Origin of the sequence: Komagataeibacter oboediens (genome assembly GCF_003207815.1) — a bacterium.
Taxonomy (GTDB): Bacteria; Pseudomonadota; Alphaproteobacteria; order Acetobacterales; family Acetobacteraceae; genus Komagataeibacter; species Komagataeibacter oboediens.
In genome coordinates this window covers 1-57,671 of record NZ_NKTX01000008.1, presented here as the reverse complement: position 1 = coordinate 57,671, position 57,671 = coordinate 1, and the positions used below count along the sequence as shown (strand labels likewise).

48 protein-coding genes and 2 pseudogenes (1 of these 50 running past the window's edge) are annotated in these 57,671 nt (G+C 63.0%); 25 read left to right on the top strand and 25 right to left on the bottom strand.

Features of this window, described 5'->3' with window-relative positions; translation table 11 throughout:
• The 5 genes and pseudogenes from CFR80_RS06290 to CFR80_RS06270 all read right to left on the bottom strand — a co-directional run.
• On the bottom strand, positions 1-1,235 hold the 5' portion of the coding sequence (locus CFR80_RS06290) for a phospholipase D-like domain-containing protein (protein ID WP_010514479.1). It extends 70 nt beyond the left edge of the window; the window shows 1,235 of its 1,305 coding nt (coding positions 1-1,235); the start codon lies at positions 1,233-1,235; the stop codon falls past the left edge of the window.
• 122 nt (positions 1,236-1,357) lie between these two features.
• Complete coding sequence (locus CFR80_RS06285) at positions 1,358-2,266, bottom strand: S1/P1 nuclease (RefSeq protein WP_010514477.1); 909 nt, start codon at positions 2,264-2,266, stop codon at positions 1,358-1,360.
• Between the two features lie 112 nt (positions 2,267-2,378).
• Positions 2,379-3,472, bottom strand: a pseudogene (locus CFR80_RS06280) (purine nucleoside permease).
• Between the two features lie 475 nt (positions 3,473-3,947).
• Positions 3,948-5,393, bottom strand: coding sequence for an amidohydrolase family protein (locus CFR80_RS06275; RefSeq protein WP_010514475.1), 1,446 nt, complete (start codon positions 5,391-5,393; stop codon positions 3,948-3,950).
• Between the two features lie 70 nt (positions 5,394-5,463).
• Positions 5,464-6,720 carry a cytosine deaminase gene (locus CFR80_RS06270; RefSeq protein ID WP_110507175.1) on the bottom strand — a complete coding sequence of 419 codons (1,257 nt, stop codon included), beginning with the start codon at positions 6,718-6,720 and terminating at the stop codon, positions 5,464-5,466.
• 247 nt (positions 6,721-6,967) lie between these two features.
• Here CFR80_RS06270 and CFR80_RS06265 point away from each other — a divergent pair, with 247 nt between their 5' ends.
• From CFR80_RS06265 to CFR80_RS06230, 8 genes are read left to right on the top strand one after another with little or no spacing between them, the layout of a single operon-like run.
• A complete protein-coding gene (locus tag CFR80_RS06265) occupies positions 6,968-7,936 on the top strand; it encodes an ABC transporter substrate-binding protein (RefSeq protein ID WP_110507174.1) in 969 nt (322 codons plus the stop codon).
• Entirely contained in the window at positions 7,933-8,730 is a 798-nt protein-coding gene (locus CFR80_RS06260; RefSeq protein ID WP_010514472.1) for an ABC transporter ATP-binding protein, read from the top strand. The genes CFR80_RS06265 and CFR80_RS06260 overlap by 4 nt, the downstream gene beginning before the upstream one ends.
• Complete coding sequence (locus tag CFR80_RS06255; RefSeq protein ID WP_110507173.1) at positions 8,727-9,509, top strand: ABC transporter permease; 783 nt, start codon at positions 8,727-8,729, stop codon at positions 9,507-9,509. Before CFR80_RS06260 ends, CFR80_RS06255 begins: the two co-directional genes overlap by 4 nt.
• Before the next feature lie 35 nt (positions 9,510-9,544).
• Positions 9,545-10,366 (top strand): creatininase family protein, encoded by an 822-nt coding sequence (locus tag CFR80_RS06250; protein ID WP_010514469.1) that lies wholly within the window; start codon positions 9,545-9,547, stop codon positions 10,364-10,366.
• A gap of 26 nt (positions 10,367-10,392) precedes the next feature.
• On the top strand, positions 10,393-11,754 hold the full coding sequence (locus CFR80_RS06245; RefSeq protein WP_010514468.1) for an FAD-binding oxidoreductase: 1,362 nt from the start codon (positions 10,393-10,395) through the stop codon (positions 11,752-11,754).
• Positions 11,751-13,400 (top strand): CocE/NonD family hydrolase, encoded by a 1,650-nt coding sequence (locus tag CFR80_RS06240; RefSeq protein WP_110507172.1) that lies wholly within the window; start codon positions 11,751-11,753, stop codon positions 13,398-13,400. Before CFR80_RS06245 ends, CFR80_RS06240 begins: the two co-directional genes overlap by 4 nt.
• A gap of 1 nt (position 13,401) precedes the next feature.
• Complete coding sequence (locus CFR80_RS06235) at positions 13,402-13,821, top strand: cupin domain-containing protein (RefSeq protein WP_010514466.1); 420 nt, start codon at positions 13,402-13,404, stop codon at positions 13,819-13,821.
• Positions 13,812-14,606, top strand: a complete 795-nt coding sequence (locus tag CFR80_RS06230; protein ID WP_010514465.1) for a cysteine hydrolase family protein — start codon at positions 13,812-13,814, stop codon at positions 14,604-14,606. The genes CFR80_RS06235 and CFR80_RS06230 overlap by 10 nt, the downstream gene beginning before the upstream one ends.
• A gap of 301 nt (positions 14,607-14,907) precedes the next feature.
• Here CFR80_RS06230 and CFR80_RS06225 read toward each other — a convergent pair whose 3' ends face one another.
• Together CFR80_RS06225 and CFR80_RS06220 are read right to left on the bottom strand one after the other, a co-directional pair.
• On the bottom strand, positions 14,908-15,567 hold the full coding sequence (locus CFR80_RS06225) for a TetR/AcrR family transcriptional regulator (RefSeq protein ID WP_042658849.1): 660 nt from the start codon (positions 15,565-15,567) through the stop codon (positions 14,908-14,910).
• Between the two features lie 298 nt (positions 15,568-15,865).
• Positions 15,866-16,876, bottom strand: a complete 1,011-nt coding sequence (locus CFR80_RS06220; protein WP_010514463.1) for a zinc-dependent alcohol dehydrogenase family protein — start codon at positions 16,874-16,876, stop codon at positions 15,866-15,868.
• 489 nt (positions 16,877-17,365) lie between these two features.
• Here CFR80_RS06220 and CFR80_RS06210 point away from each other — a divergent pair, with 489 nt between their 5' ends.
• The gene (locus CFR80_RS06210; RefSeq protein WP_010514461.1) at positions 17,366-18,601 is read left to right on the top strand and encodes a NupC/NupG family nucleoside CNT transporter; all 1,236 of its coding nucleotides are present in this window, start codon (positions 17,366-17,368) and stop codon (positions 18,599-18,601) included.
• A 327-nt stretch (positions 18,602-18,928) separates the two neighbouring features.
• Here CFR80_RS06210 and CFR80_RS06205 read toward each other — a convergent pair whose 3' ends face one another.
• Genes CFR80_RS06205 through CFR80_RS06195 form a run of 3 tightly spaced genes read right to left on the bottom strand, consistent with a single transcriptional unit; the run spans position 18,929 to position 22,876 of the window.
• Positions 18,929-20,200 carry a M20 family metallo-hydrolase gene (locus tag CFR80_RS06205; protein WP_048855455.1) on the bottom strand — a complete coding sequence of 424 codons (1,272 nt, stop codon included), beginning with the start codon at positions 20,198-20,200 and terminating at the stop codon, positions 18,929-18,931.
• 40 nt (positions 20,201-20,240) lie between these two features.
• Positions 20,241-21,515: an NAD-dependent dihydropyrimidine dehydrogenase subunit PreA gene (gene preA, locus CFR80_RS06200; protein WP_010514459.1), complete on the bottom strand. Its 1,275-nt coding sequence runs from the start codon at positions 21,513-21,515 to the stop codon at positions 20,241-20,243.
• 11 nt (positions 21,516-21,526) lie between these two features.
• A complete protein-coding gene (locus tag CFR80_RS06195; RefSeq protein WP_010514458.1) occupies positions 21,527-22,876 on the bottom strand; it encodes an NAD(P)-dependent oxidoreductase in 1,350 nt (449 codons plus the stop codon).
• Between the two features lie 314 nt (positions 22,877-23,190).
• Here CFR80_RS06195 and CFR80_RS06190 point away from each other — a divergent pair, with 314 nt between their 5' ends.
• Positions 23,191-23,934: a TetR/AcrR family transcriptional regulator gene (locus CFR80_RS06190; protein WP_010514457.1), complete on the top strand. Its 744-nt coding sequence runs from the start codon at positions 23,191-23,193 to the stop codon at positions 23,932-23,934.
• 46 nt (positions 23,935-23,980) lie between these two features.
• On the opposite strand, the gene CFR80_RS06185 is transcribed toward CFR80_RS06190, so the two are convergent.
• On the bottom strand, positions 23,981-25,411 hold the full coding sequence (locus CFR80_RS06185) for an NCS1 family nucleobase:cation symporter-1 (protein WP_010514456.1): 1,431 nt from the start codon (positions 25,409-25,411) through the stop codon (positions 23,981-23,983).
• Positions 25,412-25,540: 129 nt separating this feature from the next.
• On the opposite strand from CFR80_RS06185, the gene hydA reads away from it, so the two are divergent.
• On the top strand, positions 25,541-26,926 hold the full coding sequence (gene hydA, locus CFR80_RS06180) for a dihydropyrimidinase (protein ID WP_110507171.1): 1,386 nt from the start codon (positions 25,541-25,543) through the stop codon (positions 26,924-26,926).
• 46 nt (positions 26,927-26,972) lie between these two features.
• Here the strand turns inward: hydA and CFR80_RS06175 are convergent, their stop codons facing one another.
• Positions 26,973-27,902 (bottom strand): nucleoside hydrolase, encoded by a 930-nt coding sequence (locus CFR80_RS06175; protein WP_010514454.1) that lies wholly within the window; start codon positions 27,900-27,902, stop codon positions 26,973-26,975.
• Between the two features lie 134 nt (positions 27,903-28,036).
• On the opposite strand from CFR80_RS06175, the gene CFR80_RS06170 reads away from it, so the two are divergent.
• Both CFR80_RS06170 and CFR80_RS06165 read left to right on the top strand, forming a co-directional pair.
• On the top strand, positions 28,037-28,666 hold the full coding sequence (locus CFR80_RS06170; RefSeq protein ID WP_029329478.1) for a nucleoside 2-deoxyribosyltransferase: 630 nt from the start codon (positions 28,037-28,039) through the stop codon (positions 28,664-28,666).
• Between the two features lie 21 nt (positions 28,667-28,687).
• Positions 28,688-30,439, top strand: coding sequence for a glycoside hydrolase family 13 protein (locus CFR80_RS06165; protein ID WP_010514452.1), 1,752 nt, complete (start codon positions 28,688-28,690; stop codon positions 30,437-30,439).
• Positions 30,440-30,659: 220 nt separating this feature from the next.
• Here CFR80_RS06165 and CFR80_RS06160 read toward each other — a convergent pair whose 3' ends face one another.
• From CFR80_RS06160 to CFR80_RS06145, 4 genes are all read right to left on the bottom strand, one after another.
• The gene (locus CFR80_RS06160; RefSeq protein WP_010514451.1) at positions 30,660-31,511 is read right to left on the bottom strand and encodes an SDR family oxidoreductase; all 852 of its coding nucleotides are present in this window, start codon (positions 31,509-31,511) and stop codon (positions 30,660-30,662) included.
• A gap of 278 nt (positions 31,512-31,789) precedes the next feature.
• On the bottom strand, positions 31,790-34,012 hold the full coding sequence (locus CFR80_RS06155; protein WP_010514449.1) for an EAL domain-containing protein: 2,223 nt from the start codon (positions 34,010-34,012) through the stop codon (positions 31,790-31,792).
• 42 nt (positions 34,013-34,054) lie between these two features.
• Positions 34,055-36,256, bottom strand: a complete 2,202-nt coding sequence (locus CFR80_RS06150; RefSeq protein ID WP_258367740.1) for an EAL domain-containing protein — start codon at positions 36,254-36,256, stop codon at positions 34,055-34,057.
• Between the two features lie 25 nt (positions 36,257-36,281).
• A complete protein-coding gene (locus CFR80_RS06145; RefSeq protein ID WP_010514447.1) occupies positions 36,282-36,938 on the bottom strand; it encodes a hypothetical protein in 657 nt (218 codons plus the stop codon).
• Positions 36,939-37,200: 262 nt separating this feature from the next.
• On the opposite strand from CFR80_RS06145, the gene CFR80_RS06140 reads away from it, so the two are divergent.
• Both CFR80_RS06140 and CFR80_RS06135 read left to right on the top strand, forming a co-directional pair.
• Positions 37,201-37,770: a recombinase family protein gene (locus CFR80_RS06140; RefSeq protein ID WP_010514446.1), complete on the top strand. Its 570-nt coding sequence runs from the start codon at positions 37,201-37,203 to the stop codon at positions 37,768-37,770.
• A gap of 135 nt (positions 37,771-37,905) precedes the next feature.
• The gene (locus tag CFR80_RS06135) at positions 37,906-38,097 is read left to right on the top strand and encodes a hypothetical protein (protein ID WP_029329477.1); all 192 of its coding nucleotides are present in this window, start codon (positions 37,906-37,908) and stop codon (positions 38,095-38,097) included.
• 116 nt (positions 38,098-38,213) lie between these two features.
• Here CFR80_RS06135 and CFR80_RS06130 read toward each other — a convergent pair whose 3' ends face one another.
• On the bottom strand, positions 38,214-39,278 hold the full coding sequence (locus tag CFR80_RS06130; RefSeq protein ID WP_029329476.1) for an SDR family oxidoreductase: 1,065 nt from the start codon (positions 39,276-39,278) through the stop codon (positions 38,214-38,216).
• A 110-nt stretch (positions 39,279-39,388) separates the two neighbouring features.
• Here CFR80_RS06130 and CFR80_RS06125 point away from each other — a divergent pair, with 110 nt between their 5' ends.
• Positions 39,389-39,793 (top strand): winged helix-turn-helix transcriptional regulator, encoded by a 405-nt coding sequence (locus tag CFR80_RS06125; RefSeq protein ID WP_010514442.1) that lies wholly within the window; start codon positions 39,389-39,391, stop codon positions 39,791-39,793.
• A gap of 85 nt (positions 39,794-39,878) precedes the next feature.
• On the opposite strand, the gene CFR80_RS06120 is transcribed toward CFR80_RS06125, so the two are convergent.
• From CFR80_RS06120 to CFR80_RS06110, 3 genes are read right to left on the bottom strand one after another with little or no spacing between them, the layout of a single operon-like run.
• On the bottom strand, positions 39,879-41,465 hold the full coding sequence (locus CFR80_RS06120) for an efflux transporter outer membrane subunit (protein WP_010514441.1): 1,587 nt from the start codon (positions 41,463-41,465) through the stop codon (positions 39,879-39,881).
• Entirely contained in the window at positions 41,462-42,649 is a 1,188-nt protein-coding gene (locus tag CFR80_RS06115; protein WP_010514440.1) for an efflux RND transporter periplasmic adaptor subunit, read from the bottom strand. Before CFR80_RS06115 ends, CFR80_RS06120 begins: the two co-directional genes overlap by 4 nt.
• A complete protein-coding gene (locus CFR80_RS06110; RefSeq protein ID WP_010514439.1) occupies positions 42,649-45,840 on the bottom strand; it encodes an efflux RND transporter permease subunit in 3,192 nt (1,063 codons plus the stop codon). Before CFR80_RS06110 ends, CFR80_RS06115 begins: the two co-directional genes overlap by 1 nt.
• An 848-nt stretch (positions 45,841-46,688) precedes the next feature.
• Between CFR80_RS06110 and CFR80_RS06100 the strand changes: the two genes are divergently transcribed.
• Positions 46,689-47,840 carry a glycosyltransferase gene (locus CFR80_RS06100; RefSeq protein WP_010514438.1) on the top strand — a complete coding sequence of 384 codons (1,152 nt, stop codon included), beginning with the start codon at positions 46,689-46,691 and terminating at the stop codon, positions 47,838-47,840.
• Here the strand turns inward: CFR80_RS06100 and CFR80_RS06095 are convergent.
• From CFR80_RS06095 to CFR80_RS06085, 3 genes are read right to left on the bottom strand one after another with little or no spacing between them, the layout of a single operon-like run.
• Positions 47,780-48,400 (bottom strand): class I SAM-dependent methyltransferase, encoded by a 621-nt coding sequence (locus CFR80_RS06095; protein ID WP_010514437.1) that lies wholly within the window; start codon positions 48,398-48,400, stop codon positions 47,780-47,782. The genes CFR80_RS06100 and CFR80_RS06095 overlap by 61 nt on opposite strands.
• Positions 48,397-49,125 (bottom strand): PIG-L deacetylase family protein, encoded by a 729-nt coding sequence (locus CFR80_RS06090; protein WP_010514435.1) that lies wholly within the window; start codon positions 49,123-49,125, stop codon positions 48,397-48,399. The genes CFR80_RS06095 and CFR80_RS06090 overlap by 4 nt, the downstream gene beginning before the upstream one ends.
• Entirely contained in the window at positions 49,122-50,231 is a 1,110-nt protein-coding gene (locus CFR80_RS06085) for an acyl-CoA dehydrogenase family protein (protein ID WP_110507169.1), read from the bottom strand. The genes CFR80_RS06090 and CFR80_RS06085 overlap by 4 nt, the downstream gene beginning before the upstream one ends.
• 240 nt (positions 50,232-50,471) lie before the next feature.
• Between CFR80_RS06085 and CFR80_RS06075 the strand changes: the two genes are divergently transcribed.
• The 5 genes from CFR80_RS06075 (at position 50,472) to CFR80_RS06055 (ending at position 54,325) form a co-directional block, all read left to right on the top strand.
• The gene (locus tag CFR80_RS06075) at positions 50,472-51,083 is read left to right on the top strand and encodes a glutathione S-transferase N-terminal domain-containing protein (RefSeq protein ID WP_010514432.1); all 612 of its coding nucleotides are present in this window, start codon (positions 50,472-50,474) and stop codon (positions 51,081-51,083) included.
• 169 nt (positions 51,084-51,252) lie between these two features.
• Positions 51,253-51,585 carry a hypothetical protein gene (locus CFR80_RS06070; RefSeq protein WP_010514431.1) on the top strand — a complete coding sequence of 111 codons (333 nt, stop codon included), beginning with the start codon at positions 51,253-51,255 and terminating at the stop codon, positions 51,583-51,585.
• Between the two features lie 884 nt (positions 51,586-52,469).
• Complete coding sequence (locus tag CFR80_RS06065) at positions 52,470-52,841, top strand: con-10 family general stress protein (protein WP_010514429.1); 372 nt, start codon at positions 52,470-52,472, stop codon at positions 52,839-52,841.
• Between the two features lie 117 nt (positions 52,842-52,958).
• The gene (locus CFR80_RS06060; protein ID WP_029329475.1) at positions 52,959-53,357 is read left to right on the top strand and encodes a PRC-barrel domain-containing protein; all 399 of its coding nucleotides are present in this window, start codon (positions 52,959-52,961) and stop codon (positions 53,355-53,357) included.
• A 113-nt stretch (positions 53,358-53,470) separates the two neighbouring features.
• Entirely contained in the window at positions 53,471-54,325 is an 855-nt protein-coding gene (locus tag CFR80_RS06055; protein ID WP_373636463.1) for an SDR family oxidoreductase, read from the top strand.
• Between the two features lie 167 nt (positions 54,326-54,492).
• On the opposite strand, the gene CFR80_RS06050 is transcribed toward CFR80_RS06055, so the two are convergent.
• Positions 54,493-55,614, bottom strand: coding sequence for a Gfo/Idh/MocA family protein (locus CFR80_RS06050; RefSeq protein ID WP_010514426.1), 1,122 nt, complete (start codon positions 55,612-55,614; stop codon positions 54,493-54,495).
• A 199-nt stretch (positions 55,615-55,813) separates the two neighbouring features.
• Here CFR80_RS06050 and CFR80_RS06045 point away from each other — a divergent pair, with 199 nt between their 5' ends.
• The gene (locus tag CFR80_RS06045) at positions 55,814-56,113 is read left to right on the top strand and encodes a hypothetical protein (protein WP_029329473.1); all 300 of its coding nucleotides are present in this window, start codon (positions 55,814-55,816) and stop codon (positions 56,111-56,113) included.
• A 361-nt stretch (positions 56,114-56,474) separates the two neighbouring features.
• On the opposite strand, the gene CFR80_RS19225 is transcribed toward CFR80_RS06045, so the two are convergent.
• Positions 56,475-56,942, bottom strand: coding sequence for a hypothetical protein (locus CFR80_RS19225; protein WP_157132917.1), 468 nt, complete (start codon positions 56,940-56,942; stop codon positions 56,475-56,477).
• Positions 56,943-57,276: 334 nt separating this feature from the next.
• Here CFR80_RS19225 and CFR80_RS19220 point away from each other — a divergent pair, with 334 nt between their 5' ends.
• Both CFR80_RS19220 and CFR80_RS06040 read left to right on the top strand, forming a co-directional pair.
• Positions 57,277-57,438 carry a hypothetical protein gene (locus tag CFR80_RS19220; protein ID WP_010514423.1) on the top strand — a complete coding sequence of 54 codons (162 nt, stop codon included), beginning with the start codon at positions 57,277-57,279 and terminating at the stop codon, positions 57,436-57,438.
• A 73-nt stretch (positions 57,439-57,511) separates the two neighbouring features.
• Positions 57,512-57,671, top strand: a pseudogene (locus tag CFR80_RS06040) (IS5/IS1182 family transposase); the annotation flags it as partial.

Below are 57,671 nucleotides of genomic sequence, written 5' to 3'. Positions count from 1 at the left end.
TGCATGAAAATGGCGTTCAGGTCCCGGGCGGGTGACGCGCCATGCACGAAAATGGATGCGTTGACTGTTGTCGTGAAGTAGCTGGGTTCCCAGTTGCCGGTCCCGATATAGACCGCATTGTCATCCGCAACCGCGTATTTGCAGTGTTCAACCCGCGCGAACGGTATCTTTTCCCCCGGCATGTCGGGAACCGTACTGAATTTGACGGTGACATGCGGCAGGGCGGACAATGACTTGAGATAGGACTGCATCGGTTCGGACAGTGACCAGTTGGACACGATGATCTGGGTTTCCACCCCCCGCGCGGCCGCATCACGCAGGGCCGTATCCAGTACCGGCCAGTAGCCACGCGCGCCGTAATGGTTGAATGCGCTCATGGTCAGGACCTGCAGGCGCAGGGTCTTGCGCGCGCCGTGGATCATGTCCACCAGCGCCTTTTCCTCGGTCGTCAGGGAGGACGGCATCATGACCGCCGGGCTGAAGGCGGGAAAGGCAATCAGCGGCTGTGTCCCGTCCGACAGGATAACCGGGTTGGCCTGCGTCACGGGCGCGATATCCGGTGTCGCCGCGAATTTGGCATAGGCATTGGACAGCGGCGCGCCCTGCGCCAGCATCCACAGCATGTTGAAGTCCGATTCAAAATCGCGTGCTATCGGCGCATTGTCGATCCGTGCGCCAATTTCATGAATGTGTTCAAGCGCGCGCCAGTCCCAGTTCTGGCTGCCCACGAATACGCTGTTATTGTCAACAACCATGTATTTGGCATGCAGGATGCCACCCGTCAGCATATGGCCGGGCAGGATGGCGGTCGAGATATTGGGAATGGTCTTCAGTTTTTCCAGAACGCTTCCCGTTTCCTTCAGGAAGGACTGCTCCACCACGATACGCACCTGCACGCCCGCCCTGGCGCGTTCCGTCAGGGCGTCGAGGATGTCGGACATGCTGTGGCCGGGTTTGTCCGTAATGTAGAAAACCGCCGCGTCAATGGAATGCTGGGCGTGGTGGATCATGTCCAGCCAGACATCCTTGGTGCGGGCGATGCCGGGCTGGCCGTACAGGGAATTTTCCGGCACGCTTTCCACGATCTGGAAATTCCGCTGCGTGCTGTCATCCGCACGGGCCACGTTGCCGTTTGCGACAAGGCCGGCCATGACCATGGCGCAGCCCGCCAGCCAGCGCAGGCGGCCGTGTCGGGATGTATTGCGCGAAAGAATGCTGTCTGAAAAAAGGATCACGGCGTATCGCCCTTCTTTGAAATGAACATGAAAACCGCTCTGTTTCCCGTGCGGATCGCAGGAAAATCCGGTTTATGCCGCCGGGCCGTCCATGCGCCGCACACGGCATGCAGGCCATCCCGTTACCGTGGGGCCCTAACGCTTGCATCCGCCAGATCCCGGTTCAGGACGAATGCCAGCCGGACGCCGGCTTTTTCCAGTTGCTCCGTCACGACCGTGCGTGCCGTTACGTCGTACCCCGCAGGCAGCGACAGGGGCGCGCTGTTGGCGTCACACCCGGCCGGGGGATTGAAATCATATACGTATGTCTTTGCCAGGCCGAAGCTTTCCATGGCCCACTGCGTGGGGGTGCCGGCCTGCCATGCATCTTTCTGCGTGACGGAAATCTGGTCGAACAGCCGATCGGCCAGATGCCGGGCGTCCGGGTCTATTTCCGTGACCACCGCCGTGTCCCAGTAGCTGTGCAGATTGGTCGTGCGCGGCCCGCCCAGGCTGATCCGCACGCAGTTGCCGCCCCGGTCGTCATGGTCCGCCGCGTGCAGGGGCTGGTGCATGTCCCCCACGAAATGAATGACATATTTCAGCGCCAGCACGCGGTCCGTGTCTGTGGAAGCAGGATTGGACAGGATATGCTCAAAGCGTTCAAGCTGGCTTGTGACGCAGGCCTGTCCCCCGCCCTGCGCCGGGGTCTGGCAGGCGGTGGCCATGTCGGGGTGGTCGATCTCAAGGTCGATGAAATGCCATGGCCCTGTTTCCGGGTGCCCTGCGGCACGCCATTTATCGGCCCATGTTGCGCGTGACATAAGGTCCGGCGCGGTCAGCGTGTCGTGATCCGTGGCGAGAATGGCATCAACCTTCGCACGGGTATCCGGCGTCATGTATTTCCACGCAAGTGCCGCAATGGCTTCGTGGCCTTCCATACCCCATGCATGCGCCCGGTCGGGACACATGGACAGGCCGAGGAGTGCGGCGCCAATGCACCAGACCGGCGTGCGCCTGTTGGCGCGCGTATCGGAAGACCTGCTGCTCATCGTGACGTTGCCTCCTCATCGGTGTGCCTGCCGGATGGAATGTCCCGGTCATCCGGCAGGTCCTGTTAAACCACTGCCGCCAGCACTTATGTGTATTTATTAAGAAGATTTGTCATGAGGGAACATTGTCGCGGTATTTTTTCCAGTTCGACAGGATTTCCTCGATCACCGGCTCCCCTGCCCGTTCATTATTGTCAAACGCCAGTGACTGCCCCGGTCCTTCATCCCCCATCGACTGCGTCACGGGCACGCCCGGCGGCGGGACCGAGAAATTGCTGCCTGAACGCAGCACCATGATCCGGTCGGGATCGACAAAGCCCAGCGTGGCCAGCGTGCGCATTTCACGCTGGTAGGTCTGGCTTTCCTCATTCGTCATGACGAATTTGCCCTGCCCATGTGTCCACAGCCTGACCCAGTCCTGTGCCCAGCGGTTGCGCGGCGGTTGCGCGGCGCGCCGTGCCAGTAGCGTTCCGCGCCCAGTGTCTCGCCCATCAGGACAAAGGGTGGCTTGCGGGCCTGATCGAAGCCCGTCCATGCCTTGCGCCGCAGGGCGATGGCCGGGTCATCGGCCAGGTTGACCCGCTGGCTGAGTGCGAATGCCCAGCGCGCCAGCCCCTGGTTAAGCGGATATGCCCGTGTCAGTTCCGCCACATCCGTCACCGATCCATAATGGTTCGGCGCTTCGGGCAGGGTGTTGGGACGCGATGCGCCGATGGCGTACAGCCCGTAAGGCCAGTCCTTGGGAATGGTGCGGTCATCAATTTCACGCAGGGCATCACCATCCACGACCCAGCGCGCCCATGCAACGCTCCCGACCGAGGCCGCATTGGGGTCAACACCCGAGATGCCCGTAAACAGCCAGTAGGTGTGATGGAAGTCGAAACGCGGATCAAGGACGAACGCCGCAAGGTCCGTTACGCCATGCCGCAGCACCAGGCCATACAGCCCTGCCCTGTTGCGGCGGACCACGTCGGGCGCACCGCGGACGGGCACTTTTTCATCCAGATGTTCGCGTTCAACCCAGTTCTGGTACTCACCGGGTTCATCGCCGCTATCCGCGCCATTTTCCCAGTTGGTCACGACAACAAACCTGACTTCCTGCGCAGGTGTCGCGCCATGCGCGGCCATGGGCAGGCAGGCCGCGCCCGCAAGCATGACAGATGTAAAAATACCGGCAGGAAACCTGCTTCGCCTCTGGTCAGCCATCAAATACTTTCGCTTTCGTTTCCAGACCACACCCGCCATGAAATCCGGATGCATCCGAAAGCGGCACAACGGCGCTGCCGCCCCTGATCGTTCCCGGTTGCCCATGGATCATGCCACGCGTCCGGCATGGCCGGATCATCACATCAGGTGAAGGGACCGGTAAACGTTACAGATGCGGCAAGATTGCGCCAGACACAAAGACGGCCACACGCTGTTGCATTTTAATTGACACCTGCCCGTATCGGCCCGCCGGGGCTGGAGGCAGTATTTCCCCTGCCCTGCATGGCTGTCCGGCGCCGTGCACGTCGCCTTTTGGAAAACGGCACCCGGAAGTATGAGGACTGTCTGGAAAGCCGCCTTGCGAAACGTCCGGTAAATCTGCGGAAAGCTTCGGGAGACGTCGCCTTTTTGGGAAAAGGCGACACCCGCAAACTTTTATCTGTTTTTTATCAATAAGCTGATTTCAGGTAGCGTCTTATTTATGGCGACCGGCATGGTGCGGCAGCGATGCCGCCACGCGCCGGTCGGCCTGCGCTTCCACCGCGCTGATGTCCTGCGTCAGCACCCTGCCGTGGTCCACCACCAGCCTTCCGCCAACATAGACCTGTTCCAGATCCCGCTCGGACGCGGCAAGGACCAGCGTTGCGTACGGATCAAACACATGTGCGAGATGCGTCGGGTCGATCACAAGAAAATCGGCAAGCTTGCCCGCCTCAAGGCTGCCCAGACGGTCGGAAACCTGCAGGACGGACGCGCTGCCAACCGTATGCAGGCGCAGCACGTCATAGGGGCTCATGATGCTGGCGCTCTGGTATTTGTCGCGGATGGCGTACAGCCCCGTGCGCATGTTTTCGAACGGATCGGCCAGATCGGCACTCGCCTCCCCATCTTCGCCCATGCCCACACGGATGCCGTCCTTGAGGTAGGTGGGAATGTCAGCCGTGCCCGAGGCCAGCCGCCCGTTGGACAGGGGGTTCCATGACATGGCGGCCCCTGCATGGCCTGTCTGCGACAGGATTTCGGGCGTGGTATGGATGAAGTGCCCGAAGATCAGATTCGGCCCCATCATCCCGCTCTGCGCGAAATAGGGAAAGACCGCCTGTTCGGACGCGATGGTATCGGGCGGTTCAAGGTAATGGGTCTGGTTGCTGACCCCGAATTCCTTCATCAGGGCCGCTTCCAGCATTGCTTCGGACTGGGCATGGGCCGGACTGTCCTGAAAGGCGACGGTGCCATTCAGCATGACGGACAGGAATGTGGTGCTGGCAGGCTGCGCCCTTGACCAGTCAATGAAGCCGCGCAGGTGCTGGCGCGCGCCATCCAGCGAATGGTCGACGGCGTCCGCCGTGGGGTTGATGCCGTGTACGAAGCGCAGGCCGGAATCCATTTCCGCGCGGAACTGCTGGTGGTCCACGTTGTCACGTTCGGTTTTCGGCTGGCCCCAGTGATTGCCGTAATTGAAATTATAGGCTGCCGTCACGCCATGCTGCAGGTGGTCAAGCGCGCCATCCAGCGTAAACCAGTAAAAATCCTCGGCCTGCGCGCGGCTGGCAGCCTTGTCATACAACGCGTCAATCCATCCCGGCAGCGTCTTGTCCTGCGCCAGACCACGATAGGCGGCCTGCCACAGGTGGCTGTGGGCGGAAATGAAGCCCGGCATGATCCAGTGGCCATGCGCGTCAAGCGTGGTCGTGGCATGGATGCCCGCGCCGGGTGTGCCGGGCGCAACGGACATGATCGTGCCATTGGCGTCGATCAGCATGTATCCGGTAAAGGGCTTCTTATATTTATCCGACATGGAGAATATATAAGCGTTCTTTACAAGAAACGATGGCTGGCTGTCCGCAGCACCCGCATGGGCAAATGGCAGCAGGCACAGCATCGTGGCTGCCAGCAGGGTTCTTTTTCCGATTGGCTTCATGATGGTCTATCCATTTTTCAGAACTGGTAGCAAAAGAAAAAGGGGTGTGGCCGGACGCTTGCGCGACCTGTCACAGTTCGGCGTATGAGGGCGCGCGTGCATCGATCGCCCTTCCGTGGCGTATGACGGCCCGTGGCGCCGTGGGCCGGGTGACAAGCTGGTTCATGTCCCGGGCCGCGAAAATTACCAGGTCGGCGGGGCTGCCGGCCCGCAGCGTCGTGTCCAGCCCCATCCATCGCGCAGGGGTGACGGACACGGACTGCCACCACCCGCCGAACGGATGGTCAAGATGCGCAATGCGCACGGCCTGCGAAAATACCTCCGCCATGTCAAGGTCGCCATAGGCATAGAACGGGTCGCGCGTGTTGTCGCTGGCGAACATGACCGGCACGCCCGCCGCGTGCAGTTCGTGCACCATTGTCACGCCGCGCCACAGCGGGGTGCGGCAGGGCGTGCGGTCCTGCAGGTACATGTTGCACATGGGCAGGCTGACGATGCCAATGCCCGCATCGGCCACGCTTTTCACGATCTCGGCCTGATGCGGCGCATCCTGCACCGACAGGCTGCAGCAGTGCCCGCACAGCACCGGCAGCCTGAAGCGCCGTCGCATGACCGTCTCGGCCACGGTCTGCAGGGCGGTGCCGCCGCGCACGTTGTTTTCGTCCACATGCAGGTCCAGCCCGCAGCCAAAGCGTTCCGCCAGTGCGAACAGGCGCTCCAGATGTTCCGGCGTGGCGTTGTCGTGCATGAGCACCGCGCCAAGACACGCGCCCGGCGTGCTGGCAACATCGCGCGCGATGCGTTCGCCGTCTTCCCCTGCGTAGGACTGCGGCATGACGAGGGAGACGGCCTGCAGCGCGATCCGGCCCGCCCACTGCGCCTGCATGTCCCGGACCAGTGGCCACACCCGCTGCCCGTGCGTACCCATGGTGTCCAGATGGGTACGCACCGCCTGCGTGCCATGCGCGTATGCGCAGCGCAGCGCGAATGTCATGCGGCGGCGTACGTCTTCCGTGCTCCAGTAAGCTTCGCGGTCCTGATTGACGGCCTGCAGCGCCCCCATGAAGGTCCCGTCGGGGTTGGGGGTCCGGTCCCATATGAACCCCTTGTCCAGATGAGTGTGGATATCCGCCATGGCGGGCCAGACCATGGCGCCATCCAGCGCCACCACCGGGAGGGCCGTATCGGGCGCGCGTTCGGATATGGCGGCGATCCGCCCGCCTTCGATGACCAGATTGCGGCGCAGCAGGCTGCCATCGGCTGCGGGCAGTGTGGCATCGGCCAGTACGTAGGCGTCATTATCGGGGAAAAGTGCAAGATCCATCATTATGTCCCGGGTCCATGCCGCCTGCCTGCCATGCCCCTGCGCGCGACCTGTCCAGAACGGAATCGTATCATTAATCCCGCATCCGGCCGCGATTGCAATGGAACAGCATGATGCCAGTTAAGCAACACGACATGTTAAAAATACCGCTTTATCAATACGATTCTATAATGTTACGCTGCCGTTGTAAATTCAGCCGTCCGGGTTAATGGGGAAGACGATGCACCATCAGGGCATAGGCAGACGTAGCATGCTGGCGGCCGGCGGCGCCATGATGGCCACCATGTTCATGCGCCCGCGCCCCGCAGCGGCGGACCAGCCGACGCTGCGGCTGCTGACAAACTGGTATGCCCAGGCAGAACACGGTGGTTTTTATCAGGCCCGGGCCGACGGCCTGTATGCGCAGGCCGGGGTTCCCGTCTCCATCAGAATGGGCGGGCCGCAGGTCAACAACATGCAGCTGCTGCTTGGCGGTCAGGCCGACATCATGATCGGCAGCATGGAACTTGCGCTGCTTGCTGCGGCAAAGGACCTGCCGGTTGTGGCCATAGGCACGTCGTTCCAGAAATCCGTGACCGGCCTTATGGTGCACAAGGACATTACCGCGCTTGACCAGCTGAAGGGGCACCCCATCCTGATCAATACCGAGGGGCGGGCCACCTTCTGGCCGTGGCTGCGCGCGCGATTTGGTTTTTCGGACGCGCAGGCCGGTGTCTATACTTACAACATCCAGCCATTCGTCATGAACCCGCGTCTGGCGATCCAGACCTTCGTAACCTCCGAACCCTTTGCCGCGACACAGAAGAACATCCCCTTCAATTACCTGCTTCTGTCTGATTCCGGCTATCGCACATACGGTAACGTGCTTCTGGCCACGCGCGATGTCATTGCCCGGCGCGGGGACGACGTGACCCGCTTCCTGCGCGCCAGTGCGGTGGGGTGGAACACGTACCTGTACGGCGATGCGACGGCGGGGGACAGGGATATCGTCGTTGACAATCCGTCCATGTCGGCGGCCCAGCTTGCCTATTCGCGCGATGCGCTGCGCCGGATCAGTGCGCTGGGGGAAAAAGGAAGCGTGATCGGCATGATGGATGATGCCCAGTGGGCGGCGCTGCATGACCTTGTCACGGCTGATGGCCAGTTTCCCGACACACCGGCGTGGCGCAGGGCCTATACGACCGAATTCGTGTCGCATCTGAGCACGACCGTAGCATGAGCCCGGTCGTTGGCCTGTGGGGGGTCGAAAAGGTCTTTGGCAGTGGCGTCCGCGCGCTTGCCCCGGTTGACCTGGAAATCCAGCCCGGTGAATTCATAAGCCTGATCGGCCCGTCCGGCTGTGGCAAGAGCACGCTGCTCAAGGTCATTGCCTCCATCCACCCGCCCACGGCCGGGCTGGTGCGGTGGTGGGGACGCGATTTCACGCATGTGGGGTCCGAAGGGCACAGGATGGCCTTCGTATTCCAGGACCCGACACTCATGCCATGGGCGCGGGTGGAAGATAACGTGCGCCTCCCGCTGGACCTGGAACGCGTGCCCGTCTCCACCGCTGCGCCGCAGGTCCGTGCCGCGCTGGAACAGGTCGGGCTGGGCCATGTGCTGCGGCATTACCCTGCGCAGCTGTCGGGCGGCATGAAAATGCGCACCTCCATCGCGCGCGCACTGGTGACGCGGCCCGACCTGCTGCTGATGGATGAGCCGTTCGGCGCTCTGGATGAATTCACCCGCGACCGGCTGGATGGGGAAATGGCGCGTCTGTGCTACGAAAACGGGCTGACCACGGTTTTTGTCACGCATTCGCTGTACGAGGCGGTTTTCCTGTCGTCGCGTGTCATTGTCATGGCGGCCAATCCGGGGCGGATATTTGGTGAATACCATATCGACCCCGCCATCCGCCGTGACGACGCATTCCGGCTGAGCGACGGGTTCGCCCATATGTGCCGCGACCTGAGCCAGATGCTGACGGAGGCAACCCATGCAACCTTTGCCGGCGCGGAGGGCGTAAATCCATGAACGCGCGCAATGCGGCACGGCTGGGCCTGCTTGCACCGGTGGTGGTGGGGCTGTGCACGCTGGGGATATGGCAGGCGGCCTGCCGGCTGTTTGCCATTCCCACGTACCTATTCCCGGCGCCGTCCGATATCGTGGCCTCGCTGTATGCCAACGGGCCCATGCTGCTTCATGCGCTGGGCAGCACGCTGTATGTCACCCTTGTGTCGCTGCTGGTTTCGGTCCTGCTGGGCACGGCCATCGCGGTCGTGCTGGTGCAGCACAGGCTGCTGCAGGCCAGTTTCATGCCGTATGTCATCATCCTGCAGGTCACCCCCATCGCGGCGGTGGCGCCGCTGATCATCGTGCTGGTCAAGACAACGTCCATGACGCTGGTGCTGTGCGCCACGCTGATTGCCATTTTCCCCGTCATTTCCAACACGCTGATCGGCCTTGGTTCCGTTGATCCGGGGCTGGAGGCCTATTTCCGCATGCACAAGGCCACGCGCATGCAGATGCTGCTGCGGCTGCGCATTCCCAGTGCGCTGCCCATGTTCATGGCCGGTGTCAGGATCGCCAGTGGGCTGGCCCTTGTCGGCGCGGTCGTGGCGGAATTCGTGGCCGGTACGGGGGGCAACAGCGCGGGGCTGGCCTATGAAATCCTGCAATCAGGTTTCCAGATGGACATACCGCGCATGTTCGCCGCCCTTTTCCTCATCACTGTCACGGGGCTGGTTCTGCATGGTGGCATGACCACCATCGAACGCCTGCTGCTCGGGCGCTGGATGCGCCCGGTCACATGACGCCTGCTCCCCTTTTTTTCGGAATCTGACCTGATATGACCAATACCCTTCCCCGTCGCTACTGGCAGGACATGATCTCGCGTGAGTTCCGTGAGCTGCCGGACAATACGGTCGCGGTGCTGCCCGTGGGCGCGATTGAACAGCACGGGCCGCACCTGCCTGTCAGCGTGGACAGCTGCATCAATGCGGGGCTGCTGGAACGTGCGCTGGAACGCGCGCCCGTCGACCTGCCGATCACGGCGCTGCCGCTGCAGGCCGTGGGCAAGAGTGACGAACACATTGCCTACCCTGGCACGCTGACGCTGTCGGCTGATACGCTGCTACATGTGCTGCTGGACCTTGGGGCCAGCGTCGCGCGCGCGGGTGTGCGCAGGCTGGTGCTGCTCAATTCCCATGGGGGACAGCCGCAGATACTCGACATCGTGGCGAGGGAACTGCGGCGGACCCACAACCTGTTTGTGGTGTGCGTGGCATGGGGGCGTTTCGGCTGCCCCGAGGGGCTGTTCACCCCGCAGGAACTGAAATACGGCATTCATGGCGGCGATGTCGAAACGTCGCTCATGTGCTACCTGCGCCCCGACCTGGTACGGATGGAGCGGGCGGAAAACTTCGTGTCCTGGCCCGAAGAAATGGCCAGGGAATACAAGTGGCTGCAGGCCGAAGGCCGCGTGGGGTTCGGCTGGCATGCCCATGACCTTCACCCCGCGGGTGCATGTGGCGATGCATCGGGGGCGACTGCGGAAAAAGGCAGGCTGGTTGCAGACAAGTACATCGAGGGCTTTCTGGAACTGATGGCGGAAGTCGCCCGCTACCCGCTGGAGCGCATACGCCCGGTCACGCCGGACCTGGGGCGCTAGGCCGATCGGGGATAGGAGAGACGCATATGACCCTGGATACGTTCCTTAATGACCTTCCGCATGTCGCGGCCCAGACCGAGCCTGCCATCGTCAAGCGCAAAAGCCGGGATTTCTACTGGTACAGCCCGGCACTGAAGGCGCGGTTGCACGGGCTGGCGGCGCAGGCGGTGGTCATGCCCCGCACGACGGACGACGTGCTGGACATAGCCCGGGCGGCGCGGCGGCATAATGTTCCCCTGACCGTGCGCGGCGGGGGCACGGGCAATTATGGTCAGGCCGTACCGCTGCAGCAGGGCGTGATCGTGGACATGACCGAAATGAACCGTGTGCTGAAGGTGGAACACGGCGTGGCCCGGGTGCAGGCGGGTGCCAATATCCTTGCCCTTGACCGTGAACTGCGTGGGCAGGGGCTGGAAATCCGCATGTTCCCCTCCACCAAGCGCACGGCGTCGATTGGTGGTTTCTACTGCGGGGGGTCCGGCGGCATCGGTTCGGTCAGGTGGGGCGGGCTGAGCAATCCGGGCAACCTGCTGGGTGCGCGGCTTGTCTCCCTCGCAGTCGAACCCGAGGTGCAGGACCTGCGCGGCAGGGAGGTGTTCTGCCTGCAGCATGCCTATGGCACCACGGGCATCGTGACGGAAGTGGACGTACCGGTCGAGCCGGTGATCGCATGGCAGGATCTGGCCATTGGCTTTGCGGATTTTGCCGCGGCCGCCGCGTTCGGGCGCTCACTGGCCATGCAGCCGGGCATCGACAGGAAACTGGTCAGCGTGATCGACGCGCGGCTTGTCCCCTATTTCCCGCATCTATCCGATGTCGTGCCGCCGGGCCATGCGATCGTCATTGCCATGGTGGCGCCTGCAGCCGTGGCGGTGGTAGACGACCTCGCACGCCAGCAGAATGGCAGCATATGCTACCGCGCCGCCATGCATGAGGCCGAGGACGACCCCACGCGGATGCCGCTGTATGAACTGACGTGGAACCACACGACCCTGCAGGTGCTCAAGAAGGACCGCTCCTTTACCTACCTGCAATGTCTCCATCCCGCGCAGGATATGCTTGAAAGCGTGGATACGATGACGCGGCTGCTGGGTGAGGAGGTGATGTTCCACCTGGAGTTCATGAATGTTGGCGGCCAGATCGCCTGCGCGGGCCTGCCGGTATTCCGGTTCACCACGCAGGACCGGCTGGATGCGATCATCGCCCTGTTCCGCGCGCATGGGGTCAGCGTGGCCAACCCCCATGTCTATACGCTGGAGGACGGTAGCCCGCGCCAGCAGATCGCCCCGGAACTGCTGGCGGCCAAGCAGCGCAATGACCCGATGGGCCTGCTCAATCCCGGCAAGATGCGCAGCTTTACCCCGGTGGCGCAGGAAACCCCGGCATGACGGACAGGCTGTACGCCGTGGCCGCGCCGCGCACCGAACGCATGTGCGCGCGCGACGGGACGGTGCTGGTGGCCGACATATGGCAGCCCGAAGGGGACGGGCCGTTTCCCGTCCTGCTGATGCGGCAGGCCTATGGCCGGCGTATCGGCACATCGCTGTGCTATGCGCCGCCGGAATGGTACGCGGCACGTGGGTATATCGTGGTCATGCAGGACGCACGCGGACGTGGTGAATCCGGCGGCACGTTCGACCTGTTCCGGTATGAAGCGCAGGACGGGGTGGATACGGTCAACTGGGCTGCCGGATTGCCAGGCAGCTCGGGGCGGGTCGGGATGTTCGGGTTTTCCTTTCAGGGAACCAACCAGCTACTGGCCGCGACCCAGGACTGCCCTGCCCTGCGCGCGCTGGCACCAGCCATGATCGGCTGGGACCTGCGCCGTGACTGGGCCTATGAAAATGACGCCTTTCCCCTGCGCGCCAACCTGGGGTGGGCGATACAGCTTGCGGCCGAGACCGCGCGTCTTGCCGGGGACCACGCAGCACAGGCGACCCTGTTCGCGGCATCGCGCGGCATGTCCTTTTCCGGGTCGACACCTGTCAGGCCGCCCATTCTCGACCTGCTGCGCCGGTACAGCCATTATACCACATGGCTGGATACCCCGGCGGATGACCCGTACTGGGCATCAATCTCGCCCGCCGCGCATGTGGATGCGATCATTGCCAGCAAACCGGCGGTTTTCCTGATTGGTGGGTGGTACGACAGCCACCTGCCCGGCACGCTGGCGGCATGGCGGGCGCTGTCGGGCCATGTTCCGGCGCGGCTGCTGGTGGGACCATGGGGGCATTTCCCGTGGGACCGGCGCACCGGGGATCTGGATTTTGGCAATGACGCCATAACCGATATTGACCAGCAGCAGGTCCGCTGGTTCGACCAGTGGCTGAAAGACCGTCCCCCCGCCACGCCTGACGCGCCCGTGCGCCTGTTTGATATGGGGGCGCATGTCTGGCGCGATGGCGCCGACCTGCCGGAACCTCAGGCCATGTTCCACCTGTCCGGAACCGGGCGTGCCGCCATTGATACGCGCGACGGGGGGCTTGTGCCCGCAGGCCAGATCCGGCCGGATGCGGATGTGCCGCAGTCCCTGACCCTTGACCCATGGCGGCCCGCCCCGGCGCAGGGCGGCAGTTTTGGCATGCCGGTCGGCCCGGTTGACCGCAGCCGGACGGATGCCCGGTCTGACATCGCGACATTCACCACCCCGCCACTGACCGCGCCGCACCTGCTGTGTGGTCAGGTCATGTGCCGGTTTGTGGTGCGCAGCGCGCATCCGTCCTTTGACCTGCATGCCGTTCTGTCGCGCATAAGCGCAGCGGGGCAGGCCTATACCCTTGCGGAAGGTTATGCCAGGGCCGGACCGGGAGAGACCACCGTGCCCATGCGCGCCACCTGTGCGCGGGTGGAAGCGGGCGAAGCCCTGCGGCTTTCGGTTTCCCTGTCATGCTTTCCGGCCTTTCCCCTCAATCCCGGTACGGGTGTCGCGCCATGTGACGCCGCCCTGCCGGACATGACCGTGACCACCGTACACATCGTGACCGGGGATGGCGGCACATGCTTGCATCTTCCCCTTTCACCAGCCGGAGAATGACATGAACGCCTTTTACAAGAGATCGGTCGGCCAGATCGAGGCCCGTCGCATTTCACCCAATGACAGCAACTATTTCGTGCTGCTGTTTGATGAAAAGGATGGCGGGACGATCTGCGTCGCCGTTGTGGAAATCTTCACGGTCGGCGGCAAGACACCGCCCAACACGCACCGGGCGGCAGATGAACTGTTTTTCGTGCTGAGTGGACAGGGCCGCGCGCTGTGCAACGGGCAGGCCACCGAACTGCGCAAGGGGGATGCACTGCTGGTCAAGCCGGGGTCGGAGCATATCGTGGAAAATACCGGCGATAAAAAGCTCTATACCCTGACGGTCATGGTGCCGGATGAAAAATTCGGTGCGCTGATCCGTCGCGGCACGCCTGTCGAACTGGATGATGAGGACCGTGCGGTCCTGTGCGGCTGAAGGAAGACCCGATGAACCCGCTGGGCTGCAACACCCGTAACCGCTGGCAGGTGTCCGACACCACCGCCAACCTTGTGCGCCCCTCCGTCACGCCGCGTCTAGTCACGCTCAGCGCGCCGCCCAAGCAGGTCACGCTTGACCTGGCGCGGACGGCCATGATCGTGATCGACATGCAGAATGATTTCTGTCACCCCGAGGGCTGGCTGGCCGGGATCGGGGTGGACATCACGCCCGCGCGCGCGCCAATCGCGCCACTGTCGCGCCTGCTGCCCGCCCTGCGCGGCGCAGGCGTGCCGGTGATATGGGTGAACTGGGGCAACCGGAAGGATCTGGCCAACATTCCCCCTTCCCTGCTGCATGTCTATGACCCCGAGGGACACGGCGTGGGTCTTGGCGGGGCGCTCCCGGTGCATGATGCCCACGTGCTGGAACATGGCAGCTGGAGTGCCGGCATCGTGGATGAACTGGCGGCTGATGCGTCGCGTGACCTCCACGTGGACAAATACCGCATGAGCGGCTTCTGGGACACGGTGCTGGACAGCGTGCTGCGTAACCTGCGGGTGGACACGCTGCTGTTCGCGGGGGTCAATATGGACCAGTGCGTCATGGCCACGTTGCAGGATGCAAGCTGTCTTGGGTATGACTGCATTCTGCTGGAGGACTGCGCCGCCACGACATCGCCCGATTTCTGCGCGCAGGCGACGGTCTATAACGTGCGGCAGTGCTTCGGTTTCGTCACCAGCGGCGACGAATGCCTGCGTGCGATGCACGATGGCGCGGCATGACGCGGCAGCCTGAAAGTTCCATATCAGGTGCGGGCTGCCGGATCATTCCGGCACCCCGTTTGCGGGGGCGCTGACCCCGCCACCGGTCGCCCTGTCTATCTGACAGATGAATCAAGGCTGGCGCGCCAAGACGTGCATCGGGCAGACATTCTGCCGGCTGGATGGCCCGCAACCTGTGGGTCAGCATGTCTGGTGCATGGATACGGGACCATAGTCATTCATGCCATGAACCTGGCGGGCGGGTCTGATCGGCCTGATTTACATACGAATGCCCCAACAGGGGATTGATGCGGCAGGTAGGTCAGGCGCTGGCGTTTGTGCATATGCCGGACAGGAAAATCCCCCATGCCCTGTCAAAAAACTTTTTTCGTGCGGCGGCATCCTGCATCCGGTTCTGGCCCAGCATGGTGTTCTGCAACGGCCATCCGATCACCAGGCTCATGAGGACGCGCGTCATTTCCTCATGGTCGTGGGATTCAATACGTCCCGCGTCCGCTGCTACACGCAGCAGGCGGCTTATGGTTGCTACGAAGGGTTCCACGATGGTGACCATCATTTCATCGGCAACGAATGGAATGCGGTGCCCGTCGCTAATGACAATCCGGTAGGCTTCGCGCGTTTCCGGCCGCAGCATGAAGTCCAGAAAGAACCGGGCAATTTCACGTGTTGCTACCAGCGGGTCTTTGGACGATGCCTCCATGGCCCCCGCTTCGTGCAGCAGCAACCGGCCCCGTTCGGCCACCACGGCCTTGAACAGGTCCTCTTTCGAGGAATAGCGACGGTACAGCGTGGCCTTGCTGCATCCTATGACGCGGGCAATCTTTTCCAGCGAAGTGGCGGCATATCCCTGTTCGACAAAAAGGGCGGTCGCGACCTCAAGGACCTGCCGGTCAAGCTGCGCCGACACTTCAGGTGTCGGGCGTCCGCCTGTGTGCTGGGGCCTTGGGGATACGTCAGGCATGTCCGGTCCTCTGGTTGCATCTGTTCCGAAAGAAACAGGCGATCCATACCACACAACCCCTTTCAGGTGCCATCGCCCCGCCCCGCGACATGACATGCGCCCATGGCGGGTATGCCTTCGCGCGGTACAGGCCCGGGCGCCTCTACCGGCGGTGTCATGCTGGTGCATGAACCGGCTTTCTGTTGATGAAACGCTTGATCCCCAGCGAGAACAGGTCACGCCCGTGGCCCGGGCTTTTCATGCCGCCAGAAGGCGGGCCGGTGACTGCCCCTGACCATGCAGGGGCAGTTTTTCCGTATTACTGGATTTCCAGGCAGATCTTGCCGAAATGCCGGTTGCTTTCCTGATAGCGGAACGCGTCCACAATGTTTTCCAGCGGAAAGGCGCGATCAATGACCGGGCGGATGGCGTGCGCGTCAAAGGCCCGCACCATGGCCTGCTGGTCTGCCCGGCTACCGACCAGAACCCCCTGCAGGCGGAACTGCTTCAGCAGCATGGGCACGATTTCCAGATGGCCCGAAACGCCGCTCAGGATGCCGATGGTGGAAATATGCCCCCCGACCCTGATCGCCTCCATTGACTGCGCCAGGGTTGCCGGGCCGCCCACTTCAATGACATGGTCCACACCCCTGCCGTCGGTCAGGTCCCATGCGGTTTTCCCCCATTGCGGGTTTTCGCGGTAATTGATCACGTGATCCGCGCCCAGTTCACGCAGGCGGTCTAGCTTGGCACCGCTGGAGGACGTTGCGATCACCGTTGCGCCCGCCATCTTGGCGAACTGCAGGGCGAATATGGACACCCCGCCCGTGCCCTGAACCACAACGGTGTTGCCCGGGCTGATCCGGTCATCAACAAACAGGGAGCGCCACGCGGTCAGGCCTGCGGTGGTGAGTGTCGCGGCCTGCGCGTGCGTCCATCCGCGGGGCGCATGGGTAAATGATGTTGCAGGGGCGGTGACGTATTCGCGCGCATATCCGTCCACCCCGTCGCCCGGTACGGTCGTAAACCCGATGACCTGTGGCGCACCGGAAAGCCAGGTGGGGAAAAACGTGCTGACCACCCTGTCGCCGGGCGCGAATTCCGTGACCCCTGCCCCGGTTTCCACTACCTCGCCCGCCCCGTCCGCCATGGGAATGCGCGGCACGGCCGGTCCCCACATGCCGCTCACAACGGCGTAATCATGATAATTCAGCGACGAGGCATGCAGGCGCACCCTGATTTCACCTGCGGCGGGCGCGCGCACGGGCTGATCCGTCATGACCACATTCGCGAACCCGCCTGGGGGCTGCACCACGATTGTCCGGTTCATGCCTGGCTTCTCCTTTTATTACGAATGTTTGTTATTTTTATTATGGACTGAAAATCAGAGGTTACCCGTAATCTGGCCCGGTTGCGGCGTACTGTCCACCATGTCCCGTCCGGCGGTCCGGGCCGGACATTGTCGATCCTGCCTGCGCAGGACTGGCTGACCGGTATGTGCCATTGGGGAGATCATGCCGTTCTATCTATGCGGGTGTTCGCCGGTGGCATGAGGCTGAAGGGAAAGCCTGCAGTATTGCCATGCTGCCTGTCCGATGCCGCCGTGATTCCCATTACGCTGGCAGGGCACGGCGCATCATGCGCTTACGGGCAGATGTGCCCCGCGGTGGATACGGTCCTGTTCACCCCTTCGCCCGGTGCGTGGAATATGCGTGCGGGACAAGACAGATGCTTGACGATGGGCGGCATGATGTTACGCTAACCTAACTAAATAGTCAGAAAATTCCATTTTGCGTTTCTGCGGCCTGAAAGTTTCCTCATGCATATCCGTGGCTTTATCGGCATTATATTCCTGATATGTGTTGCCATGGTGTTTTCCACGGACCGGAAACGCATCAACCTGCGCATTATCGGCGCCTGTCTGCTGCTGCAGGCGGGGATTGGCCTGCTGGTGCTGCGTGTGCCGTCGGGGCAGGCCGCGCTGCGGGCCATATCGGACATGGTGACGCAGGTCCTGTCCTATGGCAGCGAGGGCGCGCGCTTCCTGTTCGGGGGACTGGTCGGTCCCCGCATGCATGACCTGTTTCCCGACGGATCCTATGTCTTTGCGTTTCAGGTGCTGCCTTCGCTGGTCTATGTCAGCGCGCTGATTGCCGTTCTCTATCATTTCGGCATCATGCAGGCCTTTGCCCGTCTGCTGGGGCGTGGGCTGCAGTGGCTGCTGGGCACGTCGCCGGTTGAATCCTTTGGCGCCATCATCACCATTTTCGTGGGCCAGAGCGAACTGCCGGTCGCCCTTGGTCCCTATCTTGCATCCATGAGCACAAGCGAACTGGCCAGCGTGATGTGCAGCGGCACGGCGTCCGTTTCCGGCGCGACGCTGGTCGGGTATTTCGGTCTGGGTATTCCGGCGGACTATCTGGTGGCGGCGTCCTTCATGGCCATTCCTGGCGGCCTGATGTTCGCCAAGATGCTGGAACCCCGCGCACCGGACAGCCCGGTCAGCCCGATAGACGCCGGGCGTGCCGCCTATCATCGCGCCTTTTTCGAAGCCGTGATGGAAGGCGCGATGAAGGGCGCCCAGACCGCCGTGGCGGTGGCGGCCATGCTGGTTGCGTGTATTGGCCTGATCGCGCTGGTCAATGGCATGCTGCAGGGTATCGGGGGGCATGTCGGCCTGCCCGCACTGTCGCTGGAATACATCATGGGCCTGCTGCTGGCGCCGCTGGCATGGATGCTGGGCGTGCCTGCGGGTGAATGCGACGCGGTGGGATCGGTGTTGGGGCTGAAGGTCGTGCTGAACGAATTCGTCGCCTACCTGCGGCTGGGGCCGGACATACAGGCAGGCCGTCTGTCAGCCCGGGCGGCGGCCATTGCGTCGTTCGCCCTGTGCGGGTTCGCCAATCTCAGTTCGCTGGGGCTTGCCGTGGCGGCCTTTGGCAGCCAGTGCCCGGACCGGCGTGAGGAAATTGCCCATAAAAGCGCGCGTGCCGTGCTGGGTGGCATGCTGTCCAACCTGATGAGTGCGGCCATAGCCGGCATCATCATGCCCTGATCCGCCGCGCGGCAGTTGATTCTTGCAAAACAACAGAAGTTTTTTGGGTGCCGCCTTTTTCAAAAAGGCGGCGTTTCCTGAAGCGTCCTGAACAACGCGTCACCAAAAAACATCTTCTGCCCGCACCATGTTTTCCGCGGGGCGTTTCTGAAAACCGCCCGTTCTGACGGACTGTATTCCCCGCGGCCGTGTTGCGGGAAAAGCCCATACCCGGATTTTACCCCGCAAACGCATTCAGGCCGGTCAACCCATAAGGGCGGACCGGCCTGATCATCGTGCGTATCATGTCTGCCCCGCCCATGCAGGATGAGAACAGGCATGGCGCGATTATCTGCTGTTGAAGGCTGCGTCCGCCTTGAGCACCGCCCGGAGAAGGACATCCGCCCCGGCCGTCGCATCCTGTTCGGTAATGCTTTCCGCCTCGTTATGGCTCAGGCCATCGGCACAGGGGACGAAGATCATGGCCGTTGGCGCAATGCGCGCCATGTAGGCCGCGTCATGGCCGGGGCCGGATACGATACGCCGGGCGCTGTAGCCGCTTTCCATCGCCGCGGCCTCGACCATGTCGATGCAGGCGGGGTTGAAATGCACGGCTGGTGCGTCCCAGATCCGCACGATATCCAGTGTCACGCCACTGCGCTGCGCGATTTCAGGCAACTGGCTGTACAGCTGCTCTTCCATTCTGCGCACGACCGCATCATCGGGGTCGCGCATGTCGATGGTGAAAAACACCTCGCCGGGGACCACGTTGTTGCTGTTGGGTCGGTTTTCAATCAGCCCTACGGTGCCGACCGCAGTGGGCGCATGGGACAGGGCCACTTCGCTGACCGTCTCGATCATGCGGGCGGCGGCCAGCAGCGCGTCGTGGCGCATGGGCATGGGGGTGGAACCGGCATGGGCGTCCTTGCCCGTGACCGTGGCCTCGTACCACCGCGCGCCCTGCACGCCGGTGACAATGCCAATGGTCTTTTCCTCGGCTTCCAGGATCGGACCCTGTTCGATATGCAGTTCGAAATACGCGGTGACCGGATGCTGCCCGCACGGTTCGCTGCCGCGATAGCCGATGGCCTCCAGTTCATCACCAAAGCGCTTTCCCGCCCGGTCGCGCTTGTCCAGCACTTCCTGTTCGGTAAACACGCCGGCAAAGACGCCCGAACACATCATGGGCGGGGTAAAGCGCGACCCCTCCTCGTTCGTCCAGTTGATCAGTTCGATCGGGTGGCGGGTCACGTAACCGGACCGGTGCAGCGCGCGCAGGACGGCAAGGCCACCCAGAACGCCAAGGATACCGTCATACTTGCCGCCCGTGGGCTGCGTATCAAGGTGGCTGCCAATGGTGATGGGCGGCAGGCTGTCATCCTGCCCCGGTCGGCGGGCGAACTGGTTGCCCATGGAATCATGCGTGACCGTGCAGCCCAGTGCCTCGCACGTGCGCACGAACCAGTCGCGCACCTGCCTGTCTTCCGCCGTCAGTGTCAGGCGGCGGATCCCGCCCTTTGGCGTGCCGCCAAACCGGGCGGTTTCCATAAGGTCAGACCACAGGGCCTGCCCGTCAATGCCAAGATTGCTGCCATGTGTCGCGGTTGTATGCTGTGTCATAAGCTTCCTTCCATGCCGGGCTGCACCCTTTGCTGGCCTGTTACGACCCTACGGTTACGCGGGCGGGGTTGCTGGGGTGTTCGGGCCATGTCAGCACGCCATCCACCGGCTGCGGCTGCATGGTGATGCACTCATCAACGGGGCAGACATGCGCGCACAGGTTACAGCCCACGCATTCCTCATCAATCACTTCGTAATGCCGTTCCCCGTCCACCTTGCTGCGGGCGATGGCCTGGTGGGAGGTATCTTCGCACGCGATATGGCACAGGCCGCATTTGATGCAGGCGTCCTGGTCAATCTTCGCAATGGTCTTGAACTTCATGTTCAGCCGGTTCCACGGCACGAAGCGTTCGACCGCGCGCCCGGTCACGTCGGCAATGGTGGCGTATCCCTTCTGGTCCATCCATGCGGACAGGCCGTCGGTCATGTCCTCGACAATGCGGAAGCCGTAATGCATGGCCGCCGTGCAGACCTGCAGCGTGGTCGCCCCCATGGCCAGGAATTCGGCGGCATCCCGCCACGACCCGATCCCGCCGATACCTGAAATGGGCAGGCGCGCCAGTTCCGGGTCACGGGCGATGTCGCCAATCATGCGCAGCGCGATGGGCTTGACCGCCGGGCCGCAATAGCCGCCATGCGTGCCCTGGCCATCCACCACCGGCATGGGGGCCATGAGGTCGAGGTCAACACCAATGACCGACTGGACGGTATTGATCAGCGATACCGCATCCGCCCCGCCCCGCAGGGCCGCGCGCGCAGGCATGAGGATGTTGGTGATGTTGGGCGTCAGCTTGACGATCACGGGCATGCGGGTGTTCTGCTTGCACCACCGCGTGACCATTTCCACGTATTCGGGCACTTGCCCGACCGCAGCACCCATGTTGCGTTCGGACATGCCGTGCGGGCAGCCGAAATTGAGTTCGATCCCGTCAGCGCCCGTTTCCTCCACGATGGGCAGGATCGCCTTCCAGCTTTCCTCCACACAGGGCACCATCAGGCTGACCACGACCGCGCGGTCGGGATAGTCGCGCTTGACGGACTTGATTTCGGCAATGTTCGTGGCCAGCGGCCGGTCGGAAATCAGTTCGATGTTGTTCAGCCCGATCATGCGGGTGCCGTTATAGTCCAGCGAACCATAACGCGAGCTGACATTGACCACCGGCGGGTCTTCCCCCAGCGTTTTCCAGACCACGCCGCCCCAGCCCGCCTCAAACGCGCGGCGGACATTGTATTCCTTGTCCGTAGGCGGCGCGGAGGCAAGCCAGAACGGATTGGGCGAGCGGATGCCAACAAAATTCGTGCGTAGATCAGCCATATCCGGTTTCCTTACCTGCCTGCCGCCATGTAGGCCGCGTGAATTGCCTCTGCCGCGTCGCGCCCGTCGCGCACGGCGGCGACCGTCAGGTCCTCGCCCGGCGTGCAGTCGCCGCCCGCATAGACGCCCTGCATGGTGGTCTGGCCCGTTGCATCCACCATGATGCGCCCGCCGGAAATGGCAATGCTTTCCCCGTTCAGCGGGTCGGGCATGAAGGTCTGGCCCACGGCCTTGAGCACCATGTCCGCCGCCACCACGAACGTATCATCCGGGTCATATACAGGCCGCCCGTCCGGGCCGATGCGGCCGCGTGCGAACTCGATCCCGTCCAGCACGCCATCGCGCGCCACCAGACGGACCGGGGCGGCCCACAGCCGGACCGTGACGCCGTTGGTCTGCGCCCATTCGCGTTCCACCGGCGTGGCGGACATGTTTTCCGCGCCCCGGCGGTAGACAAGGGTCACATCCTCGGCACCCAGCCTGCGGGCCTGGACGGAGGCATCGACCGCGGTGTTGCCACCGCCGATCACCACCACCCGGCGGCCGACCGGCACGGTCTGGCGGTTGGCCGAACGCAGGCCCTCGATGAAGTCCACCGCGTTCATCACGCCGTCAAGGTCTTCCCCCTCGATCCCCAGCGAACGCACGCCCGCAAGGCCGACAGCCAGGAACACCGCGTCATATTCGCGGCGCAGGCTGGCCACCGTCATGTCGCGGCCCAGCACCTTTCCGCCCTCAAACGTGATCCCGCCGATGGACAGCAGGAAATCCACCTCGCGCTGGGCGAAGTCATCGGCCAGCTTGTAGGCGGCGACGCCATATTCGTTCAGCCCGCCCGCCAGCGCGTGGCGGTCATGGATCACCACGTCGTGCCCATGCATGGCCAGCCGGTGTGCGCAGGCAAGACCCGCAGGCCCCGCGCCGACAACGGCGATGCGCTGGCCCGTCGGGGCCGCGCGGGTGAAAGGCTGGCCGCCATGATCCATCTGCCAGTCGGTTGCGTGGCGCTGCAGCAGGCCGATGCGGATGGGCTGGCCTTCCTCACGCGTGTTGTGCACGCATTTCTGTTCGCACAGGATCTCGGTCGGGCAGACGCGCGCGCAGGATCCGCCAAGGATGTTGGATTCAAGGATGATTCTGGCCGAACCCGCCATGTTGTCCGTCGCAATGGCGCGGATGAAGCGCGGGATGTCGATGCCTGTGGGACAGGCCTCGATACACGGTGCGTCGTAACAGTAGAAGCAGCGGTCGGCCTCGACAACGGCCTGTGCGTGCGTCAGCGGGGGATGGGCATCGGAAAAATTAAGCGCAAGTTCGACATCGGTAAGACGTCCGGGCGCTATATCGGGACCTTGCGGCATGATCGCTCCAGCATCTGTGTGTTGGGATCAACCTTAGGGGCGTTCGGTAGCGCTCCGCAATGTTTTTTCTGACCATATGATCAGGTTTTTTCCGCAATCGTGTCCTGGTCGCGATTATCTCGTATAAAGAATGATATATGGCGGTGCATTTATTTGTATAAGTATGAAATGGTGCCCACGCACGCCTGTCCTGCCCATTGCGGTCCCGCGCGCGGGAATCCCGTCATGGAATGGATTGACGCGAAATGCCCGGCTTGAGAAGTTGGGGGGCACCATCAACCATTTTTTCCTTTTACGGTAATCCTGTCCTGCCCATGCCCCTGTCCAAGACATCACGTTCCCCCCGCAAAACGCGCGCCAGCGTGCCCCGCCAGAACAATACGCGCCAGATCCTGGACGCGGCGGAAAAGGTATTCGCGGCCCACGGGCTGTCGGGCACGCGGGTCAGCGATATTGCCGAGGCCAGCAACCTGCCCAAGGCCAATATCCACTATTATTTCCGTACCAAGGAAGACCTGTACCGCGCCACGTTGCAGCAGTTGCTGGAAGACTGGCTGGGCGATGCCAGCAAATGGCTGTCTGCCGACAGATCCCCGCGGGAGGGGCTGGAAGGCTTCATCCGCTCCAAGATGGCGTTTTCACGCCAGCGCCCCGAGGGGTCGCGCCTGTTCGCCCACGAAATCCTGTCAGGTGGCCGGTATGTTCACGGCTTTCTGGTCGATACCCTGCGCCGGCATGTCGAACACCGGCGCGAGGTCTTTGAAAAATGGCATGCGGCGGGCCTGATCGGGACGGTGGACCCGACGCATTTCCTGTTCTGCCTGTGGGCGATGACGCAGGCCTATGCCGATATGGGGGTGCAGATGGCTGCCGTGCTGGACAAGCCCCGCCTGACGGCGGTGGATTTTGAAGCAGGCTGCCGGACCATCATACAACTGGCCACGTCCATCCTGCCCGATCCCGTCGCCCCGCCGCCCGTGCAGGACACAATCAAGACCCGACCCGGACGCCGCCGTACCACGGTGCGCTCCGCCCGGTCCCGGCGCGCCGCCACCTGACATTTCTGTCCCGCTTCCGCGACGGGCGGCACGCATGGCCGGACGGTCAGTGCCCGCGTGCGCCAGGGCGTGACAGGGCCAGGTGGCTTGCGACCGCGCAGCCGAAGCCCACGAACCACGACAGGTTGCGCACCGGTGCGAATACGGGAACAAACACCAGCCCCAGCCCGCACAGGACCGAAAACAGCAGGCTGGCCATGGCCGTGAGGTTGACGCCGTTGCGGTACCAGTATGGCGCCTGCGGGCTGGCGGTATACAGGGCGGCGGTATCCGTGCGCGCCCTGTGCACGCCATAGTAATCCGCCAGCAGCACGCCCGTCAGCGGCCCGATGAACGTGCCCAGTATGTCCAGCGTCAGGTGAATCAGTTCGGGCCTAGCATACAGGTTCCATGGCGTGACCACCAGCGCGCCCACGGCCGCGATCAGTCCCCCCCTGCGCCAGCTTATGGCGTGCGGTGCGAGATTGGAGAAATCAAACGCGGCCGAGACGAAATTGGCCACGATATTGATCCCCGCCGTGGCGGTGACGAAGGTCAGCACCCCTATGGCCACGGCGGTCGGGCTGTCGATCTGGGCCACGGTTTCCACCGGGTCCAGGATCACGCGGCCAAAGACCGGGCGCGTCAGCACGATCGTCACCAGCGTCAGTACGGAAAAACCGAAGAAATTGACCGGCAGCCCCCAGAAATTGCCGCGCCGGATGTCACGCATGCTGACGCCGTACCGCGCAAAATCCCCGAAATTCAGCGCAATGGGCGAAAAATAGGCCACGATCAGCGCCATGGCGTTGACAATGCCCAGCAGCCGCCACCCCATGCCGTGGGGCGGCGCGTCAAATACATCCAGCGATATGTGGCCACCCGCCTTCCACAGCAGCCAGCCGTCCAGCGCGATCATGACGACATAGATCACCGGCCCGGCCCAGTCGATGAACCGGCGGATCGTTTCCATGCCGCGCCAGAAAACCGCCGCCTGAATGCCCCACAGCAGCAGGAATGCCCCCCACCCCAGCGTGGACAGGCCCAGCAGGCCATGCAGCCGCACGTCCGCCCATGGCGCCAGCGCGGGCCATTGCCGCAGCAGCAGGATCAGCACCGCGTTTGACGCAAGCCATGTCTGGATACCGTACCACCCCACCGCAATGACGCCGCGTACCAGCGCAGGCACCACGGCGCCGCGCACGCCAAAGGCCATGCGCGCCATGACCGGATAGGGCGCACCGGATTCAAAGCTGGGCCGTCCCGCCAGGTTACAGATCACCTGCACGATCATGATACCGGCGACAAGGGCGATGAACACGTCGCCCGCCGGCAGCCCGACAGCGAACAGGCTGCCCGCCGTCACGTATCCGCCCACGCTGTGCACGTTGGACATCCATAACGAGACGTAGTCGAACCATCCCCAGCTTCGGGCCCGCACGGGGGCAAGATCCTCGTTCACCAGGTGGCTGTCCATGCGATCGATACTGTCCGGCATGGGGATTCCTTTTTGGTCCGTCGCGGGAAGATATAATCTTGACCGCCAAGTCAGAATAACAATACGGTCCCGATATGGAATGACAACCCCGTTTCGAATGCGCAATACCAGAACAGGAGGAAGACGATCATGCTTCATGTCAGGGGCGGTACGATTGTCACAGCCGAACGGACGTTCAGGGCCGACATACTGTGCGGCGATGACGGGCGCATTGCCGCGATCGCGCCCGAAATCGACACGCCCGCCGGGTGCACGGTGATGGAGGCGGATGGCCTGCTGGTCATGCCCGGCGGCATCGACCCGCATACCCATATGGAAATGCCCTTCATGGGCACGGTCGCCAGCGAGGATTTCTATACCGGTACGGCAGCAGCACTGGCGGGGGGCACGACCAGCATCATCGATTTTGTCATTCCCGACGCCGGCACGTCACTGCTGGAGGCATGGAAGGCATGGCGGGTAAAGGCGGAAAAGGCGGCGTCCGACTATTCCTTTCACGTGGCGGTCACCCATTGGGACGATCAGGTTCATCGTGACATGGGAACGCTGGTGAATGAGTGCGGCGTCAATTCGTTCAAGCACTTCATGGCGTACAAGAATGCGCTGATGGTGGATGACGACGTACTGCTGCATTCCATCCGCCGTGCGGGGGAACTGGGCGCGCTGTGCACCGTCCATGCGGAAAATGGCGACGCCGTGGCCTACATGCAGGCACAGATGCTGGCGGAAGGCCGCACCGCCCCGGACGCGCATCCCGCATCCCGCCCGCCCATGGTGGAGGGCGAGGCAGCCCAGCGCGTGATCGCACTGGCCGGCCTGCTGGATGCGCCGGTTTATATCGTCCATGTCTCCACCGCCGAGGCGGCCCACGCCATTGCCGACGCCCGCATGCGCGGACAGCGCGTGTATGGCGAGGTCCTGCCGCAGCACCTGGTGTTTGACGACAGCGTGTATTCAGACCCCGACTGGCTGACCGCATCCCGCTATGTCATGAGCCCCCCCTTCCGCCCGAAACACCACCAGCATGCGCTGTGGGCGGGCCTGACATCGGGGCAGTTGCAGACCACCGCAACCGACCACTGCTGCTTCTGTGCGGGGCAGAAGGAAAAGGGCCGCACCAATTTCACCCATATCCCCAATGGTGTTCCCGGCATCGAGGACCGCATGAGCATCCTGTGGCACCATGGCGTGGCGACGGGGCGGCTGAGTGCGGAAGAATTCGTGGCAATCACCTCCACCAACACGGCGCGGATCTTCAACATGCTGCCGCGCAAGGGCTGCATTGCCGTGGGCGCGGATGCGGACCTGGTGCTGTGGGACCCGCAGGGCACACGCACCATTTCGGCGCGCACCCACCACCAGAATGTGGATTACAACATTTATGAAGGCATGACCGTAACCGGACTTGCCCGCCGCACCATAAGCGCGGGCCGACTGGTGTGGGACGATGGCGATCTGCGCGCGGCACGCGGCGCGGGCCGCTATGTCGAACGCCCTGCCCTGCCGCCGCGCTGATCAACCAGGCCGGGCGGCAGGGACATCCCGCCGCCCGTACCCGGCGCTAGAACCGCGACAGGCGTTCCACCACCAGGTCGTATACGCCCTCCACATCCACCTCGCGCATGAACACGGCATTGGGGGGGGCGGTACCGACGCCCCACCAGTCAACCACGCTCATGCCCATGGTCAGGGGGCTGCCCGTTTCAATCTGTACGTTGACCTGCCGCCCGCGATACAGTTCGGGCTTCAGCAGCCAGATAACCGTGTTGGGATCATGCAGGGGGCCGCCATCCGTGCCGTATTTCGTGGCCTCGAAGCGTTTTTCAAACCGCAGCCATGCCGCGACGACCGGGCCGATCCGGTTGGGAATGGCCGCAATGCGTTCCAGCCGGGCCGCGCTGGTATGCAGCTGATGCGTCACATCCAGCGGGAACACCACAATCGGCACACCGGAGGCGAACACCATTTCCGCTGCATGGGGATCGACATAGACATTGAATTCGGCGGCCGGGGTAATGTTCCCCACTTCGGAAAAGGCGCAGCCCATCATCACGATCCGGCCGATCCGTTCACGCAGGCGTGGCTCACGCGCCAGTGCAAGGGCGATATTGGTCAGCGGGCCAATGGTGCACAGCGTGATGGCGCCCGGCGGGTTGTCCATGACCGTGCGGATAATGAAATCCACCGCATGTCCCGGCGTTGCAGGCCGCCCGGGTGGCGGCAGGTCGACACCTTCAAACCCGGTGCGGCCATGCACGTGGGTTGCGGTCACGCCCGGGCGCAGCAGCGGGCGGTCGGCGCCGGCATGCACCGGAATGTCGGGGCGGCCTGCAAGGTCGAGGGTCTTGAGCGCGTTTTCGGTGGTCTGGGCCAGCGGCACGTTACCCGCGACCGTGGTGACGCCCAGCAGTTCGATCTCGGGACTGGCCAGCGCGAGCAGGATGGTCAGGGCATCGTCCTGCCCCGGGTCGGTGTCGATAATGATTTTCATGATGGCTCCATGGAAAAAATACGCGTCCCTGCATGTGGCATTCCGGCCAATGGGACCACGGCCCGGCGGAAAAGGCGATACAGGCAGGAACGGATTTATTATTATTCATCCATAACGAACAGGCAGGATCCTACATGACCACTCAGCCCAAGACGACCCGCGCGCCGCGTATCTATCTGGCGGGCGATACGGTTTTCCGACCCGCAGCCGCCGAACTGTTCCGCGCGATGAAGGATATCTGCACCGCCGCCGGGCTGGAAGGTGTCTGCCCCTTTGACGGGCAGGCCGAGGTGGACGCGCTGGCCCCCGGTGCGGAAACCAGCCTGCTGATCGCACGCCTTGACCGTGACCTGATGGACGGGTGCGACGCGGGCGTGTTCTGTCTGGACCCCTTCCGTCGTGCAGCCGACATGGACCCCGGCACCGCGGTCGAGATCGGGTACATGGCGGCACAGGGCAAGATGCTGGCGGGGTACACCGTGGACGGGCGGCCCTATCCGCGCAAGGTGGCGGAATACCGCAGCCGGGCATGGGGCGATGCGCTGCGTGAACGGCAGGGAACAGGCGGCAGCGGCGGCATGGAAGATGCCGATGGCCTGATCGTGCATTCCGAAGGCATGGTGCAGAACGCCATGACCGAAGGCTTCATCCGCCTGTCGGGCGGGACGGTCTGTGTTGATGCGGACCTGCTGACCGCCTTTGCCATGGCGATCGACAGCCTGCGCCAGCGCCTGCCGGGCTCGGCTGCACCACACAATAACTGATCAGGACAGGAAACGCACGACATGGACCTGACCCGCCGGGATATGACCCGCCTGCTTGGAACCGCATTTTTCCTGACACCCGCCGCAGCACGGGCGCGTGCCGGCACGACCACGGCATGGTGGAAGGATGTCGTGGCATACGAGATCTATCCCCGCTCCTTCTGCGATGGCAATGGCGACGGGATCGGGGATTTCGTGGGCATGGCCGAACGGGTGGACCATCTGGCCGATCTGGGCATCGGGGCGGTCTGGGTTGCTGCCTGCTTTGACTCCCCCAATGCCGATAACGGCTACGACGTGCGCGATTACCGCCGGATCATGCCAGATTTCGGCACCATGGCGGATTTCGACCGCTTCATGGCGCGGGCAAAGGCGCGCGGCATTCATGTCATACTGGACATGGTGTTCAACCATACCAGCGACGAGCATGAATGGTTTGTCAAAAGCCGCAGTTCACGCACCAGTCCGTACCGGGATTACTATATCTGGCGCGACGGACGGGATGGCGGGCCGCCCAATAACTGGAAGGCGGCCTTTGGCGCGGGATCGGCATGGCAGTTCGATGCGGCGACGGGGCAGTACTACCTGCATACCTTTGTCAGCAAGCAGCCTGACCTGAACTGGGAAAACCCGAAGGTCCGTGCCGAACTGTATGACATCCTGCGCTTCTGGGCCGCCAGGGGGGTCAGCGGTTTCCGTTTCGATGCGATCACCAGTCTGGCGAAGCCGCAGGCCATGGGGGATTTTACGCCCGGACAGCATGCAGGACAGGCATCCTTTGCCGAAGTGGGTCCACGGCTGGATGGCTACCTGCATGACATGTACACCCATGTCTTTGCCGGGACCGACCTGTATACCGTGGGCGAGGCATGGGGGGCGTCGCATGATGCGATCATCAACATGACCGATGACCGGCGGGGGGAAATCACCTCCGCCTTCCGCTTTGACCTGCAACTGAAGGATGCGGATGGCTGGCGCAAGCTGCCATGCAGGCTGGATGACATGCGCGCCTTCAATGCGGACAACGCCTTCAACGACAACCCGCATGTCTGGCCGCTGGTCTATCTGGAGGACCACGACTTTCCCCGTGCCGCCTCGCGCTATGGCTCCGGTGTGCCGGAATATGGCGCGCGGTCGGCCAAGCTGCTGGCCACGATGATGCTGTCGCTCAAGGGCACGCCCTATATCTATCAGGGGCAGGAAATCGGCATGACCAATTTTCCCTTCAGGCGGATCGAGGACTATAACGACGTGCAGGCCCATAATGGCTGGCGCAACGAGGTGCTGTCGGGCCACGTCCCGGCTGCGGAATTCCTGCGCAACCTGGCCCAGGTCAGCCGCGACAACGCCCGCACGCCCATGCAGTGGGATGACACACCCAATGCGGGCTTTACCACGGCAGACAGGCCGTGGTTTGCGGTCAACCCGAATTACCGGCAGGTCAATGTCCGGACGGAACGTGCGGACCCGGATTCCGTCCTGTCCTTCTACCGCGCCATGATCCGCCTGCGCCGGGCATGGCGTTGCCTGTCAGCCGGGCGGTATGGGGATGTCTCGCCCCCTGGCAGTCAGGTCTATGCCTATACCCGCCGTGATGGCGGGACGGCAGCGGTGGTCGTGCTGAATTTTTCCGACAGCGCGGCATCCTTCACCCTGCCCGCGGGGCTGCGTGCCACGCGGTGCCTGATCGGCAACATGACGCCCCCGGCCCCGGTAACGGACGGCATCATAGCGCTGCGCCCGTGGGAAAGCGTGATCTACCAGCTGGCCTGAACCGGACAGCGGCCATGCCCGCGCAGGGCAGGTGACGTATGTATCCAGCCCATGTTCCGGGGAAGATGGCACCAGCGCTCTGCCCCGGTCGTCCCGGCGGGGATATGTGGCCCCCGTCACCTGCCTGCGGGCGGCCGGGGGCAAACCGGTCCCTGACGGGTTGCGGGGTGGCGGTTTCCTGCACCGGGCGCGCCTGCACGGCTGTCCGGCGGGCTGTCCGCTATTCATCCGCCGGCGTGGCAGGCTGCATGTCGTAGGCGGTCTGGACCATTGCGAAGCGCCTGCCCAGGTTCTCGCTGGATTTTCTGGTCCATGCAGCATCCATCTGCTGGCGCTGCATGGCGGCATTCTGTTTCGGTTCAACATTGCGGTAGCTGTCGATCGTGCCTTCGATCACGCCAATCGTCGTCTCGACCACGGGTTCGATATCGAACTGTTTGTATGGATAGGCGATCCGTTCATAATCAAACAGCGTATCCTCCCGTTCGGTGGGCCAGTTTTTCCATGAATCGAAAATCCGGTCATTGAACCCCGTCAGGAACGGGCCGGGGTTGATGGTGGCCACCGCCACGCTGAATTCCTGCAGTTCCTTGCCCAGTGCTTCGGCAATGGCCTCGATGGCGTGTTTGGATGCGGAATAGGCCCCGGTAAACGGGTCCGAGGTCAGTCCCGCGCAGGAGGACATGAAAACGATTTTCCCCGCCCGGCGCGCTACCATGCGTCTGGCGATGGCCTGTGTCAGCATTACCGGGCCGGTCACGTTGACCTCGAACTGCCGGCGTAACGCCGCTTCGGGTATGTCCACCATGGACCCGCCTTCGCCAATGCCCGCGTTATTGAGCAGAACGTCAACATCCACTTCGCTGAAGCGGTCACGGTCCGCCGCATTGGTCACATCCAGTTTTTCAACCTGCAGGTGCACGCCGCGCCGTTCGGCTTCGGCATGCAGGGCGAATATCTGCGAGGGGATCTGCACGCCTGCAATGACCGTCCACTGGCGTGCCGCCAGCCGCAGGGCAATTTCCCGGCCAAAACCCGATCCGGCGCCGGTAATGAGGACTGTCCTGTTCATGGTGGTGTCTCCGCTTCATGCATGGGTCCGGGGGGCGCCATGGCGGCCCGTCCTGCCTGTCCGGCAGGCCGTGTCCCCGCCTGGTGGCGACGTGGGCCGCGATGGCGTGTTCATGAAGGGTAATGATCCATGGCGCGGATAGTTTGATAAAAAACGGAATTTCCGGGTGAGCAGTCCCGCGGTCTCCTGCCCCGCCGGGTGCGTCGTGGCAGGACCGCATGCTGCGGGCCGGCTGCCGGGGGATATATTTCCCCGGCAGGCAGTCGTGTTGCGGGTGGTCAGGACTGGCCCTGATCGGGCTTTCTGGTCATGGCGGGCATGAGCAGGCGGGGCTGCCGGGCCCATGCTTCCAGGTCGGTGGCCGACATGGGGCGGGCAAACAGATAGCCCTGCAGCACATCGCAGTGCAGGCTTTCCAGCAGGTCGTACTGCGCTTCCGTTTCCACCCCTTCGGTCACGACCGTCATGCCCAGCCGGTTGCCGATCCCGATGACGGCGGTGGTGACGGCCTGCGCATTCGCGTCGTGTTCAAGGTTCATGATGAAGCTGCGGTCGATCTTGATTTCCGTCAGCGGCAGGCGGGTCAGGCGCGACAGGCTGGAAAATCCGGTGCCGAAGTCATCCATGGACAGGCCCACCCCCAGCTTGCGGATGGCGGCGAGGACATTCATCGTCTCCTCGCTTTCCTCCATCATCACGCTTTCGGTAATTTCAACCGTCAGTCGTTCAGGCGCCAGCCCGTATTTGTCCAGCAGCGCGGCAATCATGGGCACAAGGCCGCGGTTGTGGAAATGCGCCGCCGACAGGTTGACCGATACAACGGGTATGTGCACGCCATCGCGTTCCCATGCCACGATCTGACGGCAGGCTTCCTCCAGCGACCACCGGCCGATCGCCTCGATCTGTCCCGTCTCCTCCGCCACGGCAATGAAGCGGGAGGGAAAGATGTTGCCCAGCGTGGGATGGTTCCACCGCGCCAGGGCCTCCACGCCATATATCTGCCCCGTCCGGGCTTCGATCTGGGGCTGGTAATGCAGGTTCAGCAGCCCCTTGGACAGGGAATCCCGCAACGCGCTGCCCAGAACCAGCCGGTCCTGTGCATCCTTGCTGTCGATCGTGCTGACCAGCCGGTAGCTGCCACGCGCCTCCTTCTTGGCCTGGCGCATGGCCACTTCGGCATGGCTGATCAGGGATTCACCATCCGGCCCGTTTTCGGGAAAGGTTGCGATGCCCGTGCTGAAGGATGCGGAAAGCTGGTTGCCCGCGACATCCAGCGGGCGCTGCATGGCGTTGATGATCGTCTTGGTGAAATCGACCGCCATGTCCGCCGTGGCGTTGGGAATGACAATGACAAAGTCATCCCCGCCCGAGCGGCTGAGGACATAGTTGCTGCGACACAGCTTTTTCAGCCGTTCGGCAATGACCTTCAGGAACGTGTCCCCCTGCACATGTCCCAGCGCGTCGTTGATGTCGCGGAAGCGGTCAAGGTCCAGCAGCAGCACGGCGAAGTGGTTGTCGCCCGGCTGGCTGATCATGTTCCGCAGCACCTTGTGCAGCGAAGTGCGGTTGAGGAAGCCGGTCAGCGGATCGTAATTCGCCAGTTGCGAAATATGCTGCCGGGCCTCGTACTGTTCGATCACGACACCGCAGAACGGCACGGCGCCCGACACGATTTTCCGTGGCCATTCCGCGACCTTGTGCTGGTTGCGCGAATACAGTGCCAGAATACCCGATATCTTTCCGTTCGGCGCCCTGATGGCCGAAGCCCAGCAGTCATGCAGCCCGAGCGAGATCCCCAGCGAGCGATAGCTTTCCCATACCACCGAACTGGCTTCATCCAGATCATTGGCAAGTGCTGTGATGTCGGCTTCCGTCAGCGTCATGTGTTCCAGCGCCGTTGCAAACCGGCGCGGCAGCCCCGACCCGGACAGGATCTGCAGCGTATGGTCCGATGTCAGCAGCATGAGCACGGCCACCGAATTGGGCACGAACTCCTCCACTCCCTGGCACACCAGGTCGGCAACGTCCTGTATCAGCATGTCACCCGAAAGGGATCGGAAGACCGTGTTCTGCAGGTCCAGCAGTTTCCGGCGGTGGCTTTCTTCCGTGACCCCCTTCATGAAGGCCATGTAGTAGCGTTTCTTGTCCGGCCCGATCAGCGCGGTTGAAATGGACATCTCGGCCGAAACGTAATCGCCGCTTTTGCTTTCGAACGTGATCTCGCGCGATGTGCCGACAATGCGGTTGATGCCCGTTTCACGGTTATGCGCGATGAAGCCGTCATGCTGGCTGCGGTATTCCGTCGGCACCAGGCATTTGACATTGCGGCCCATGACCTCGTCTGCCGTATATTCCCACAGTTTTTCCGCCGCGTGGTTGAAAAAGACGATGCAGTTCCTGTCATCAATGATGATGACGCCATCACGCGCCTGTTCCAGCATGTCCATACAGATGCCGGAATTGACATTCTCTTCTGTTACGGGGAAAACTTCCTTACCCATCTCCGCACCTTTTTATTATGACTGTATGAATCTGTTCAGTTTTTATATTTTATGTTGCTGTTCCTGCCGGTCACGGACCCAGCGCGCCAGTTCGGCGGCGGCCAGTGGCCGGGAAAACAGGTAGCCCTGCATCACGTCGCACTGCAGGTTTTCCAGCAGCGCCTTCTGGGCTTCGGTTTCGACCCCTTCGGTCACCACTGTCATGCCCAGCATGCAGCCCATGCCAACCACCGCCGTTGTCAGCGCCTGTGCATTGGCATTGTGTTCAAGGTTCATGATGAAGCTGTGGTCGATCTTGATTTCGCTTAGCGGCAGGCGCGCCAGCCGTGACAGGCTGGAAAAGCCGGTGCCGAAATCATCAATGGACAGGCCGACCCCAAGCGTGCGAATGGCGCGCAGGACCGCCATTGTGTCCTCGTTTTCATCCATCATGACGCTTTCGGTAATTTCCAGCGTCAGGCGCTGCGGCCCGAGGTCGTGGGCGTCCAGCATCCGGGAAATGGTTTCGGGCAGGCTGCGTTCACGGAACTGCCCGGCGGACAGGTTGACCGCAACGGTCGGCACATGAACCCCGTCGCGTTCCCATGCCACGATCTGGCGGCAGGCTTCCTCCAGCGACCATGTGCCGATGATTTCGGCCTGACCGGTCTCTTCCACCACCGCCATGAAGCGCGACGGAAAGATATTGCCCAGAAGCGGGTGGTGCCACCGTGCCAGTGCCTCCACGCCATAAAGCTGTCCCGACCGCGCGCGGACCTGTGGCTGGTAATGCAGGTGCAGTAGCCCGCGCGCCAGCGTTTCACGCAGCGCCGGCCCCGCCAGCAGCCGCCCCCGCGCCGTGCCATGCCCGGCGGGCGTTGCAATGCGGCAGGTGCCGCGCGCGATTTCCTTGGCCTGCCGCATGGCGGTTTCCGCCAGCCCGATCAGGGTTTCACTGTCCGGCCCGGTATCGGGGAACATGCTGATCCCCACGCTCAGCGACGGCGTGATGTGATTGCCGCTGACGTTGACGGGCTGCGCCAGTCCGTCCAGCAGGGTGTGAACACGGCGCATCGCTTCGTCCTGACGGGTTTCGGGCAGGACGATGATGAACTCATCGGCGCTGGAACGGCACAGGACATGGTCGTGGCGCGTGAGCGCGCGCATGCGGGTGGCCAGTGTTTTGAGCAGCACATCGCCGTTGGCGTGCCCGAGGGCTTCATTGATGTCACGGAACCGGTCAACATTGAGGACCAGCACGGCAAACTGGTGGTCCCCCGGCTGTCCCACCAGTTTGTCAAGGACATCCTGCACTGCGGAACGGTTGAGGAAACCGGTCAGCGGATCGTAACTGGCCAGTTGCGCGATATGCTGGCGCGCTTCGTACTGTTCGATCACCACGCCGCAGAACGGCACGCACCCGCTGACAACCGTTTCCGCCCAGTCAGATACCGGGCCGGGATTGCGGAAGAACAGGGCGAAGATGCCCGTCACCTTCCCCGCAGGTGACACGGTGGCCGTGGCGCGGCAGTGATGCAGCCCGAGCGAGAGGGCCAGCGAGTAATAGCTTTCCCATACCATCGCCCCCGCACGGGACGGGTCACGGACAAGGATCGCGCGGTCGGCGTCCGACAGCGTGACGTTTTCAAGGGCGGCGGCATACCGGCGCGGGAACCCTGCACCCGACAGGATGCGCAGACGTCCGTCCGGGTCCACCAGCATCAGCACGGCGGCGGTGTCGGGTACGAATGTTTCCGTCTCGCGGCAGATCAGGTCAGCCACATCCTGGATCGTCATGTCGGTTGAAAGGGCGCGGAATACCGTGTTCTGCAGGCCCTGCAGGTTCCGGCGGCGGCCATCGCCGGTCATGTCCTTGATGGTGGCCATGTAATATTTCCGGTTGTCAGGCCGCAGCGTGACCATGGACAGGGCGAGTTCGCCCGCCACGTACTCCCCTGCCCTGTTTTCAAACCGGATTTCGCGCGATGTGCCGATAATGGTGTTGACGCCGGTACTGCGGTTGCGATCGATGAAGGCATCATGGTCGGCACGCATGCCCGCAGGCAGCAGCATGCTGACATTCTGCCCGATCACATCGGACTGCGTATATCCCCACAGGTTTTCGGCCGCGGCGTTGAAGAAGACGATCCTGTTGCGTTCGTCAATCACCACAATGGCGTCCGCCGCGCCATGCATGACCTGCAGCGCATTTGTTCCGGATAAAGAATGATGGGGGCGAAGGAAAAGCGGCGTGTTCTGGTTCATGTCCATCAACAGTATTCAGGAATTTCTATTTTTTCACGACAATGCAGATTTCGTGCGTTTCGCCGGCCGTATAGTGCCGGATGTACAGCGGCGCGCCGCCGTGCTGTCCGGGTATGGCCTCGCTGCATTCATCGGGCAGGCCACAGACATTTCCCAGAAACCGGACTACGGCCCATGCATTGCAGTCCAGTTCGTTCGAGGCACCACTGAGCAGCCCGATCAGGGTGATATCCGTTTCGGCGTCATAGGTGACGCTCAGGCTGGCGACATCGCGAAACGTGATGGAGACGGCGCCCGGGGCGTCCTCCTCCAGCGTGACATCAACCAGCAGCAGGCCGGAATCCGGTAATTTCGGGCCAAAAATCAGATGGCCCCCGCCTGCCGTGACCGCAATGCGCACCCACAGGATATGAAGCGTGCCGGAACTTTCAAATTCCATCGTGCCGCCACGCAGCACATAGTCGCGCTGGCAGCTGCTGGCGATATCGCTCAGTGATGCACGCAGCCATGTATCCGCCCCGACCATCGGGCGTTCGGATGCATGGTGATGGGTGTGAAACGCCGACGCATTCCGTGCGACCTCCACCAGGGCATGCCGCAAGACAAAAAAACCACCGCGAATTCCCTGATCCGTATCCCGACTGGTCAGGACTCGACGTTCATCGTCCGTTCGGCGTCCCATCAATTATGTTATCCTGATTTCTCAAAAGTCTTAATGTTTCGATAATTTTGGGCTTATACATATATTGCAACAATAATGCAACTTATTTTGACCCTCGGGAATAAATGCTTTTTTAATTGAATACTGGGAATTTATTCCTTAGCTCTGCATCCTGCCATGAGAAGAAAATGCGAACGTCTTGTGACATCGCCGCGATGTCTGTTCAGTTGTTCGATTCTTGACTACATATGTAATTGAAATTTAATTGTGATCTGAAGATAAGATGCTGATCGGTTATGCGCGTGCAGGTACGGACGAGTGCACACTTGAGGAGCAAGTGTGGCATTTGCATGACGAAGGCTGCGAAACCATTTATGAAGACCCCCTGCCGGAGGAAGAAAAGGAACGCCCCGGGCTGACACGCCTTCTGCAGGTCGCCCGTACGGGCGACATCGTTATCGTCTATCGCCTTGACCGTCTTGCCCGTTCGACACAGCACCTGCTGGAGATCGCGGAAAGCCTGCGGCAGAAGGGTGCGGGCCTACGCTCCATCCGTGAACCATGGGCGGATACGACATCACCCGAAGGCCGTATTGTCATGACGGTATTTGCAGGCATCGCCGATTTTGAACGCGCGCTGATCCGCGAACGCACGACGGCAGGCCGCATGCAGGCCCGCCAGCGTGGCATCCATATGGGCCGCCCGTCCAAGCTGAGCCCGGCGGATAATGCGGAAATATACAAAATGGCAACGCAGGACGGCCTGCCGATTGCGGACATTGCCGAACAGTTCAGCGTACACAAGGCGACCATCTACCGCATCATTTCAAAGTTCCGTAGTGAAAATGGCTGAGCCTGTCGTCATATACTGCGTGTAACCAGACGTTTCTGGTGATGGTTTTTATGAAAACATATTTCGGTAACGCTGCCTTTATTTAAAATAGGCAGCGCCCATGAAATTTTATTTCCGTAACTGATTCATTTCAGAATGATCACTGAAGATTTTTTTGAAGACACCATTCATGAAGAACAGAAAAAAGGTTTTTGGGTGTCGCCTTTTTTCAAACAGGCGATGTCTTTCAAAGCTTCCCGAAAAAAGCTTTGCCAGACAGCATTTTTAAGAAAGATACAGGAACAGTTTCCGCACGCTGTCTTTTGCGAAAAGACAGCGTTTCCCTGATGCCGTTCATGGCCACGGACCGCATGAGCCAGATGCGCCCGTCACTGAGGCGGGCGGGCGCATCCGGACACGGCAGGCGGACTGTGCTGCGGTAGCAGCGGTTACAGTCCGCGCGGTCAGGGAATATAGCGTTCGGCGCGCAGGCGGTCGAACAGGTCGAAGAAGGAATCAGGCGTGTAGCGGTAGCCGGTGAAGCCGAGTTTGCGGCTCAGACTCATGTCGGTCACGCATTCGACGGGGCGGCCCAGGTCGGCATCCGTGTGCCATGGCGATGCCAGACGGTGCAGCACTTCTTCCCGCAGGCCGTGCCGGCGGGCGATGTCCGCCCATTGTCCGCCCCTGTCCGCCAGCATGTGTTCCAGTGACGTCGCGTGACCGGGATAGGGGGCGGCGTCAATGCCGAACCAGGCGGCCAGTTCGCCCCACAGCCATTTCCAGCGGAACACGTCGCCATTGACCACATTGAACGCCCGGTTGTGCCCGGCGGGGCCGCTGGCCGCCCACAGGATCTGGCTGGCAAGCTGCCGGGCGTCGGTCACGTCCGTCAGGCCGTTCCACTGCACGGGCGATCCGGGGAAAACGAAGGGCAGCCCCGTCTCGCGGCACAGCGTGGCATAGGCCGCCAGTGTCGTACCCATGTTCATGAGGTTGCCGATCGCATACCCGATGACCGTGTGCGGGCGATGAACCGTCCATGGAATACCCAGCCGGTCTGCAACCTCGAACAGGACATCTTCCTGACTGTAATAGAAATTTTCCACCGCCAGCCGCGGCATGCTCTCACGGAACGGCGTCTGTGGCGGCGCACCCTGCGCATAGGCCTCGAACGGGCCAAGGTAGTGTTTCAGCCCGGTCACCAGACTGGCATGCACCAGCGCGTGCGGGCGTGGCAGGGCGGCAAACACGTTGCGCAGCATCGCACTGTTGGCAATGCAGTTTTCACGTTCGCTATCTCGGCGTGTCCATGTGGTGAAAAATACATGCGTCGGCACGATACCGGCCAGCGCCGTGCGCAGGGATTCCGGGTCCAGCGCGTCGGCCGCGACGGGTATTATTGTGCCGGGCAGGTTTTCGGTCCGCCGCGCCAGGCCGTAAACGCCCCAGCCCTCCGCGACCAGCCGGTTGGCAAGGTTCTGGCCGACAATACCTGTCGCACCGATGACAAGCGCCCTGTGGGACATCTTTTCCTCCATGAATGACGTGGGTTTCACACGCTGTCGGGTAACGCCATAAAAGACAATCCGGCACCTTTTCGTGCCCTGGTTACCTGAACGTTCCCGTGAGGCCGCCCATGGATATCGCCCCCCTGCCCGACGCCTACCGCCATGCGCCATTCGCGCAGGACTGTGCCCCGCGCCGCCTGCTGCGGCTGTTTTCGGGCAAATGGACCACCATGATCGTGCATACGCTGCACCTGTGTGGCGGTGCCTCGCGCCCCGGCCAGCTTCAGCGCGCCCTGCCCGGCCTGTCGAAAAAGATGATGACCCAGACCCTGCGCGACCTGGAACGGATGGGACTGGTGGACCGCAAGATCATGCAGGTCATGCCGCCCGTGGTCGAATACCGGCTGACGGCGCTGGGACAGCGCTTTGTCGAACCGCTGGAAATGCTCTACCGCTGGGGCGCGCAGCATGCGGCGCTGCTGGATCAGGTTGACCGCAACATCGCCGCCGCATCCGCGCGCGACGCGTCATGATGGCGCGCTGTCCCGAACGCTTCAGGGGAATGCCGCCCATGTGAGCATGGGCGGCACGCACGGCAGGCTGCCCTGATGCGGCCCCTTACTGCCCCATGGCGGGGGACAACACCGGCTGCGTCAGGTTGTCGTCGGGGTCGGGCCCGTGGCTGTGCGGGGCGGGCACGCCGCCCACGGGCGGGGCGTTGTGCAGACCGGAATACTGGAGCGGATCAACCCCGAAGACCTGATTGGGCGCGGGCAGGCTGGCAGCGTCCCATCCCCCGCCACATCCACGGATCAGGCCGATCTGCGCCTGCAGGTAACGGGTCTGGATTTCGGCCTGCTGTATGCGGGCGTCCAGCGTGCTGACCTGCGCGATCAGGACGTCAAGGTACGTGGCAAGCCCGCCCTTGTACAGGTTCATGGTAATGTCCTGTGTCTCGCTTGCGGCGCCGACGGCGGCGCGCAGGCGGCCATTTTCCCCATCCAGCCGGTTGGTGCGCGACAGCCCGTCCTCCACATCGCGAAAGGCGTTGAGAATGGTGACACGGTAATGGTCGCGGGTTTCACGGTAGGCGGACCAGCTTTGCTGCAGCTGCGCGCGGCGCAGCCCGCCTTCAAACACCGGCATGGTCACGGTCGCGCCATACGACCACATGGAATTGGCAAGGTTGGCGAGGTTGAAGCCATTGTCATCAAACCCCCCGTTCATCTGGAACGACACATGCGGGTAGAACGCGGCGCGCGCTATGCCGATGGCCCGGTTGGCCTGCGCCATCTGGCGTTCGGCAATGGCAATGTCGGGCCTGCGCTGCAGCAGGGCCGACGGCAGGGGCGCGTGCAGCGCGAAACGGGTGGCGTTGAGGTGCGGGTCCGCCGCGATGTGGAACGACGACGGGGCGACGTTGACCAGAACGGCCACCGCATGTTCCATCACCTCGCGCTGGGCCTGGATGTCCAGCAGGCGGGCCTGCGTGGTGTACAGCTGGTTCTGCGCGCGCGCCACATCCAGCCGTGACGCCGCCTGGTCCACCAGCCGTGTCTGGGTCACGCGCAGGGAGTCCTGGTAATACCGGATCGACTGCGTATAGATCGCCGCCTGAGCATCCAGCCCGCGCAGGGTGAAATAGTCACTGGCCAGTTCGGCCTGCAGGCTCAGCCGTGCCGCGGCGTATTCCGCCGCCTGTTCCTGCGCATAGTCTTTCTGCAACCGCACCCGGTTGCGGATGGCGGACCAGAAATCCGGTTCCCACGATGCCATGCCGCCATAGAATTCGTCGGAATCCGTAATCGGCCCCTTGTAGCGGAACAGCCGCTCGGCCGAACTTTTGTTGTTGCTGCCGCCAAAGGCCACGCCAAAATGCGGCAGCAGGTCGGCCCGTGCCTCGCTTACGATCGCGCGTGCCTGCAGGAAGCGTTCGCTGGCGGCCTGCAGGTCGCCGTTATGGGCCATGGCGGTGGTTTCCAGCATGTCAAGCTGCGGGTCGGCAAAGCTTTCCCACCACTGCGCGGAAATGGCGTCATCCATGGGACGGGCCACGCCAAACGGGGCCTGCCCCTGCCATGTGGCGGGAATGATGTAGTTCGGCGCATGATAGGCCGGGGCCAGGTCGCATCCCGCCAGTGACAGCAGCGACATGGCGCATGCGCCCCCCATGCCGGCGGCGCGGCGGATGGTGTGTGCCATCATTCATCGTCCTTTTCATCGGTATCGCTGCTGTAGCCGGCCACGGGCTGGACCACGCGCACGCTCTCGCCATCCAGCAGGTCGGCAGGCGGGTTGTCGATGATCCGGTCATCGGGGGATATGCCCGACAGCACCTGCGTCGCCCCGTCGCCCATGCGGCCCACGGTAATATCGTGGAAATGTGCATGGTTCTGCCCATCCACCACGGCCACCTGCATGCCGTGTTCCTGAAATACCAGCGCGCCGGTGGGAATGGTCTGGTGGGCGGCCTGTTCAGGCGCGGTCAGGGTGACGGCGGCAAAGGTGCCGGGCCACAGGGCATGGTCGGTGTTGTCGATCACGAACTCGCTCACGCTGGTGCGGGTGTCGGGGTCGTAGCCGCCCGATACGGTCAGGAACTTCGCCTCGAACCGGCGGTCGGGGAACTGCGGCACCTGCACGCTGGCCTGCAGCCCGGGCTGCAGGATGTAGGACATGTTTTCAGGGATCGAGACGAACAGCCGCATCTGGTGCGTATCCGCCACGCTGAACAGTTCACTGGCCGCCCCCGTGGCGTTCAGGTTGCCGCCGCCTTCGTGCACGTAGTCGCCCACGTTGATGTCGCGCTGCGTCACCACGCCGTCAAACGGGGCGACAATGATCTTGAAACGTTCAAGGGCGGCATAACGGTCAAGGTTATGCCGCGCGGCCTCCAGGTCGGCAGCGGCGGATTTCTCGTTCGCGTCCTGCACGGATACGGACTGCCCCGACACCGCCTGCGACTTGCCCATCAGCCGCCAGCGCTGGGCCGTCACCACCGCAAGGTCGTATTTCGCCTGTGACGACTGAAGGTCGGCCTGCGCCTGCGCGAACTGCGCATCAAGGCCGGGGGTGTTGATTTCGGCCAGCACGTCGCCCGCGGCCACCCGTGCGCCGTAATCCTTGTACCACATGCGCACGTAACCGGACGCCTGCGGGTAGATGGGGGCCTGGTACCACGCATCGATCGTGCCAGGCAGGTCGAGGCTGACATGACGTGCCTCGCGCCGGGGCGAGATGACCATGACATCGGGTACGGAGGCGACAGCGGCCTCCCGCCGCAGGGCGGCTGCATGCTGCACGCGCCCGACCAGCAGGTAACCGCACCACCCCACGACAACGGCGGCACCGGCCAGCATGACGACTTTTCGGTTTTTCTGGGTGGACATCAGTTCATTTCCTCCCGGATGCGGGATGGACGGTTGTGCAGGATTGCGTAAACACACGGCACGAACAGAAGCGTGGACACGGTGGCCACCAGCAGCCCGCCAATGACGGCGCGGCCCAAGGGCGCGTTCTGGGAATTGCTCATGGCCATGGGCACCATGCCGATCACCATGGCCAGCGCGGTCATCAGCACCGGGCGGATGCGGCCGTAGCCTGCCTCCAGCGCGGCGCGCAGGGCATCACCATGTTCCTCGATCCGTTCACGGGCAAAGGACACCACAAGGATGGAATTGGCCGTGGCCGTGCCCATGCACATGATCGCCCCGGTCAGCGCCGGCACCGACAGCCGCGTATGCGTCAGGAACAGCGCCCACGCGATCCCCGCCAGTGCGCCAGGCAATGCGGTGATGATGATGAACGGGTCCAGCCACGACTGGAAATTGACCACGATCAGCAGGTAGATCAGCAGCACCGACACCACCAGCCCGAACACCAGTTCGACATAGGCATGGCGCATGGTTTCGGTCTGGCCGCGCACCACCACGGCGGCGGTGGAGGGCACCCTGTCATGTGTCTGGTCCAGAACGTGCTGCACGCCGGTCGTGACCTGCCCCAGATCCGCGCCCTCGGCCGAGACATAGATGTCCACTTCCGGCATGGAATTGAAGTGCGAGACCTGCCCCGGCGTGCCGGTGGCGCTGACATTGCTGATACCACCCAGCAGCTGCATATGCCGTCCCTGCGGGTCGCCATCGCCCTTGTCCACCGGAATGGTCATGAGGTTGTTGAAATGCGTCAGCTGATCCTGTGACACATACACATTCAGCGGGAAGGTAATGCCCGTGGCCGGATCCAGCCAGTATTGCGGGTCCACCGTCTGGCTGCCCGACAGGGTCATGAGTTCGTTATTGGCCAGGTCGGCTTCCGTCATGCCGGTGGCCTGCCCGAAGGTGCGGTTGCCCTGCACGAACAGTGTCGGCGTTTTCATGGTCTGCTGGATCACCACATCGGCGGCACCGGGGACTGCGCGCAGGCGGTTTACCAGCAGGCGGGCATAATCGTAATTGTCACGCAGGTCCGGCCCGGAAATCTGGATGTCGATGGGTGAAGGCGACCCGAAATTCAGGATCTTTGCCGTAAGGTCCGCAGGCTGGAAGGTGAACACCGTGCCGGGAAACCGTGCCGACAGGTCATGACGCAGGATGGTGCGGTCATTCCATACGGGTGTTTCCTCATCCTTCAGCGCAATGGTGATGTCACAGTCCTGCGTGCCGATGGTGGGGGTGGGAATGAAGGCCTGGTTATGCGCCCCTTCGGGCAGGCCGCAGTTTTCGATCATGCTTTCCACCTTGCCGGGGAACAGCTGGTTGATCCGGTCTTCCACCAGTGACGCCTCGCGCCCTGCCACTTCAATGCGGGTGCCCAGCGGGGCGCGCATGTGCATCTGGATGGTGCCGGATTTGGTTTCAGGGAAGAAATCGCGCCCCGCGACGAGGTACAGCCCCAGCGAGCAGACCGAGACGCCAAGGAACACGGCAACAAAGCGCCTGCGCCCTGCAATCGCGCGTTCCAGCACGCCCGCGTACCCTTCACGGAAATTGTTGAACCCGCGTTCGAACGCCTGCTGGAAGCGTTCGGGCAGGCGCCGGGGGTATTGCAGGTTATGGACCTGCGGCTGGCAGTGGTGGGAATCCCCATGCCCCGCCACGCTGTGACCGGCCAGCAGGTATTTGGCCATGGTCGGCACCAGCGTGCGCGACAGGATGAAGGACGCGATCATGGCGAAGATGATGGCTTCGGCCATGGGCATGAACAGCCAGCCTGCAACCCCGCTCAGGCCAAACAGCGGCAGCCAGACAATGCAGATGCAGGTGGTGGCGACAAAGGTGGGAATGACGATCTGGTTCGCCGCGTCAATGATCGCGGGTTCCAGCGTCTTGCCCATTTCCAGATGCGCGTCGATGTTCTCGATCATCACCGTGGCGTCATCCACCAGTATGCCTACCGCCAGCGCCAGACCGCCCAGCGTCATGACGTTGATCGTCTGCCCCGCCCAGTGCAGGCCGGTGATCGCGCACAGGATCGCCAGCGGGATGGAGGTGGCGATGATGACCGTCGGCCGCCACGACCCCAGGAACAGCAGTACCACCATGCCGGTCAGGGCGGCCGCCGTCAGCATTTCGCGCACGACGTCGAAAATGGAATCCTTAACGAAGACAGAGGCATCGCCCAGTATGCTGACCTTCACATCCGGCGGCAGCAGTCTCTGTATGCGCGGCAGCAGCGCCTTGGCCCCGGCCACGACATCCAGCGTCGAGGCGTCGCCGCTTTTCATCACGACGATTTCCACCCCCTGCTTGCCCTTTACCAGCACGAGGTTGGTCTGCGGGTGGCCGCCGCGATAGACCTCCGCCACGTCATGGACATAGATCACGGCATTGCCCACGCGCTTGACGGGAATATCACCCAGTTCCTTCATGGAACGCGGGGTGGCGTTGGTCTGCACCATCCAGTCGGTGGCCGAGATTTTCTGGTCGCCCGCGGGCAGCACGATATTCTGCCCGCGCAGGGCGTTCTGCACGTCCATGGCCGACAGGTGGTGCGCCTGAAGCTGCTGCTGGTTCAGCGCCACCATGACAAAACTGTCCATGCCGCCATAGGCCTGCGGCACCACCGCGCCCGGAACGGTCACCAGCAACGGGCGCACGCGGATCATCGCCAGCTTGAACAGGTCCGATGGCGTCTGCTTGTCGGACGTAACCTGAAGTGTGAGCACCGGCACGGAGGAGGCGTCGAGGCTCATCACCATGGGTGACGGGATGTTTTCGGGCAGCTGTTTGATGACCGTCTGTGAAATGGCGGTCACTTCCGCTTCCGCCTTGCCAATATCGGTGCCGGGCTGGAAGTATATGTTGACGATGCCGCGCCCGTAATACGAACTGCTTTCCATATGTTCGATGCCCTCGACGGTCGAGGTCACCATCAGTTCGTAATTGTATATGATACGTCCCGCGAATTCCTCCGGCAGCATGCCGCCATAGGTCCAGACAACGGATACGACCGGAATTTTTATGTTGGGGAACACATCCGTCGGCGTGCGCAATACCGACATGATGCCAAAGACCACAATAAGGATCGACAGCACCACGAAGGTATAGGGCCGACGTAGTGCGGTCACTACGATGGCGTTCATGGGGTGGATCATTCCCTGTATTACGAATAACCGCGCAGCACTACGGGAATGCCCCACAGTATTGGCATGCGGTTTTTATTGCATTGATCGGTTTTTACGGTCCCACGCGCGCGTGGGACGGAACTAGGGCCTGCGGGTCATGTTGGGCGTGACGGGCATGGGGCAGCACTCCGGCGGGATCGGTAACGGGCGGGCCGGCATGGGGTCATGCGGCATCTGCCTGAAACGACAGATACAGTGTTTTTTTACAAACTATGAACAGATAAGACTTAAAATAATATTCATGACATGGAGTATTCGTTATTATTTCCAATATTTTATGAAGTATAGTTTATAAACTTCGGAACCGGATAAATAAAAAATACGTTAACAGGGAACCTTTCCACATGTCAGCCGACACCTGCCGCGCAGGCATGCCCCACTGTCCGGGACCGGAAAACTGCCGTCTGGAAGGGACGCCCGGACGGCATCGGGCAGTCATGTTTCAAAAACCGTCCCGAAGCGCCGCCTGTCCGGAGAAGTGGCGACACAAAAAACAATTTTTATCAATGAGTTGTTTCATGTCATTCCTGAAGCGCAGTACATGTTTCCGGGCACCTGCCGTGGCTTTCCGCCATCAGTTGCGGGATCTGCACGGTGTTGCATAACCGGCCTGCCTGTGCGCGCATGACACATGCATGGCAAGGGCAACCGCGTGGCCCGGACGGGTCGCGACAGCCGCGACAGCACGCCCACGCGTGATCCGGCCCCAAAACGGTGCCTGTGGCCGTGGGCAACACTCTGTCATATTGCCTGCAACTGTTCCGGCCTGCGTGGCGTTTACCGTTTCCCTTTCCAACAGGTGCCCCATGCCGCCTGCCCGCCCCCCCGTCGTGGCGATCCCGGTGCGAAACGAAGCACAGCGTATTGGTCCCTGCCTGCGTGCCCTTGCCGCGCAGCAGGGGGCCTGTCCGGGCCATGTGGTCCTGCTGCTCAACAACTGTACCGATGATACGCGTGGCGCGGTCCGCGCCCTTGCCACGTCCCTGCCCTTCGGCGTGATCGTGGCCGAACGCAGCTATGCCCCGCCCGTGGCCCATGCGGGTACGGCCCGGCGTGCGGCCATGCAGATTGCCGCGGCCCTGGCCGAACCGGACGGCATCGTGCTGACAACCGATGCCGATGGCCGCGTCGCGCCCGACTGGCTGGCCAATACCCTTGCGGCGTTTGACGCGGGTGCCGATGCGGTCTGTGGCCGCGCCCTGATCGACCCGGCAGACGCACGGATCATTCCCGCGCACCTGCATGATGATGACCGGATGGAAACCGCCTATGCCACCATGCTGGACCGTATCCATGACCTGAGCGATCCCGACCCGCATGATCCATGGCCACGCCATACGGAACATTCCGGCGCCAGCATTGCCGTGCGCGTGGCCGCATGGCGGCGCGCCGGGGGTATCCCTGCCCTGCCGCTGGGTGAAGATCGCGGGTTCATCCGCGCCCTGCGGCAGGTGGATGCCACGATCCGCCATGCGCCCGATGTCATGGTCAGCGTTTCGGGCCGCATTGACGGGCGGGCGCGTGGCGGCATGGCCGATACCATGGCGCGGCGCATGGTGCGGCAGGACGAGATGCTGGATGACAGCCTTGAACCCCCACGCACCTGCCTGCGGCGCGCGCGGGCGCGGGCGGCACTGCGCGGGTTGCGGGGCCTGCCACCGGGGGGCGATGCGTGGCATGACGCGGCGGACGGGCTTGCGGCCCTGCTGCGCCTGCCGGTCGCCACCGTGGCGCATATGGCGCGTGGCCGGTTCATGGGCATGGCATGGGACAGGCTGGAGACGCTCAGCCCGGAACTGCGGCGCATGCCCGTCCGGCGGGCTGACCTGCCCATGTACATTGATGAGGCGCGGCGGATCGTGCGCGGCCTGCTGGCCACGCCGTCGTGCGCATTGCCTTACGTCGGGTCCGTTACCGGGGGCGCGCTATCCGGTCCGTTGACGACATCCAGCCGGTAGCGCGGGTACCGCCGTGCATGGGTCACATGCAGCCCGCCGGCGCGGCAGGCGTTTATGAAATGGCGGGCGGCCTCATCCCCGGTGCAGGGCGTATCGGTTGGCCCGGTCCAGTTGACCAGTACGATCGGGGCGCCTGCCTGCCGCACCCGCAGGCAGTGGGCGGCAAGGCGGCGGATGTCACGGCGGGAAAGGAAATACAGCATTTCCGATACCACGATCAGGTCGCACGCCCGCGCGGGCAGCGGCGGGAACCCGTCCGGCACCTGCCCCCGGTAAAACGATACCCCATTCAGCCCCGCGCAGCGGCGGCGCGCGCGTTCCAGCGCGGCCTCGGCCACGTCCACCGCCAGCACCCGTTCACACCGCCGCGCCAGTCGCGCCGTCATCATGCCGATCGAACACCCCAGTTCCAGCGCGAAGCTGAAATGCCTGCCCGACAGCACCGCCAGCGTCTGGCGGTATTTGTCATGTTCATACGCCCGTGTTCCCACGCCCCACGGGTCGGGGCGACGTCTGTGCAGGCGTTCGAAAACTGTCCGTGACCAGCTTGGGGGGCTCATGGCTGGACAAAGACCTCGTAATCCGTCACCAGCGCGTCCAGCAGGCGGTCAGGCAGGTGGAACCCGTCCGGGTCATCGGTAATCAGGCCGCCGTACTGGCTTTCATGCATGCCGATCGCCCGGGCCTTGGTCGCGCGGTGGGCGGTAATGTCCAGCCGCAGGCCCCGTGGCGGGGCGTGGTCCAGATCCATCTCATCAGGCAGCAGCCATCCCCATACGGGATAGGCCAGCAGCGTTGCGCCACACAGGCGCTGCACCGCCACACCCATTTTCCATGCCGCTTCATGATCGCAATGCGGGTCCGCCCGCCATGGCACAAGCAGCGTGGTGCAGCCCCGTGCCGTGGCCAGATGGGCCAGTCGCGTCGCCATATCCGCAAACACCGGCCCGTCATGCGGGGCGGCGGCATCGGGCAGGCCAAGGAAAACCAGCCGGTCGGGCGGCAGGCCAAGGCAGGCCACCGCATTGCGGGCTTCCTGCTGGCGCTTTGCCCGCAACCGGGGGGCGGGCCACTGGCGCGAATTGGGGTGGGATGCTGCTCCATCGGTCATGATGACGACAACGGGCGGCATGCCCGCGGCACAGCAGGCGGCGATCAGCCCCCCGCAGCCCAGGCTTTCATCATCGGGGTGCGGGGCAAGGACCATTACGGTGCCCGGCGCAATGGCCGAAAGCGGGGCAAGCGGCAGCTCGCGCAGGGCGGCATGCATGGTGGCGGCCTTCATGGCCGGACGTCCGGCTGGGGCAGGTCGCGGTGGGTGAACCAGGCGGCGGCTTCGCACAATGTCTCGTCCGGGGCGGGCTGGCGCAGGTAGGTGGCAAGATCGCGCACCAGCCGCTCGACCACGTTGCCACGCACGAAGGCGGACAGCCCCAGCCCACGTTCGACCAGTTCGATCACCTCCAGTCCCGCGCGTTCCACCGCCAGACGCCCAAGGTTGACGGTGGCGGCAATGTCGCCTGCATCCACCTGGTCCTGCCCGCTGGCCATCCGGGCGGCGCGGCGGGTCCATAGCAGGGCGGTTTCCGCCGCGATCAGGGCCCGGCCAATACGGGCCTGCTGCGCGGGGGCCGCCGCCCGGCCACGCGTGGCAAGCTGGCTGCGCAGAAGCGCGCTCAGCCGTTCGATACCGCCCAGCGCCACGGCCATGCCCCGCCATGCCCCGGCCGAGAATTCGGGCTGGCGCAGGTAATCCCCCGGCTGCCCCACCATGGCGGCCGGCAGCACGGCCATGCCGGTCAGGTCGCACTGTCCCGTGCCCGCCCCACGCATGCCCGCAAGGCCCGCGCCCCCGGCCTGCACGGTGCGGCCTTCATCCAGCGCCACCAGCAGCATCCGGGTCGTATCCCGTTCCGCCCGTGCGGTGACAAGCGCATGGGTCGCCTGCCGCGCGGCCGAGGCAAAGGCCTTCCCCCCATGCAGCATCAGCCCGCCCGCGGCCTGTTCCATACGCAGCGGGGTCGCGCCATCGGTTACCCACAGGCCGTACAGCGCGTCGTCATGCACATCCTGCGCAATGCGGGCCACCTGCGCGGACGTGCCGTACAGGCAGACCAGGCGGATGGCGTTGACATGCCCGTCCACCACGCGGCCAAGCGCCATGCTGCCCTGGCCCACCAGCCGCAGCATGTGCAGCAGGCCCGCCGCCCCGTGCGGTTCCGTGCCAAGGCCCAGCCCGCCATGCACGCGCGGCAGCGCCGCCGCCAGCACCCCCAGCTGCCGCAGGCGTTGCAGCCCCGCGGCCGGAAAGGTTGCCTGCGCGTCGCCCGCGCTGGCTTCCGCTTCCAGTTCCGCGCGGCAGGCGGCCAGTGCTTCGAAGGGAAAGGTCATGGCGGCTGGGCCCCTTTACGTACGGCAGGCGCGCGCAGACCGCGCCCTGCCCCTGCTGGCACAAACAGCGCCGGTGTCGGGTTGGTTCCCTGCCCATGCCGCCGGTCATGCCCTGTCAGGTTCCGGGCGGGGGCTGCGGCGTGCAGCCATGCGCTTTTCAGGGCCGCGTGTGTATGTCAGGCTCCTGCCCGGCCGGGCGGGCGTCGTTCGCCCGGCGCGCCATCATGGAAGGCCATTGCAATGAAGCTGTATTATACGCCGGGCGCCTGTTCGCTGGCAGCCCACATCATCCTGAATGAAACCGGGCTGCCCCACACGCTTGAACGGGTGGACCTGAAGGCCAAGACAACCGCCAGCGGCGCGGATTACCTGAAGATCAACCCGCGTGGCGCGGTGCCTGCGCTGGAAATCGCGCCGGGCGAGGTACTGACGCAGAATGTCGCGGTGCTGACCTATATCGGGTTGCAGGCCGGTAATGTCGCCATGCACCCGTCCCCGGACTCGGTGGCGTTTTTTCGCCTGCTCGAAGCCATCGGATTCTGCGAGGACGTGCACGGCGCATTCGGCGCGCTGTTCGCCCCCGGCCTGCCGGATGTGACGCGCGACCATCTGCTGAATACGCTGATCCCGCGCCGCCTGGGACAGGTTGAGGCCATGCTGGCGGCCTGCGGCAACGGGCACCTGCTGCCCGAAGGCTTCACGCAGGCGGATGCGCTGATGGCCGTGATCCTGAGCTGGGCTGCCCCGCTGCAGGTGGACCTGTCGGCCTATCCCCGCGCCTGCGCCCTGCGTGATGCGGTGTTCGCCCGCCCGGCAGCGCAGAAGGCCCGTAGCGAGGAAGGTCTGGACTGACCCGCGGCGTGGCCTGTCCCGGTTTTCGCGTGCCCGTTCCCGCCATGGCCTGTGGACGAAAGGCTGGTATCCGCGTTGCGGGTAACGGGGCGTGCCCGATTACGCTATGGATGGGTATGCAAGATCGGGCCTGATGCCCCTTTCAGGTCACTGTGCAAGGATGATGACAATGGACAACCCGCTGCAGACCACCCCCGAGACACAGGCGCGCATCGCCGCCAAGGCAAAGGAAATGTGGGAAGCCGATGGCAGGCCGGGCTGCGGGCCGGATGCGTACAAGGAAGCGGCGTCGGAGCTGATCGGGATGGAAAGCAACCCCGACGCGGGGCAGATTCCCGTGGACTCTCCCGTGCCGCTTGATGAAAACGGCCAGCCGGTCGAGGAAGCCTTCCTTGAGGAAAACCTTGGCAATTCCGGCGGCAGCATGAACGAACTTGATGACAGGCAGGAAGTACCCTTCGCCACGCGGCAGGAAGAAGAAGACGCGCTGAAAAACCAGTAACGGCCTGTTCTGACGTCGCGTATTCACGCCGGTACCGCCGGTTCCGGGGCGCCGCCTGTTTCAGTCGGGGCGGCGGCGTCCCCCTGCAATGCCGCGGGACAGTCGCCATTGCCGGGCCACATGTTTCGCATGAATGTGGTGGATACGATGCGGGCGGCGTGAAGGCCGGCGTACGTTGCCGGTTCCCGCGCGGCAGCATATCGGACACGCCATGCGGTTCATCCCGCACGCAACCGGGACGGGGCCACGCTCGGCCTGAAAAGCCCGCCCGGGTAATAGCGGTCGACCGTACGAAGTATATGGTGAAAATTCTTTTCGAAAAGCGTCAGGTATCATCGCCTTTATTGACAGAAGGCAGCGCCTGAAGGTGTTTATTATTTCAGATCATGTAATGTCCGGTCATGCTGGTCGGCCCGCGTGTGGCGCGGTGCCGGATAAGGCTGTCACACGCCGGAGGGCATGCGCGCCAGATGATGGTGCGGCCGCAGTGCGCGCCCATCTCCGTTCATGATGTTTTCCGGTCGGAACAAAAGTAATGATGCAGTGCAATAACGGCGCGCCGTGTATTTCCGCCCGCCTGCCATGACTGCAGCGGGCACGACAGCACATTTACCGCCACATGGCACGGGACGTGCGCCATGTGATCGGGAATTATAAAGTATAAGGTCGTAATTATATTATGGAACCGACGGGTTTTTTAATAATCATGAAGTATGATCCATCTCTTATTATTTTGTTTGTTCGATACGCAACCGTGGACGCGATGTGCCGTTGATCTTCCCACAGCGCGCAGTTCCGGGGTCGCTTCCACTGGCACATCCGTCATGGAACCATGGAAAAACAAGGACCCCGCGTAGCCGCTGTGATATGAAAAGGTGAGGATCATGAGTTATCATATCTCCCTGCACACACGCACAAGCCTGCCCACTCTGGCCCCGGCCGACAGCCGTGGCGGCGGCGGTGCGGCCCACAACCCCGGCAACTTCGCCAACGACCCCGCCCGCGCGGCCGAAGCCGGCCACAAGGGCGGGCAGCACAGTTCCGGCAATTTCGCCAATGACCCGGCCCGCGCGGCGGAAGCCGGGCGCAAGGGCGGACAGCACAGCCATGGCGGCACCGGGCACACGTCGGAAAAAACGGCGGCGTCCGGCACCCAGAAGGGCACGCAGCATGGCGCGGGCAATTTTGCCGACAATCCCGAACGTGCGGCGGAAGCCGGACGCAAGGGCGGCCTGCACAGTCATGGCAAGTCGTAAGTAGAACGGGTGGGCGGAACCTGCAGCCGGGTTCCGCCTGACCTGCCGATACCATCGGATGTCGCCATCGTCGGGCGATGTCCATGACACGTATGGAGAAGTTCCATGTCAGCATCCATGACAAACGATTCCACGACGAATAATACAACCATATCCCCTGAAATGACCGGCAGGCATGACCTGATTTCCTCGGACCAGGTGGAGGGCACGTCCGTGTACTCCCCGTCGGGGGAAAAACTGGGCACGGTCAAGTATTTCATGGTCGACAAGAATTCGGGCGATGTCGCCTATGTCGTCATGAGCTTTGGCGGCTTTCTGGGCATGGGCAACAGTTACCACCCGCTGCCGTGGAAGGCGCTGCATTACGACAGGGAACGCGGCGGGTATATCGTGTCCCTGACGCGTGAACAGCTTGAAGCCGCCCCCGCCTATGCCGAGGACATGTCCCCCGACTGGACCAACAGCCGTTACGGCAGTCAGGTCGATACCTATTACGGCGGCCTGCCCGGCATGTAGGCCGGCCGCAGGCCGGACGGGACGCAACTGCAGGTATGGGCCCGGCCCGGCCTGCAGTCTGCGTTTTTCCGCTTTTGGCATGAACTGGAAAAGACAACCGGGAGCCCGGCATGATGGACGGACATGACGGCGGCTTTCCGCCGCAGCAGCAGGCCCCACCGGGGCAAACCCGGGACATGCATCCCCGCCCCGACCATGGCGAGACCAGCTATCGCGGGTCCGGCCGGCTTGCGGGGCGCAGGGCGCTGGTTACAGGTGGGGATTCCGGCATCGGGCGCGCGGTGGCCATAGCCTTCGCACGCGAGGGGGCCGATGTCGCCATTGCCTATTACAATGAACATGACGATGCGCGGCAGACCGCAACATGGGTGGAAAAGGCAGGCCGGAAGACGTTGCTGCTGCCCGGTGACGTAGCCGACAGGGCGCATTGCACGGACCTGATCGCGCGTACGGTCAAAACGCTGGGCGGGATTGACATCCTGGTCAATAACGCAGGGCACCAGAAAAGCATCGACCGGCTGGAAGATATTGAGGAGGAGGAGTGGGACCGGACGTTCCGCACCAACATCTACAGCATGTTCTTCCTGTCGCAGGCCGCCGTGGTGCATATGGCGGCGGGGGCCGCGATCATCAATACAACGTCGATCAACGCGACATCGCCCTCGCCGCACCTGCTGGCCTATGCCACGACCAAGGGGGCGATCGCCAATTTCACCGTGGGGCTGGGTGACATGCTGGCCGCGCGCGGGATCCGGGTCAATGCCGTGGCCCCCGGCCCGATCTGGACACCGCTGATCCCGGCGACCATGCCGCCGGAACACATAATGGAATTCGGCCGCAACACGCCCATGGGCCGCGCGGGACAACCGGCGGAAGTCGCCCCCGCCTATGTCTTTCTGGCATCGGATGAAAGCAGTTACATCACCGCCGCCATCATTCCCGTAACCGGCGGTCGCTCCATGCTGTAACGGATTACCTGAACCAACCGGCCGGACCATATCAGCCGGTCAGGGGCAGGATTCGGGAATATCGTCTTTATTGCAGACGGCGATACCCGCAATCCTGTCTCCCGCCCTGATCCGCCTGCCGTTTTCAGACAGTCCTCACGCACCTGCCGGGCCGAAGGCGGATCGGGTCAGGCCGATTGCGGGACGATGCTGATCATGTCCGCCACATCCGGTTCACGCACCGGCGGCAGGGTCATGACCTGATCGGGAAGGGCGACGCGGGCGGGCGGCATGGGGTCCAGTTTCTGTGGCTGTCCGGTCAGCAGTGCGCGTTCCACTGCCGCCAGCACGCGGACGTCGCGCAATCCTTCCTCCCCATCCGGTTCAGGGTCGCGGTCATGCAGGATACAGTCGGAAAAATAGGCGATTTCCCCGCCAAACTGTTCCACCGGGTCATGGCGGTGCGTTTCCTTCCGGCCATCTATGGTGGTGGTGTAGGTGATGCCGACATCGGGGCCGAACATATAGCACGGCCCGGCGGTGACGCTGCCCCTGTCACCCACCAGCGAGAAATTCTCGACCGGCGCGCAGGCGTAACTGACAAGGAAATGGGCCATCCGCCCTTCGGCAAAGCGCAGGGTGACGGATACCGTATCATCAAAATTGAACCCCCGCCCCGGCGTTTTGGTGCCCACGGCGTGGACCTCCAGCGGTTCGCGGGCAAACAGGTTGCGCACCGCGTTCAGCGGATAGGTGCCCATGTCGGGCACCGGGCCGGACCAGTAACCGCTATGGCCGCGATGGTTGGCTTCGGCAAAGTTCTGTCCGAACATGGAATCAAAGGCGATCAGGTGCCCGAAATCCCCATTGCGACAGCGTGAAATCAGGTCAACCGTGCCCGGTTCGCAATGCAGGCGGTAGGCGACCATAAGCTTGCCGCCGCCACGTTTCTGTGCATCCAGAATGGCTTCGCAGTCCTCAACGCTGGTCGCCATGGGTTTTTCCACCAGCAGGTGCAGCCCCGCCTCCAGCACGGGCACGGCGTACTGCCGGTGCAGCGCGTTGGGGGTTGCCAGATAGACCGCGTCGATATGCCCCGAATGCAGCAGGGTCGGCAGGTCATCATAATGGCAGGCGGGAATATCGTACCGTGCTGCCAGCCTGCGGGCCTTTTCCGGGTCGCCCGTCACCAGCGCGGACAGCACGGAATTGCCTGCCCGCGCCATGCCGGGCATGAAGGCCTGCTGGGAAATCTGGCCGCCGCCGATCACGGCGTAACGAATTTTCCTGGCGTTGATATCCGGTGTCATGTCGTGCCTCCGGTCGGTTGTCGCACTGCCGGGTGAACGTCGCCCCCCTGCATGGGTTGCGACGGATATGGCGGCATGGATGGACGGACCGGGCCGTTTTCGTGCGGCGGGGAATGAATATAAAATAAAACCGGAAATAATGACGGGCGTTACAAAGAAACGCCGCATGCCGCGACGTGACCGGACAAGGATCAGGACAATGATCGCACGACCCCTTCATATCGCGTCACTTCTGGCCCTTGGGCTATGTATGGGAACAGCGGCCCACGCGCAGGGCAACACGCCGCCCAGAATGCCCGTCGAGACCATGCCCCGGGACGGGGGCACCTCCACCTCCCACACACCGGACAGCGCATGCAGGACGCAGGACACCGCGCATGGCCATTCCCACCCCTGCCCGCGCAAGGACCCCAGCAACCCGGACATTCCCGGCACGCGTGGTGGCGGGGCCGCTCCGTCATCCTCGTCCACGCCGCCCACGGGTAATATGGATGAATGAACCGGAACGCGCCGGCGGGTGGATGGCCCCGGTCGCACGTTGCGCGTAAACCCGCGCGGCACACTGTCCCTGCTGGCATAATGACAGCAGCCGGACAAGGCTGGTGCATCCGGGCCATGGCATGCGGCAGTCCGGCCCGGATCGCCATTCCCCATCATGGCGGGGCGTAGCCCACCCTGTTCCCGGCGGCCCGCATCCATTCATGCACGAAAGGCGCACCCTGTCCCGCGCCGTCCCATATGATGGGGCGGGTGGGCAGGATACGCCTTTTTCATTGCGGCTACCCGCTCGGGCATGAATTCATGCTGCGACGGGCAGGCAGACGGGGATGGCCCGGCCGGACCGGTCCCCGCGCGCTGCGTTAGTTGGAACTGCTGCTGTCGCTGTCGTTGTGGCCACCATGGCCACGACCGCCCCAGCCGCCGCCGTTACCACCGCCGTTATGACCTTCACCACGGCCTTCACCGCCGCGCTGTCCCCAGCCGCCACCGTTCTGGCCACCGTTATTCTGGCTGTCACCGTTCTGGCCGCCATGGTTGCCCCAGCCACCGCCGTTACGACCTTCGCGGCCTTCGCCACCGCGCTGTCCCCAGCCGCCGCCGTTCTGGCCACCGTTATTCTGGCTGTCACCGTTCTGGCCGCCACGGTTGCCCCAGCCACCGCCGTTCTGGCCCTCGCGGCTTTCGCCACCACGCTGTCCCCATCCGCCGCCTTCGCCGCCACGGCCACCACGGTGCTCGCCACCCTGGTTCTGGTCGAAGGACTGTGCCTGCGCTGCAAGCGGAAGGGACGCGCCAAGGGCAAGCGCCAGCAGGATTGTACGTTTCATGATGTCTCCTATGGATTGACACCCAAGATATCGGGAAGCGAAGCGGCGATTGATAGGGCCAATATTGTTACAAACAGATTCGGCCTGTCTTACTTCGGACCCGTTTCCGGAAAGCATTCGCAGAACAGGAATAAGTTCCTGTCATTCGTGATATTTCGTGAATATTAGCCCAGAGACCGTCTTAATATCTTAACAGAACCATAACACATGTTCCCGTCGCCCCGAATTCGGCATGGTCGGACGGATTCACAGAATTATCACATTTACAGTCCGCTGTTTTTGTTACTCTGTTCCTGCCCGCGCTTGTGCTGGCTTTTTAAGAGGTTTCCGGATCATGAATACGCAAGCCGTTTCCCCCCAAAAAACCCGTAAAGAGCCGCATGAAGAATGGCGCGAAGCCCTGATCCATGCATGGAAAAACCGTCGCGGCTACGTCCGCACGCATGAAACATCGCCCATCCGCGCTGATGAGGGTTTCATGCCGGATGAAGCCTGAGAGCCCGATCCGAAAGTTTTTGAACAATACCAGTCTGTTGTGATTCATCCGTCTTTACGAAGAGATGGAGTGAATGATGACATGGACTGGTATTGCCCGACGTGAACATAGCCGGGAAGGACTGCGATATCCATCGGATATGATGGACGGGGAATGGGCTTTGATCGTGCCATTTGTGCCCCCTGCGAAACGGGGCGGTCGCCCTCGCACGACGGATATGCGCGAGGTGGTCA

Excerpts from the sequence above, each read along its gene's own strand:
- CFR80_RS19225 (WP_157132917.1), bottom strand. The coding sequence starts at position 56,942 with ATGAAACGTACAATCCTGCTGGCGCTTGCCCTTGGCGCGTCCCTTCCG.
- hydA (WP_110507171.1), top strand. The coding sequence starts at position 25,541 with ATGCTTCATGTCAGGGGCGGTACGATTGTCACAGCCGAACGGACGTTC.
- CFR80_RS06070 (WP_010514431.1), top strand. The coding sequence starts at position 51,253 with ATGGACAACCCGCTGCAGACCACCCCCGAGACACAGGCGCGCATCGCC.
- CFR80_RS06205 (WP_048855455.1), bottom strand. The coding sequence starts at position 20,200 with ATGACACAGCATACAACCGCGACACATGGCAGCAATCTTGGCATTGAC.
- CFR80_RS06135 (WP_029329477.1), top strand. The coding sequence starts at position 37,906 with ATGATCACTGAAGATTTTTTTGAAGACACCATTCATGAAGAACAGAAA.
- CFR80_RS06110 (WP_010514439.1), bottom strand. The coding sequence starts at position 45,840 with ATGAACGCCATCGTAGTGACCGCACTACGTCGGCCCTATACCTTCGTG.
- CFR80_RS06130 (WP_029329476.1), bottom strand. The coding sequence starts at position 39,278 with ATGTCCCACAGGGCGCTTGTCATCGGTGCGACAGGTATTGTCGGCCAG.
- CFR80_RS06055 (WP_373636463.1), top strand. The coding sequence starts at position 53,471 with ATGGACGGACATGACGGCGGCTTTCCGCCGCAGCAGCAGGCCCCACCG.
- CFR80_RS06125 (WP_010514442.1), top strand. The coding sequence starts at position 39,389 with ATGGATATCGCCCCCCTGCCCGACGCCTACCGCCATGCGCCATTCGCG.
- CFR80_RS06285 (WP_010514477.1), bottom strand. The coding sequence starts at position 2,266 with ATGAGCAGCAGGTCTTCCGATACGCGCGCCAACAGGCGCACGCCGGTC.
- CFR80_RS06265 (WP_110507174.1), top strand. The coding sequence starts at position 6,968 with ATGCTGGCGGCCGGCGGCGCCATGATGGCCACCATGTTCATGCGCCCG.
- CFR80_RS06195 (WP_010514458.1), bottom strand. The coding sequence starts at position 22,876 with ATGCCGCAAGGTCCCGATATAGCGCCCGGACGTCTTACCGATGTCGAA.
- CFR80_RS06225 (WP_042658849.1), bottom strand. The coding sequence starts at position 15,567 with ATGCCTGACGTATCCCCAAGGCCCCAGCACACAGGCGGACGCCCGACA.
- CFR80_RS06050 (WP_010514426.1), bottom strand. The coding sequence starts at position 55,614 with ATGACACCGGATATCAACGCCAGGAAAATTCGTTACGCCGTGATCGGC.
- CFR80_RS06260 (WP_010514472.1), top strand. The coding sequence starts at position 7,933 with ATGAGCCCGGTCGTTGGCCTGTGGGGGGTCGAAAAGGTCTTTGGCAGT.
- CFR80_RS06160 (WP_010514451.1), bottom strand. The coding sequence starts at position 31,511 with ATGAACAGGACAGTCCTCATTACCGGCGCCGGATCGGGTTTTGGCCGG.
- CFR80_RS06165 (WP_010514452.1), top strand. The coding sequence starts at position 28,688 with ATGGACCTGACCCGCCGGGATATGACCCGCCTGCTTGGAACCGCATTT.
- CFR80_RS06065 (WP_010514429.1), top strand. The coding sequence starts at position 52,470 with ATGAGTTATCATATCTCCCTGCACACACGCACAAGCCTGCCCACTCTG.
- CFR80_RS06155 (WP_010514449.1), bottom strand. The coding sequence starts at position 34,012 with ATGGGTAAGGAAGTTTTCCCCGTAACAGAAGAGAATGTCAATTCCGGC.
- CFR80_RS06100 (WP_010514438.1), top strand. The coding sequence starts at position 46,689 with ATGCCGCCTGCCCGCCCCCCCGTCGTGGCGATCCCGGTGCGAAACGAA.
- CFR80_RS06045 (WP_029329473.1), top strand. The coding sequence starts at position 55,814 with ATGATCGCACGACCCCTTCATATCGCGTCACTTCTGGCCCTTGGGCTA.
- CFR80_RS06085 (WP_110507169.1), bottom strand. The coding sequence starts at position 50,231 with ATGACCTTTCCCTTCGAAGCACTGGCCGCCTGCCGCGCGGAACTGGAA.
- CFR80_RS06175 (WP_010514454.1), bottom strand. The coding sequence starts at position 27,902 with ATGAAAATCATTATCGACACCGACCCGGGGCAGGACGATGCCCTGACC.
- CFR80_RS06255 (WP_110507173.1), top strand. The coding sequence starts at position 8,727 with ATGAACGCGCGCAATGCGGCACGGCTGGGCCTGCTTGCACCGGTGGTG.
- CFR80_RS06210 (WP_010514461.1), top strand. The coding sequence starts at position 17,366 with ATGCATATCCGTGGCTTTATCGGCATTATATTCCTGATATGTGTTGCC.
- CFR80_RS06270 (WP_110507175.1), bottom strand. The coding sequence starts at position 6,720 with ATGATGGATCTTGCACTTTTCCCCGATAATGACGCCTACGTACTGGCC.
- CFR80_RS06090 (WP_010514435.1), bottom strand. The coding sequence starts at position 49,125 with ATGAAGGCCGCCACCATGCATGCCGCCCTGCGCGAGCTGCCGCTTGCC.
- CFR80_RS06150 (WP_258367740.1), bottom strand. The coding sequence starts at position 36,256 with ATGAACCAGAACACGCCGCTTTTCCTTCGCCCCCATCATTCTTTATCC.
- CFR80_RS06190 (WP_010514457.1), top strand. The coding sequence starts at position 23,191 with ATGCCCCTGTCCAAGACATCACGTTCCCCCCGCAAAACGCGCGCCAGC.
- CFR80_RS06095 (WP_010514437.1), bottom strand. The coding sequence starts at position 48,400 with ATGAGCCCCCCAAGCTGGTCACGGACAGTTTTCGAACGCCTGCACAGA.
- CFR80_RS06250 (WP_010514469.1), top strand. The coding sequence starts at position 9,545 with ATGACCAATACCCTTCCCCGTCGCTACTGGCAGGACATGATCTCGCGT.
- CFR80_RS06170 (WP_029329478.1), top strand. The coding sequence starts at position 28,037 with ATGACCACTCAGCCCAAGACGACCCGCGCGCCGCGTATCTATCTGGCG.
- preA (WP_010514459.1), bottom strand. The coding sequence starts at position 21,515 with ATGGCTGATCTACGCACGAATTTTGTTGGCATCCGCTCGCCCAATCCG.
- CFR80_RS06120 (WP_010514441.1), bottom strand. The coding sequence starts at position 41,465 with ATGATGGCACACACCATCCGCCGCGCCGCCGGCATGGGGGGCGCATGC.
- CFR80_RS19220 (WP_010514423.1), top strand. The coding sequence starts at position 57,277 with ATGAATACGCAAGCCGTTTCCCCCCAAAAAACCCGTAAAGAGCCGCAT.
- CFR80_RS06275 (WP_010514475.1), bottom strand. The coding sequence starts at position 5,393 with ATGAAGCCAATCGGAAAAAGAACCCTGCTGGCAGCCACGATGCTGTGC.
- CFR80_RS06115 (WP_010514440.1), bottom strand. The coding sequence starts at position 42,649 with ATGTCCACCCAGAAAAACCGAAAAGTCGTCATGCTGGCCGGTGCCGCC.
- CFR80_RS06220 (WP_010514463.1), bottom strand. The coding sequence starts at position 16,876 with ATGAACCGGACAATCGTGGTGCAGCCCCCAGGCGGGTTCGCGAATGTG.
- CFR80_RS06075 (WP_010514432.1), top strand. The coding sequence starts at position 50,472 with ATGAAGCTGTATTATACGCCGGGCGCCTGTTCGCTGGCAGCCCACATC.
- CFR80_RS06235 (WP_010514466.1), top strand. The coding sequence starts at position 13,402 with ATGAACGCCTTTTACAAGAGATCGGTCGGCCAGATCGAGGCCCGTCGC.
- CFR80_RS06060 (WP_029329475.1), top strand. The coding sequence starts at position 52,959 with ATGACAAACGATTCCACGACGAATAATACAACCATATCCCCTGAAATG.
- CFR80_RS06140 (WP_010514446.1), top strand. The coding sequence starts at position 37,201 with ATGCTGATCGGTTATGCGCGTGCAGGTACGGACGAGTGCACACTTGAG.
- CFR80_RS06245 (WP_010514468.1), top strand. The coding sequence starts at position 10,393 with ATGACCCTGGATACGTTCCTTAATGACCTTCCGCATGTCGCGGCCCAG.
- CFR80_RS06185 (WP_010514456.1), bottom strand. The coding sequence starts at position 25,411 with ATGCCGGACAGTATCGATCGCATGGACAGCCACCTGGTGAACGAGGAT.
- CFR80_RS06240 (WP_110507172.1), top strand. The coding sequence starts at position 11,751 with ATGACGGACAGGCTGTACGCCGTGGCCGCGCCGCGCACCGAACGCATG.
- CFR80_RS06145 (WP_010514447.1), bottom strand. The coding sequence starts at position 36,938 with ATGGGACGCCGAACGGACGATGAACGTCGAGTCCTGACCAGTCGGGAT.